This is a genomic window from Cellulophaga omnivescoria (assembly GCF_001999725.1).
GTDB classification, from domain to species: Bacteria; Bacteroidota; Bacteroidia; order Flavobacteriales; family Flavobacteriaceae; genus Cellulophaga; species Cellulophaga omnivescoria.
Genome location: NZ_MDDP01000015.1, coordinates 1 through 57,671, shown reverse-complemented (window position 1 = coordinate 57,671; position 57,671 = coordinate 1). Strand labels below are relative to the sequence as shown.

The following is a 57,671-nucleotide window of genomic DNA, read 5'->3' as shown; positions in this document are numbered from 1 at the left end:
GGAGTTACTGTTACATTTACAGTGTTATTACTATGTTTTTTATTAATTACTTTGTTGGTTATAGATTTGTTATTTACTTGTACTTTTAATTTAGCTGTATTAGGTTGTATGGCAAGTGCATTAGGGTTAAAATAATTAAGTCCTATTACGCCACCAAAAAATAATAATCCTTTGTTGTCTTTATAGTAGGCTCCTTCAGAAAATTCTGGTGCTTGCCAACCTTCTTTAGGATTAAACGGAGTTACTTGGTATGTGTTTTTATCTATAACAGCTATTCCTTTAGTTGTACTTACCCATATTTGATTTTGATTATCTAGAATACCGTACACCATATGGCTTGGTAAACCATTGGCATCTGTAATATTTTTTACAACTCCTTTTTGCTTATTATACACACTTACACCTCCTAGTGATGCTATCCAATAATTTGATGTGGTATGGTCTATAAAAAGGGAATAAACGCTATTACCTAAAATACCACTCTTTTTTGTAAGTTGTTTATGTTTACCCGTGGTAAGATCTAAAATAAAAACGCCATCTTGTTCGGTAGCAATTACTAAATTATTACCATCTTTTTTTATGTTTCTTATATTGTAGTCTTCAAAATTTTTTTGTCCCTTAAATGTTTCAAATTTTTGAGATTTTATATTGTATTTGGCTATACCTCCCCAACAGGAAATCCATAATACATTGGCATCATCTTCATAAAAAGAATAACTTCTGTTGTTGGGCAACTCTGGTATATTAGCAGCTTCAAAAGTGGTATAACTATTATTTTTAATACGCAAAATACCTGCATATGTACCTACCCAAATACTACCATCTTTAGCGGTATAAAGACTTCTTATACGCTCCCACTCATCATTATATGTAGACTCTTTTACAGCAAATTTTAAATAACATTTTGTTTTTTGGCTATAATGGTATAATCCGCTATTGTAATACCCTATCCAAATATTACCATCTACATCTTTGGTTATGGCTCTTGTGGTTTCTACAGGTAAGTGAGGAAATCTATTAGGATGTGGTATAACAGACGAAATTTCTTGTGAGCCTGCATATGCCATAGCTAAACCACCATCTTTTTGACCTAACCAAACATTACCATAAACATCTTGGTTTAATGATGTAATTTCATTACTAAAAAAAGTATATGGCGTATAAGCATCGTAAGTATAATTATGTATTAAGCTTGTAGTTAAATTGTTTACATGATTAGGTATAATGTAAATACCATTTTTAAAGGTAGCAAACCATAAATTACCATCTTTATCCTTTAGAACATCATTTATAACTACGTTAGGATATTTAGCTAAAAGTATTTTTTCTAATTCGTTTTTTTCCTTGTTTTTAGATGCACCATCTGCGCCCTCTACAAAACTACCATTGCTATATTTATAAATTTTATTACCAACCCAAACGTTAATAACACCACTTGTAGATGCGTACATTGCTCTAGGTCTTTGGCTAAATTTGTAGTGTTTAAACTCATTATTACCTATGTATTTACTAATTAAGCCCTCATTACTAAAGGTCCATATAAAACCGTTTTTATCTTTTTCTATATTAGTTAAGTAATTACTTTGTAAAGATTTTGGATCGTTAATATTGTGTTTAAATGTTGTAAAGGTGTAACCGTCAAAATAATTAAGTCCATCCCAAGTAGCCATCCATAATCCGCCATCATTATCATTTACAATATCTAGAACAGAATTGTTAGACAATCCTTGGTCTGTAGTATAATTTATAAACTTTAATTGTTGAGAGTAGCCATACAAAGAAGCTAATAACAGGAGGTATACTATATAAAATTTCGTTTTCATCGCCATTTTTACAAACAGCTAAAATACCTTACCAAGGTCAAGTTAATATTAGGTTTAGATTAACAAAACCTTTATTTAATATTAGTATACGACGACCCAAAACAATGTTTATAGATTACTAATTAGATGTAAAGTAAAAAAGATAAAAGCGAAAACGCCAGTAACAATTAAAGTTACCAGCGTTTTCTAGAAATAAAAACTAAATTAAGTTCTTGTTAAGTAGCTACAAACTAAACCATTTGCAAACTTCTTGTTTAATTTCTTGATCTCCTCTTTGTAGACAATCCCACTCATTGGTATTAGAATTGTATTGATAATCACATTTCCACAGTGCAATTTTCTTTTGTATCTCTTTTAAGGCATCACTAATAAAAATTATATCTTCATTAGTCATTAATGGGTGCAAAGACAAACGTACCCAACCAGGTTTGTTGGTGAGGTCTTTTTGTATAATGTTACGTGTTATTTTTTTAGATTCTTTTTTATCTATATCAAATAAATAATGACCATAAGTACTAGCGCATGACCAACCTCCTCTAACTTGTATACCAAATCTATCATTTAATAAGCGTACTATAAGATTGTAGTGAATATTTTTTATAGTAAAAGAAATACAACCAATTCTTGGTACATCTGTACTTCCCAAAATTTCTAGTCCATTTATTTCACTTAATTTCTGGTAGCTTAATTGTAATAATTCTTCTTCTCTTTTATGAATTTTTGTTACTTCCATTTGATCCTTTAGCCTAATTGCTAAAGCAGCCCTTATTGTTTGTAAAAAACCAGGTGTACCTCCATCTTCTTTAACCTCAATATCATCAAAATAACTATAACTACCCCAAGGATTTGTCCATTTTACGTTTCCTCCTCCTGGAGTATCTGGACACTTAGCATTATATAACTTTTTATTAAAAACCAATACGCCGCAACTACCAGGGCCACCTAAAAATTTATGCGGAGAAAATGCAATAGCATCTAAATAAGCTTCTGGATCTGCTGGGTGCATATCCATTTTTACATAGGGTGCAGAAGCTGCAAAGTCTACCACACAATATCCGTTATGTTTGTGCATTATTTTAGCCAACTCTTGGTAAGGTGTTATAATACCGGTAACATTAGAACAAGCTGTAAAAGCACCAATTTTTATAGGTCTATCTGCATATTCTAATAATTTTTGTTCTAGGCTGTTTACATCTACAAGTTTATTTTCATCACAGTCTAAAATAACTACATCTGCTAGGGTTTCCATCCAAGAAACGTGGTTTGAATGATGCTCCATATGCGTTATAAAAACCACAGGCCTGTCTTGCTTATTAGGTTTATGTTTAAAGCTTTTACGCAGACCAATTATGCGTTGTAATTTTACAATTGCACCAGTCATACCAGTGCCAGTAGTTACTAAAATATCATCTTCATTTGCGTTTACGTGTTCTTTAATTATTTTACGAGCTAATTTATATGCGTAGGTAGATGCTTTACCGGTTTCGCTAGAGAAAGAATGTGTATTTGCCACCATAGGACCAATATTATATTGCATTTTTTCTTCAATAGGAGCATATAATCTTCCACTCGCAATCCAATCTGCATATACTAATTTTTGTTGGCCGTATAGGGTTTTAAAGTAATGTTTGTTACCTACTACTCCTTTAGAAAACTGTTGAAAATAATTTTCTAAACTTTTATCTACTAAAACTTGTTCTTTAACACTCACAACATTTATTTTTTAATCGTTATTTAGTACGATTTATTTTTTATTTATTAAAAAAGGGCTACCCACTAAAAATAGCCCTTTAAACAACATTCTTTCATTTTTTTATTGATTGACTAATTCAAAAATTTTCACACTTAAAAACAAAGTATAAAGAAAGGTTATGTTGTATATGTAATACTGATACTATTTTATAAGCAGTACAGAATTGATATTTTTTAAAGGTTTGTTATTTTCTACTAAGACGTATAAAAACTAATTAACCCTTACTCTTGTAATGTTAATTTTAATTAATTGTTAATTAAAATTTTTAAACCAAAAATTAAATGAGTTGCAGTAAGCAGCTTTTTTAAGCTGTTCTTTTTTTTGAAAACATACCTCTCAAATTTGTAAACATTTTTTATTTGGTCTTAAAAACTACCGTTAAAACATATATTACTTAAATATTTAAAATTAAAAACGCTAAACGGCTAAACACCCAATAAACATCAGCGGTTAACCACAAATAAAACAACTGTTCATATTGTTTATAGAAAACTACATAAACTCTAGCCCTTAAACGTATTACAATTAGGCCTACGCATACAAAAGCCTAGTATTCACAACATTAATACACTGTTCGGTATTTTTCAGTATAAATTAGCTTTTAAATTGAATAACTTTTTTTAAAAAAATCAACCATTAGATTATTCATAAAAAACTTTTTATGATAAAATTGAATACAAAATTCTTTCATATAAACAGTGTAAAATTAATTACTCTTTTAGCTTTTATATTTTTTAGTCAACTATTTTTTGCTCAAACCTCTGGTGTATGGTCAGAAGCTAGTGTGGGAAAATGGACATCTATAAGTTCTGACGGTTTAGTACGTATAGAAGTTACAGTTACTGGTTATGTAGATATTCTTGGCGGTGATACTATGCTTTGTTCTCCTGATGCTTTTAGTGACCCAACTATTACAGGAACGCCGTCTTTAGAAGTAGCAATTACTGGTGATGAAGATTCTGGCTTAATCACTTTTCAGTTTTATGATACCAGAACAAATGCCTTAGTAGATATCCAAAATCCTATTTTACACGTGGATAAAGTTGGTGAGACAAATCCCGGATTATTAGGTCCAAACTCTAAAGGTAATTTTGATCTAGCAGGAGGTTACCAATGGAATAAACTAAGCTCCAATGATAATTTTGAAGATTCGAACACGCATTTTTCAGGGAGCACTAGCCCTACTTTAATAACTTTATTTGATGTTGAGGAATGTGATAACAAGGCTGGAGGTAGTTTACAATTTAATGCCTTGATTAATGCTTTCAGTTTAGAAACAAAGTTGCAACGATTTTCTTTTTTTCCTCTTAATAACGCTCCAAATCAAGATAAAGTAGAATTTGCTTTTTCTAACCTAGTAATAAACCCTTGTACCTCTGGAGCTATTGTTGGTACTCCTACAGATAACGACACAGATGGTGACGGTATAAATAATAGTTGCGATTTAGATGATGATAATGATGGTATTTTAGATACCGATGAAGGTAGTTGTACTCCTGTACAATCTGGTGCTTGGACTATTGCTGGCAAAACTGCTTCTTTTAATTATGGTAACGGAGTTATTGCAAACATAACCACAACAAACTCTACCGATTTTGTAAGTGGTAATTTTACAAATCCTGGTGTAGATTTTTGGAGTGAGGATTTACAAGGAGATATTTCTCTTGCTGCTACTTATGATAGCGGAGTAACAGTTACTGTTGAGTTTGTAGATGCCGCTAACAACCCCGTTTTTGTAGATAAACCTATGCTTCATCTGGATAGAATTGGTGGTAATGATATTAGTGATAATCAAACCTCGGCAGAAATAAGCCTATTAAACGGTTTAACGTGGTCAGAACTCGCAGGTACATTCGACTTTGTTTCTGATGCAACCACTGTAAAAGATGGTGGTACTGGATTACCATCAGATGGTTATGACCCCGAAAGCTCATTAAAAGATAGCAATGGTTCTGCTGCTGGAACATTACAAATTAACCAAAGAGTATCTACTTTTACATTACAATTAACACAAACAACTCCTTCTGGTACAGAAGATGAAATAGAACTTATACTATTTGCTTGTAATGACAGAGATTCGGATAACGACGGTGTTCCAGATTTATTGGATTTAGATTCTGATAACGATGGTATTTTTGATGTTATTGAAGCCGGACATAACCAACCTCATACCAATGGTATTTTAGGTACTGCTGTTAGTGAAGATGGTATTTTTGATGCCTTACAAACCAGTAGTGGTGTTAATAATGGCACTGTTGATTATACTTTAGCAGATTCTGAGGCAACACCAAACGGAACACCAGATTATTTAGAGCTAGATGCAGATGGCGATGGTTGTAATGATGTTTTAGAAGCAGGATTTACAGATCAAAATTACGATGGGATACTTGGTAATTTACCAACAGTTGTTACAACAAATGGTACTGTTATTAGTAGTATGGTAATAGATGGTTATACCACACCTAACAATGCAGATAGCAGCACAGGAAATACAGTGTTAGATTTTCAGCAAGTAGGACAAGCGCCAACTATAACAAACACAGCAAACCAGCCACAAGATATTTTAACCAATGGCACAAACCCAGAAACTTTTGTGGTTACTGCAACTGGACAAGCGTTAACATATCAATGGCAAGTAGACCGTTTAGATGGTAATGGTTTTGTAGATATAAATGATGCCAACACAGTAGATATTTATACTGGCAGCAAAACTAACACACTTACATTAACAGGGATTACAGCTAGTTATGATGGGTTTTTATATCAAGTTATTATTAATGATGAAACCTTTTCTTGTGCCAATCTTACTTCTAGTAGTGCTACAATTATTTTTGATGATACACCACCAGATGCTCCAATTGTTGTTATTACTGAAGACACAAATAATGATGGTTTTTTAAATACAAGCGAATCTGTTGGAGATGTTGATGTTACTATTACATTACCTGCCAATGCTGCCGAAAATGATATTTTAACCATAAATGGTAACAACCAAACTTTAACTGCAACCGATATTACAAACGGAGAAATACTTGTAAGTTTTACTCCTCCAGCAGAAGATGGTTCTTTAACAGTTACCGCAACAATTACAGATCCTGTAGGTAATACTAGTAACCCTGGTTCTGATAGTATTTCTGTAAATACTGCTCCAACTTCTGCTCCTGTAGTTGTAATTACTGAAGATGCCAATAACGACGCTATTATAAACAGTACAGAATTGGTTGGTGATATTGATGTTACCATTACATTACCTTCCGAAGCTATTGCTGGGGATATTTTAACCATAAACGGTACTAATCAGACTTTAACTGCGGCAGATATTACGGCTACAGAAGTAACAACAACTTTTCCAAGTCCGGGAGAAGGCAACACATTAACGGTAACGGCTTCTATTACTGACACTGCAGGAAATACTAGTACTAATGGAAGCGATTCTGCTAGGATAGATACTATATTGCCAATACCTACACTAACAATAAATGACGTTACTGCAGATAATACCGTAAACTCGGCAGAGACTGCCGGTAGCATAACTATTACAGGTTCTGTTGGTGGTGATTTTAATATAGGTGATACCGTTACTCTGGTAATTAATGGTTTTACAAGCACAGGAACTGTAGATGCCTCCGGTAATTTTAGTATTTCTGTTAACGGTAGTGATCTTGCTGCAGATACAGATACAACCATAAATGGTAGTGTTAGTACAACAGATACTGTAGGTAATATAGGAACAGCTACAGCAATTAAAACTTATAATGTAGATATTACTGCGCCTACGCCTATGCTAACAATTAATGATGTTACCGCAGATAATACAGTAAACTCAGCAGAGGCTGCTGGTAGCATAACTATTACAGGTACCGTTACAGGAGAATTTAATACTGGAGACAGTGTAACTCTTCTTATTAATGGTGTTTCTAGTACAGGAAACGTAGATGCATCTGGTAACTTTAGTATACCTGTTAGTGGTAGCAATTTAGCAAATGATGCAGATACAACAATAGATGCATCAATTACAACAACAGACAATTCTGGTAATACAAATACAATAAATACAACTAAAACATATAATGTAGATGTTACTGCTCCTACACCTACTCTAACAGTAAATGATGTTACTGCAGATAATATTATAAACACAGCAGAATCAACATCAACCATAACTATTACTGGTACTGTTACAGGAGAATTTAACGTGGGAGATACGGTTACACTTATCATAAATGGTGTTTCTAGTACAGGAAACGTAGATGCATCTGGTAACTTTAGTATTCCTGTTAGTGGCAGCAATTTAGCAGATGATGCAGATACAACAATAGATGCATCAATTACAACTACAGACAATTCTGGAAACACAAACACAGTAAATACAACTAAAACATATAATGTAGATGTTACTGCTCCTACGCCTACACTAACAATAAATGACGTTACTGCAGACAATTTAGTTAATACCACTGAGGCGGCATCAACCGTAACCATTACAGGTTCTGTTGGTGGTGATTTTAATACTGGTGATACCGTTACTATGGTAATTAATGGTGTTACAAGCACAGGAACTACAGATGCCGCTGGTAATTTTAGTATTTCTGCTAACGGTAGTGATCTTGCTGCAGATACAGATACAACTATAAATGGTAGTGTTAGTACAACAGATACTGTAGGTAATATAGGAACAGCTACAGCAATTAAAACTTATAATGTAGATATTACTGCGCCTACGCCTACGCTAACAATTAATGATGTTACCGCAGATAATACAGTAAACTCAACAGAGGCTGCTGGTAGCATATCTATTACAGGTACCGTTACAGGAGAATTTAATACTGGAGACAGTGTAAATCTTCTTATCAATGGTGTTTCTAGTACAGGAAACGTAGATGCATCTGGTAACTTTAGTATTCCTGTTAGTGGTAGCAATTTAGCAAATGATGCAGATACAACAATAGATGCATCAATTACAACAACAGACAATTCTGGTAATACAAATACAATAAATACAACTAAAACTTATAATATAGATGTTACTGCTCCTACACCTACTCTAACAGTAAATGACGTTACTGCAGATAATATTATAAATGCCACAGAAGCAGCATCAACCGTAACTATTACTGGTACTGTTACAGGAGAATTTAACGTGGGAGATACGGTTACTCTAATCATAAATGGTGTTTCTAGCACAGGAAACGTAGATGCCTCTGGTGTTTTTAGTATTACCGTTAGTGGTGCAGATCTTCTTGCTGATTCAGATACAACTATAAATGCTTCAATTACAACTACAGATAGCTCTGGTAATACAAATACCATAAATACTACTAAAATATATAATGTAGATGTTACAGCTCCTACGCCTACACTAACAATAAATGATGTTACTGCAGATAATACTATAAATGCCACAGAAGCAGCAGCAAACATAACCATTACAGGTACTGTGAGTGGCGAATTTAACACAGGTGAAACCGTTACTCTTGTTAGTAATGGTGTTACAAATACTGGAACTGTAGATGCCGCTGGTAATTTTAGTATTTCTGTTAACGGTAGTGATCTTACTGCAGATACAGACACAACAATAGATGCATCAATTACAACTACAGATAGCTCTGGAAATGGTAATACCGTAAATGCAACTAAAACATATAATGTAGACGTTACAGCTCCTACACCTACACTAACAATAAATGATGTTACTGCAGACAATGTAGTAAATGCCAATGAGGCAGCATCAACCGTAACAATCACAGGTACTGTTGGTGGCGATTTTAATACTGGAGACCTTGTGACAGTTCTAATTAACGGAAACTCATTTTTTAACGGTGTAAATGCATCTGGTAATTTTAGCATTCCTGTACCAGGTTCAGACTTAGCTTTAGATACAGACACAACCATTAATGGCTCTATTAATACATTAGATGTAGCTGGTAATATAGGTACGGCTAACAATACAAAACTTTACAATGTAGATACCAATTTACCTAGTCCGGTAATTACCATAAATAATATTACGGCGGACAATACTATTAATACTACGGAGGCTTCTACTACTATTACTGTAATTGGCAACGTTACTGGAGATTTTTCAGCAGGTGATATTGTTACTTTAACTGTAAACGGATCTTCTTATACCAGTTCTTTAGATGCTTTAGGTAATTTTAGTGTCCTTATAGCTGGTAGTGAACTTATTTTAGATACGGACTTAACTGTTAATGGCAGTGTTAGTAACACAGATGCTTCTGGTAATATAGGCACAGGAACAACCAACAAGGTTTATAATGTAGATACAACACCTCCCACTCCAACACTAATTATTGATGATGTTACCGCAGATAACGTTATAAATATGGCAGAATCAACATCAAACATAACTATTACAGGTACTGCTACAGGAGAATTTAATAACGGAGATACAGTTACACTATTAATAAACGGTGTCTCTACAACAGGTACTGTTAATGCTTCTGGTATTTTTAGCATTACCGTTAGTGGTGGAGATCTTCTTGCAGATGCAGATGTAACAATAAACGCTAGCTTGGTTACCACAGATAGTGTTGGTAATAGTAATACAATTAATGCAACAAAAATATATGCTTTAGATATTACAGCTCCTACACCAACACTAATTATTGATGATGTAACTGCTGATAATACCATTAATGCTATTGAAGCTTCTCAAAATATAACAATTACAGGTTCTGCTACAGGAGAATTTAATACCGGAGATACGGTTACATTATTAATAAACGGTGTTTCTACAACAGGTACTGTTAGTAATACCGGAACGTTTAGTATAATAGTGTCTGGAAATAATTTAGCTTTAGATGCAGATACTACTATAGATGCAAGCTTAACAACTACAGACGTGGCTGGCAACACTAATAGTATATCTACAACTAAAATTTACAATGTACAAACCGCAACTATTGCAACGCCAGTTATTACAGCTATCAGTATAGATAGTAATATTCCTAACGACGGAATTACTAACGATAATACCATATTAATTTTTGGAACTTCTGAACCTAACAGGACTATAACAATATATATTGATGCTGTACAAATAGGAACAGCAACATCGGACACTACAGGAAATTGGATATTAGACTATACCGCAACTGTTTTACCAGATAGAAACTATAATATTACTGCGGTAGCTAATGATACTTTTGGCAATATTAGTTTTTCTTCATCAACGTATCCAATTGTTATAGATACAGAAGCTCCTATTGCAAATGACCAAACTACAGATAACCTTACGCCTATTATTACTGGTACTGGTAGTGCAAATGAAACTTTAACTATTGCTATTGATGTTGATGCTGACGGTACACCAGAAGTTACTTATACAGTTACAACAGATGCTGCAGGTAACTTTAGTTTAGATACAAACACGGCTACTCCAATTAGTGGTACTTTACCTAGTTTAGGTTTTCCTAGTACATTAGATATTACTGTTTCTGATGCAGCAGGTAATACAAATACAGCTATTATTTTTATTACAGATGATTTTGATAATGATGGGTTAACTAATGAAGATGAAGCTGCACTTGGTACAGACCCTAATGACGCAGATACAGATGATGATGGTGTTACAGACGGACAAGAGGTTGCAGATAACACCAATCCTTTGGATGACTGTGATTCTCTTAACGGAACACCTTTAGGTACGTCTGACTGTGATGCTGACGGCTTAACTAATGCAGAAGAAAATGCAATTGGCACAGATCCTGAAGATCCTGATACAGATAAAGACGGAATTTTAGATGGACAAGAAGTTACAGATAATACAGATCCTTTAGATGCTTGTGACTCGGTTGGTGGTACACCTCCTTTAGGTGTTGCTTGTGATATTAAAATACAGAATGAAAACATTACACCTGGTACTACAGACGGCACGTTTGTTATAGTAAACATAGAAGCTTTTCCTGATAATACTGTAGAAATTTTTAACCGATGGGGTGTAAAAGTTTACAGTGCTAAATCTTATGATAATACATCTAGAGCATTTACAGGAGTTTCTAATGGTAGAGCCGTTGTTAAGTCTAGCAGCACATTACCAGCTGGTGTGTATTACTACATAATTAACTATGTAAAAAAGGGAGAACCAAAAACTAAAAACGGCTACTTATACCTTAATTAATTGTATAAAATGATATCAATATATAAACATAAAAAACACGTATTTAGCCTTATTGGGCTGCTGTTATTTGCTCTTGGAGTAAACGCTCAGCAAGATGCGCAGTATACGCAATATATGTACAATACAATTTCTATTAATCCGGCTTATGCTGGCTCTAGAGGAGCATTAAGTATAGCAGCTTTACACCGTTCACAATGGGTTGGTTTAGATGGTGCTCCTGTTACACAAACATTTAATATTCACGCTCCAGTTTCTGCAAAATCAGGCTTAGGCTTGTCTGTTATTAATGATGAAATTGGTAATGGTACTAACCAAGATACCTATATAGATGCCTTATATTCCTATACCATTAAAGCATCAGAAAAAGGAAAAATTTCATTTGGATTAAAAGCTGGTGGTCATTTTTTAAATATAAATCACAATAAATTAAGAGCCAATAACCCTACAGTTGCCACACCAGATAATGGTGTAGACAAACAATTTTCTCCAAATTTTGGCGCTGGTATTTATTACCACGAAGATAAATTTTATGCGGGTTTATCTATTCCTAATTTTTTAGAGACTAAACATTTTGATGAGTCTTCTACAAGCACATCATACATTGCAGAAGAACAAGTGAACTGGTATTTAATTACAGGTTATGTTTTTAATTTAAATAGCGATTTAAAAATGAAACCCGCTACCCTATTAAAAACAACTTATGGCGCTCCGCTACAAGTAGATGTTTCTACTACGTTTTTATACAAAGACAAATTTTCTATGGGTGTTGCTTACAGATGGGATGCTGCTTTAAGTGCCCTAATTGGCATACAAGCCACACAACGTTTAATGATAGGATTGGCGTATGATAAAGAAACCTCTGCTTTAGGTGGCACTACTTTTAACGATGGCTCTTTTGAGGTTTTTCTTAGATACGATTTTAAATCTAAATTTAGAAATGCACTAACACCAAGATTCTTTTAATATGAAAATACATAAAATTATAATTGGTAGTTTTTTATTTGTAACAGCTCAGTTTACAGCAATTGCACAAACAAAACAGTTAGCAGAGGCAGATAAACTTTTTAATACCAGAGCTTATGCCCTAGCCATTAAAGAATACAATAAACTAATTAGTAAAGGTGAAACCTCTATAGATATTTATAAAAAATTAGGTGATGCGTATTACTTAAATGCAAACTATAAAGAAGCTGCTAATTGCTATTCAAAATTAATAATGCCAGATCTAAAAAATTCTGATTCTGAATATTTGTTTAAATACGCACAAACATTAAGGTCTAACGGAAAATATGATGAAGCAGAAAAAATAATGCTTCAGTTTAATAAAATTAAGCAGCAAGACTTAAGAGCGTCAAAATTTATAGAAAAAGTAAATTATTTAGAAAACTTAAAAAACATCAAACAAAAATACATCTTAACCAACTTAAAATCTAACTCTGTAGAGTCAGACTTTGCGCCATCTTTCTATAAAGATACCTTAGTTTTTTCTAGCGCTAGAGATACTGGTTTTTTGGTAAACAATGTACACGAGTGGAACAATAGACCTTTTTTAAATTTACATTCTGCAAAAAAAGACAGCACCGACTTTATACACTTAGGTAGCTTTGCAAAAGAGTTAAACACCAAAACTCACGAGTCTTCTACAGCTTTTACTAAAGATGGTAAAACGGTATATTTTACAAGAAATAACTCGGAAAACGGTAAATTTTCTCCAGATAAAAACGGATTAAGCAGACTAAAAATTTATAAAGCTACATTAGAAAATGGTAAATGGACAAATGTAACTGAATTGCCTTTTAATAATGATGACTATTCCGTTGCTAACCCAACACTAAACTACGCAGAAGATAAATTGTACTTTGCTTCAGATATGCCTGGTACGCTTGGCGCTTCAGATATTTTTGTTGTAGCTATTAATAGTGATGGAAGCTTTGGAATTCCGCAAAATTTAGGAGCTAAAATTAATACCGAAGGTAGAGAAACGTTTCCTTACATATCTGAATCTGAAACCTTGTATTTTGCTTCAGACGGACATCCTGGTTTGGGCGGCTTAGATATTTTTTATATCAACCTACAACAACAAAATGCTGAGGTTAGTAATATGGGAAAGGGTGTTAATAGTAAACAAGACGATTTTTCTTTAATTATAAACGAATCTAAAAACGAAGGCTATTTTTCTTCTAACAGACCTAAAGGGAAAGGAAGTGATGATATATATAGATTTACAACAGAGTCTATTTCTACTAATGTAAATGGTAAAGTAATTGATAAAGAAACTAAAAAAACTGTAGCTAATGCTACTGTTACTATTTATGATTATGAAAACAATAATTTAATAGAAACTATTAGTGATGAAAATGGTTTTTTTACAACAGAAATAAATTTACCAGAAAAAAAGTACCGTTTTATAGCCAAGAGCAATGGTTACACAGATGCTGTAAAGTATATATATTCTCCTAAAAATAGTACAAAAAATAAAGAGGTTATTTTAGAATTACAAAATTCTGAAGAAGCAACAGCGGTAGGCTCCGACTTAACAAACTATTTAAAATTAAAATCTATTTATTTTGATACTAACAGTTCTTACCTAAGGGTAGAATCATATCCAGATTTAGATAAAGTTGCAAACTATATGCTAGAGAATCCTACGGTTGTAATAGAAGTTGGCTCACATACAGATAGTACAGAGAGTGATACCTACAACCTGTGGCTATCTAAAAGAAGAGCAAAATCTACTGTAAAATATCTTGTATCTAAAGGTGTAGAGCAAAGCAGAATTTCGGGTATTGGTTTTGGAGAATCTCAACTGCTTAATAAGTGTAAAAACGGTGTAAAATGTTCTAATGAAGAACACGCTGTTAATAGAAGATCAGAATTTATAATTATAAATAAGTAAGTAAGTAAGTAAGTATAAAAAAAGGCCAGAAATACTACTATTTCTGGCCAAACAAAACTTACTAACACACTTGGTTTAATTAACTTTAAACTCAAATATTTGTGAATTGGAACTGTTATTCTCTTGGTCTGTTGTTACAACTTGCCAATAGTAAACTGTTCCTGGACTTACAGTGTGCTCTAAAAAAGCATCTGTAGTTGTACCTATACTTGTAGCCGGTGGTGATGTTGTTGCTACAAAAACTTCATAGTCTTTAATATCATTATCTACATCTGTACCACGCCAACTTAAAGTTACTTTATTATTAGATGCAGAAACCGTTTCTCCTATCTCTGGTGATAGCGCTTCTGCCATAAAAGGTGCATAATTTACAATTCCGTCTCCTGCCAAATAAAATTTCCAAACATCACTTTTTGCCGTTTCTGTGGTGGTATTAGATGTAGAAACAACGTACCATGAATATGGTTCTCCTTTGGTTAAAGTAACATCTAATGTTTCTGATGTAGTTGTAAATGTATTTTCTTGTTCTGTACTTAAGTTTTTAATTACTACATTATAACTGTTAACATTAGTTGCTCCTTGCCATGTAAATGTAACTGTAGCCTGCGTACCATTTATAGATGAGCCAGTTAAACATACCTCATCATTTGCAGGTAAGCTTAAGGTAGAAGCTGTTGGAGGAAAAACTTCTGGTTCAGACGGACTATCATCTCCGCCGCCACCGCAACTAGATAAAATTACTGCAGCTATAAATCCGTATATTTTTAAATACTTTGTATACATTACTTAATAATTTTAAATGTTTTGTTTATTGTTTTCCCTTTTACAGTTACCACATATTTCCCCTTTTTTAAGGCTGAAGTAGCAATTGAAATTTCCCTATTAACATCAACCTCTTTTGTGTCAGAAATCAATTGTCTACCTGTAAAATCATACAAAGTATAGGTAACTTTTAAATCTTTACCTGCGCAGTATACTTTTAATTCTGTTTCTACTGGATTAGGAAAAAACCGAACCTCCTCAGACACAAAAACTTCTTCTGTATATTTTCCTTGGCAATCTATACCAGTTTCTGCAGAAATTCTGTTCATACCGGGTTGTAATTTAAGTAGTATTTGGTCTTCTGTAGTCTCATAAGTAATACCATTTACCGTAACAAAATAAACCTTAGCTCCTTTTAAACTTAAACTTGCACTTTTATTAGAGGTATCTATTTTAGAAGAAACAGATAAATCTTGAGGTTCTGTAATAACAAGTGTAAAACACTGCTCATAATCTGTTTCACCATCTATAGTAAAACAAACAGTATATGTACCAGCATTTAAATTGTCTAAAACTAATTCTGTTGTAAAGTTTTCTTGTACAGAAAAATTATTAGGTCCAGATACTGTTGCTGTATAATTTAAACTTTCTGCAGTTGTAACCGTAATTTTACCATTGTTGGCATCCTTACAAGTTTCACTAACTGTTTCTATTTGGTAGTTGGTAACTGCCAATGTAAATAAACTACATCCAGTAACATCTACGGTAGTACCTACTGGAGTATTTGGGCAGGCGTCATCTGCATTTGCAACACCATCACTATCCAAATCATTAGGGTCTACAAAAGGTTTATCTGCATAAATTATAAACTCACCTGCTTCTAAATTTATGCCTGTAGCGGTTGTTGTTACTTCTAGCGGTGTGTTTTTACTTAAAAGATTATACCACGTACCAGTTTCCTGAAAATCTGCAGTTATATTCTGTGCAGACATTCCAAAATTTCCTAAAACAACTACGTATTTTATTTGGTCTGATGTAGCACTCTCTAGCGTTAAATGTATTTTTTTTAAACCGTTTGCATTAGAAGCATCAACAGTAAAATTAGCAGTAGTAAATACTTCTGCATTTTTCTTAAGATTGATAATCTTGCTCCAGCTATTGTAAACTGCTTTTCTATTAGGGTCATTTGCATACTCCCACAATATTGGTTTATTACCTACACGGCCGTTTTCATCAATAGAGATATCATACCCAAGTTCTCCAAATTGCCATATCATTTTTGGTCCCGGAACTGTAAAGAAGAATGCTCCTGCCGTCTGCAAACGCTCTAAAGATGTATTTAGGTCTTTAGTAGAGTAATTGCCTTCTTCATTACCAAAATTTAAACTTTTGTAAAGCAATCGTTCCTCATCATGGCTTTCCATATAAGATATTGCAGACGCTTGCTTAAATCCTTTTTGCTTGTAAGAAACACCAGAAAAATTAGATTTACCAGCTGTATTATATCCCATTAAAGCCTCATTGTAAGCTTCTGTTTGTTTATTCCAAAGTAAAATTCCTTTACCCTCTGCAACTCTATAATCTGCCCATTGCTCTTCTTCTGTAATACCTCCTAAATGTTCAAAAATAATATAGAAATCATTATTTACTGCCCACTGGTCATCTGCATATTGTTTTAAAACATCTACTCTGTCTTGTTGGTAAGCATTAGTACAGCTATCATCATTTGCGGTACAATTTTGAGTAAAGCCTTTGGTTAAATCCCATCTAAAACCATCTAAATTAAATTCCTCTATCCAATATTGAGCAGTACGTTTAACATACTCTTGTGTAGCTACAGATTGATGGTTATAATCGTTAAAAACACTATAAGAATGCTTTGCATCAATATTAAAAAATGGGTTATCTGCAGTAACCCTACCGCCTAAACCACCATTGCTATCATTCCATAATCTAAAATATGGGTTTTGACCACTGGCGTGATTATAAACCACATCTAAAATTACAGCTATACCTCTGCTATGACATTCGTCTACCAAACTTTTGAAAGCATCTTTAGTGCCATAATATTTATCTAATGCCATATGAAAAGATGGATTGTATCCCCAACTTTCATTCCCATCAAACTCACTCACAGGCATAAGTTCTATAGCGTTTATACCAAGTTCCTGAATATAGTCTAACCTGTTTTCTAGTGCTTTAAATGAGTGCAGCGCATCAAAATCTCTAAGTAATACCTCATAAATTACTAAATCTGTTTTATCTGGAGCAACAAAATTTGTTGTTTGCCAATTATAATCTGTATCACCAGTACGTAAAATAGTAACAGCTTCTGTAGTTAAATTTGTTGGGTAAGCAGGTAAATTAGGATATGTAACCTCATCTATATATTGATCTGAGTATGGATCTAAAACTAAAGTAGAATAAGGATCTGCAACATTAATTTCAAAATTCACCAAATATTGATACATATGATTGGTTTGCGGTGTTAGACCTGTTAGCTCTATCCAAAATCTATCTGATGCACTATCTTTTTTCATTAGATAGTTATTGTCTATTTGCCAGTTATTAAAATCGCCAATAACGTGCACAAAATCTTTTAAAGGAGCATATAAAACCAGTGTTGCTTTTGTAGCATCTACTGGGTCTAAATTAATACCGTCTAGCATACCAGCAGGTACCGGAGCTTCCTCTACTGTTGGAGAAACTACGGCATTAAATGATGCAGATTTAGTTTCTGCTTCATTTGTAACCTCTAAACTAAAGTTGGTGTTTTGTGTTATGTTAAAATTATAGCTGTAATCTGTAATTGCCGTTTGGGTATTTACAACTACATTATTTGCCTTTAAAACAAAAGTTGCGCTGATTGAAGAAGTAGCTGTAATTGCTAAATTATCTCCAGAGTCTAATACAGTTGTTGTTTGCGTTGGTGAGTTAAGGTTAAATTGGAACGTACCAACATTAAAGATATAGTCTTGTGATTTTTTATCGCCGTCTCCGTTTTTTGCTTTTATTAGCAACCCTATTTGCCCTATATTAGTTCTATTAAAAAAACTAGAGGGAGTTAAAGTAAAGCTATAAGTACCATCTGTATTAGCTGTAAGTTTTTGATCTTCATTAGAGTTTGTCCAGCTACCATTTGTAGGTGAGTCTTGAGAATTTTCACCATCTGCATCTAAGGACCAAGCCCAAAGGTAAACATCAGTAACACCCCAAATAGATGTATCTAAATTAGATACGGTAATGGTAATTTCTTCGTTCTCTCCAAAAGCTTCTGGAGAAATTGAGTAAGTTACGTTTTGCTGTTGTGCAATAGCAATTGATGTTAAAAATAGTAAAAGTAGTAGTACAGTTTTTTTCATAGTCAGTTATTAAAAAAAAAGGGTTACACTATGTGCAACCCTTTTAAGTTTATTTACTTTATTCTATTACAATTGTAGGAGAAGCTTCATCAGAAAAGTCTATTGTAATTTTGTATGTACCAGCAACAACACTAATATTATTGTCATTTTCTGTGTCCAATACTCCGTCTGGTTCTACATCACCATAACTTACATCCCAAGCATCATTAGCTCTAACCTTTATTTCTCCGTCTACTAAGTCTATACTATCTATAGTCCAAACGCCAGGATTAGCAAAATCCGGAGTGAATTTAGTATCTGGACCATCCCATCCGTTAGGAGTAGCAGAACCAACTAAGCCCCATATTGTAGTTTCTTCTAATGTATACTCTAAGGTATTAAAGTTAACCGTTAATAAGTAATATCCAGCAGTAACAGCAATATTATTGTCTGCGTCTGTATCTAATACGCCATCTAAGTTTCCGTCACCATAGCTAGTATCCCACTTATCATTCATTCTAACTTTTATTTCGCCATCTATTAATTGTACAACAGCCTTAAAAGTATCTGTGGTATAGTCATACGCTAATTTTACATTAGGGCCATCCCATCCGTTAGGAGCTGCACTACCAACAATACCCCAAAAGAATTCCTCAATTGTATAAGAGTTATCGCTTAAGTTAATTGTAACTTTATAGGTTCCAGCTTCTGCAATAGCAATATTGTTATCTGGATCTGCATCTAAAATACCATCTAAAGTGGCATCACCTAAATCTCCGCCCCAGGTATTGTTTTCTCTAAATTTAATTTCACCTGCAATAAGGTTTGCATAAGCAACAATAACATCTGGTGTTTCTGTTGTATAAAAAGGAATATCTGGTGTTGCCCCCCAATCATTAGCTGCAGAACCAACAATACCCCAAGTTGACATTTCTATTCCACTACCAGCACCTGTATCTTCTGGTAAAACAACATTTAGCGCTGTAACATCAGAATAGCTTTCTGGAGCATTTTCGGCACCATCACCAACATAAGCTCTAACCCTAAAATACAATACTCCTGTATTTGGCATATCTGCTGTACTTGGGTCATTATCTAAGCCTGCAATTGTTGCCAATTCTAACATTTTTTCTACAGTAACTCCTAAGTTATTATCTGGAGTAGAGCCTAATTCTAATACTTCAGCAAAATCTTCGGTAGCAGAGCCTTGCAAGTCATAAGCATTAGGAGTAGCTATACCAAAATTTGGTGAGTTCCAAACAAAACGCTCTGCTATATTATCTTTAGTAGCTTGCGTTAAAACGTATTCATTTAAAAATGTACTAGTAAAAGCTACATTTTCTGATGGTGTTTGTGCGGTATATATTAAATTATCATCGTCTTCACAAGAAGATAAGCCTGCAACAGCTAGGATAAATAATCCTATAATTCTTAATTTTTTCATAGTTATGGTTTTTAGTTATTTAGTATCCGTTGTTTTGTTTTAGGTTAGGATTTGCTTCTAATGCCTGTAAAGGAATAGGAAACAATTTGTATGTATCTGGAATTCCTGTGCCATCTACTACACCACCTTTCCAAGGCCATAGGTATGAGCTACCTGTAAATTTGCCAAAACGGATTAAGTCTGTTCTTCTGTGTCCTTCTAAGTTTAGCTCTCTACCACGTTCATCCAAAATAAAATCTAGTGTTAAGTCTCCTGCGCTGATTGGCTCTGCATTTGCTCTTTCTCTAATTTGGTTTACGTATCCTAATGCTTCGCCTAAATTTTGATTGGTTCTAACAGCACATTCTGCAAACATTAAGTAAGCATCTGCTAGCCTAAACAAAGGAAAATCTGTACTAGAAAAAGGAGTTGGTGCAGTTGAAGCCGTTAAAGCATTAGTATTTCTAAACTTTATAGGTGGGTAACCATCTGTCCAGGTTTTATAATCATTCATTTCATATGAATGCCCTTCTGTAAAAAACAAACTAGCTCTTTCATCTGTAGAAGTTTCTAAATCTCCGTACAAACCGTACCAACCTCTAGAAGCTCTATGTCCTCCCCAACCATCTGTTAATCCGTAGTCTGCTAAAGTCATAGTTTCTGAACTACTAGAACCATTAACAATATAGGTAGTATTACCGTAACTTTGACTAGTTACTGCGTCTGCAATTAAAGGAAATATTATTTCTGGTGATGTATTATTATCTCCAGAAAATATACTTACATAGCTATCTGCTAAAGTATAACCACCACTAGTAATTACTTTATTTATTGTGGTTAATGCTTCTGCAAACTTATCTGTGCCTGTATATACTTCTGCATTTATGTACAACTTTGCTAATAGCATATTACCAACCGCCTTATTAGCTCTACCGTAGTCATTAGAATCTGGTAAAGTTTCTACAACGTCTAATAATTCTGACTCTACATAAGCAAATAGTTCTGCTCTTGTAGCTTCTGGTAGTGGTGCAGAAGATCCAAAGTTTTCTTCTGTTGCTAAAACTCCTTTTCCAAAAGTGTCAATTAAGTAGTAGTATGCTAAAGACCTTAAAAAACGCACCTCTGCAATTACTTCTTCTTTACCTTCTGTATCTACGTTATCTAATACAGATAATAAGTTGTTACATTGTGGAATTGTGTAGTAAATTCTGTTATACAGGTATCTAAAAAACTTGTTATTTTCATCCCAGTTAGATGTAGTTGTAAGTTGATCCAAACCATCATCTCCCCATCTATTTTTCATTCCATCCGCAGTAAAATCCTGAAGATTTATAATTCCTCTTAAAAAAGGAGATTCACCTGCATTATCACTAATATCAGAACTACCAGGGCCATCTGGGCCAGATAGCGCAAAAGAACCGTAAAGTCTAGAAACTATACCTTGTACAGCGTTAGGGTCTCTATTAATTAATTCTTCTAACGTTAATTCTACTAGTGGATCTGTATCTAAATCTTTTGTACAACTTATGTTAACCAACATAGTTATACCTAGAAAAGCTATTATAATTTTTTTCATAATCCTAAAAGTCTAAATTTAATCCCAAGGTAAATACTCTAGGTCTTGGGTAGAAATTATTATCTATTGAGTTAAAATTCTCAGGGTCTTGTCCGCTATAATCACTTATAACAAAAAGGTTATTTGCAGCTCCATAAATTCTTAAAGAAGTATCTTTTAAGAAATTAGGTACTCTAAAACCAATTACAATATTTTCCATTCTTAAAAAAGATGCATCTTCTAAGAAATAATCTGAGAAAGGAATATTACCTTGTACGTTAGCAAAAGAAGTAGTGGCCGCATCAGAATTAAAATCTAACACATTACTTAAACTATTGCTATTGTTTGGTATAGCTCTATCAATCCAACCAGAAGTTAATCTTCTTGCGTTGTATACTTGCCCCCCTAATTGTCCTCTAAAGCTAGAACTTAAGTCCCAGTTTTTGTAGTTAAAATTAAGTCCAAAGCCAAAAGTCCAATTTGGTCTTAATGTTTCATAATATCTATCATCATTATCTATAACATTATCTCCATTAATATCTACAAATGCATTAGAGATTGGATCTCCATTTGTATCATATACCTGCTTAAATACCCAAGCAGAATATGGTTGATAACCTACAGCGTGGTACGCTAAACTTACTCCTGTACCTGTTGGTAAACCGGACTCTGCTGCAGTAATTCTAGTTACGTCTTTTAAACTAGTAACCTCAGATCTGTTGTACCCAACATTTGAATTAAATTCTAATGTAAAATCTTCTGTGCTAACAGGTCTTAGGTTTAAATTAACTTCAAAACCTTTACTCTCTGTTTCACCTACATTTTGTACAAATGCATCTGATAATGCTTGCCCAGGAGGTACAGCTGTTCTTGCTAATAAATCTTTTGTTTGCTTTTGATAGAAATCTACCGAACCAGAAACAATTCCGTTTGCAAATAGGTCAAAATCTAAACCAACATTATATGTTGTTGTTTTTTCCCAAGTTAAGTCTGGATTAAATGCTTTAGCAGAGTATAAGTTTACTCCACTTAAGTACTGACTAGTAGTAGAACCAATAGTAAATAATGGTGAAGATGGATAATAACCAACAGCACCAGTAATATCTTGTTGCCCTGTTTTACCTGCTCCTAACCTAAGTTTTAGGTCATTAATAACATTAGAATTTTCTACAAAACCAGCATTACCAATTTTCCAAGCAACCGCTGCCGCAGGAAAATATCCCCATCTATTTTCCTCTGTAAACAATGAAGAACCATCTGCTCTAAAAGATAATGTTACTAAAAACTGTTCTGCTAAATCTATATTTGCTCTTCCAAAATAAGACTGTAAGTTTAGTACATTATAATACCTATTATTTAAATTGTTTGGATTTATTAACTCTTCTCTTAAACCTGACTCATCATTATATCTGTATTGAACAGATGTGCCATCATTTTTAAAATTTTGATAAGAGTAACCACCTTGTACTTCAAATCTTTTTACAAATCCTTTAAACTCTTTAGTATAAACTAAATAAGCATCTAATGTTGTATTTGTAATGTCTTGATTTTCTGTGTAATTAACACCAGGATTAAACAAATAATTAGTATTAATATCTGTATCTGCGTTATTAAACCTGTAGGTAGCAATAGAATTATCTAAAAACCTTTCTTCAATGTTTGCCTTAGATGCTTCTAAACCTAAATTTAAAACTGCTCTTAATTCTGGCAAAGCGTGTAATTTGTAATCTAGTTCTATATTTCCTAAAAAACGTTTTACTTCTTCTGGTCTTTCTCTTTGTTTTAATAATGCTAACGGATTACTTTGCCCGTCTAATAATAATCTATTACCATCTACAATTGTATTTTGGTAAAATCCTCCAAAACGGTTGTTTGGGTTTACATCAAAAACAGGTTTTGTAGGATCCATATTTACAGCACCTCCTAAAGCTCCACCTTCATCAATAGCATTTTTTTCTGAATATAATCCTTTAGCGTTTAAACTAACTTTTAAGTGATCATCAAAAAAAGTAGGTGTTAATTTAGCAGATAAGCTAACTCTTTCATAATCGTTAGTTTTTACAACACCACCAGTATTTGTATAACCTATAGAACCTCTAAATGGTATTTTACCACCTAAGTTAGCTCTAGCACTAAAGTTAGTGTTTGTAGAAATTGCTGTTCTATAAATTTCATCTTGCCAATTTGTATCTGCAATTATTCTTCCTTCTATACCAGGTGTAGTAAGGTTATCTGTAGCATCTGTACTAGGATCATCAATACCTAATAAATTTGTGTATGTTGGATGATACTGCTGAATAAAACTTACGTATTGCTGACTATTCATTAAATCTATATCATTAGCTACATTGCTAACAGAAACATCTGATGAAAAATTAAATTTTACCTCGCCAGAAGTCCCTTTTTTAGTAGAAATAATTATTACACCGTTAGAAGCCCTAGAACCATATATAGCCGTTGCAGAAGCATCTTTTAAAACACTAAAGCTTTCTATATCATTAGGGTTAATAAGCGATAAAGGGTTACCAACACCAGCAGGGTTTGTATTATCTACAGGTATACCGTCTATAACAATTAACGGGCTATTATTAGCAGATAAAGAAGAACCACCTCTAATTCTAATATTTGGTGCTGCATCTGGCTGCCCACCATTAGATGTAATACGTACACCTGCCATTTTACCTGTTAATAATTGATCTGCAGAAACTACAGAACCTTGATTAAAGTCTTTAGATGACAATACATCTACAGAACCAGTTAAATCTTCTTTTTTGGCACTACCGTAACCAATTAATACAACCTCTTCTAATAATTCTGTAGATTCTGCCATTTCTACATTTAAAGTACTAGAAGTAACTTTCACTTCTTTAGGATTATAACCTATAGATGTAAATACAAGTATATCACCCATATTTACATTTCTAATTTCATACAATCCATCAAAATCTGAAATAGATCCGTTTGTTGTTCCTTTTACAACAACGTTAACTCCTAGTAATGGAGTTTTTGTTACATTGTCTGTAATTTTTCCTGACACTGTTTGTTGTGCAAAAAATAGTAGTGGAAAAAGTAGAAACGCACCTAAAAAGATGTTTTTTAGTTTATTCATAAAGTTAGTTTGAGTTAATAATTTGATTAAAACTTAACACATTTTTATATTTCGCACAGTGAAAGTATATGGTTAACTTTAAATTAACAAATCTACAAGGTTACGCAACGCGTTGCATGTTAACAACTTTATCAAAAAGTGTGTTTTTATCATAAAAAATGACTGCAATTTTAATAGATTGTTATTTATTTGCTATTAAAAATTAAGTATTGTCAATTTAGCGTTAATACTTAATTGATGTTTACAAACGTTGTATCTTTATATTATGAAAGCCAAAATTACCATAAAAGACATAGCAAAAGAGTTAGGTGTGTCTTCTTCTACAGTATCTAGAGCATTAAAAAACAGCCCTGAAATAAGTGAAGAAACACGTAAAAAAGTTAAGGCCTTTGCAGACTTATATCATTACAAACCAAATATGCTTGCGCAAAAATTACGCAATAATAAAACAATGGTAATTGGTGTAATTATTCCAGAAATAGTACATCATTTTTTTTCTAGAGTTATTAGTGGTGTAGAAAAAATAGCAAACGGTAGAGATTACAATGTTATGATATGTTTATCTAACGAATCTTACGAAAAAGAAAAATTAAACATACAAATGATGGCTAACGGAAGCGTAGATGGCTTGCTTGTTTCAATAGCTAAAGAAACCCTAGAAAAAGGAGATTTTGAACATTTTAACGAATTAAAAGATTACAATATTCCTTTGGTTTTATTTGATAGAATTTCTGATAAAATTGATTGTGATAAAGTTATTGTAGATGATATTGGTGGTGGTTACAAAGCTACCAAACACTTATTAGATGTAGGGTGTAAAAAAATAGCCATATTATCTACACCAGACCACGTAAATGTTGGCGCATTACGCACAATTGGCTACAAAAGAGCTTTAGAAGAGAAAGGAATTGCAATAGACGAAAATCTTATTTTTAAAGTAAACGACAACTCTAGCATTACCAAACAAATTAGCACATTTATGCACAACTCTAATTTAAGTTATGATGGAATAGTAGCTGTTAATGAAATTTATGCTGCTAATGTTATAAAAATAGCTAAAGAAAAAGATTTACAAATTCCTAATGAGCTTTGTGTTGTTGGCTTTACAGATGGATTAATATCTTCATTTTCAACACCTTCATTATCTACCATAGACCAACACGGCATTACAATTGGCGAGCACGCTGCAGAATTATTGTTAGACCGCATACAAAATAAAACTGCTAATAAAGAATACCAACGTAAAGTTATTTCTACCGATTTAATTATTAGAAAATCATCAGAAAAAAATACAGTTTTGTAATCTGTATCAAAAATTTTATATCTTTACCCCCATAAAATATTAAACTTAACACTTAATATTTTTGTACTTCGCACCCTATACACGCCAAACAGACACAAAATCTGGCGCTGTATTTTTATACTAAATATTTACATTATGGAAAAACAGAAACTTGGTTTCTGGCAGATCTGGAACATGAGTTTCGGGTTTCTGGGAATTCAATTTGGATTTGCCCTACAAGGCGGTTTTATGTCCAGAATTTTTCAGACGCTAGGTGCAGAAAAAGACGCTATACCACTTTTATGGATTGCAGCCCCTTTAACCGGATTGGTTGTACAACCAATTATTGGTTATTTAAGTGATAGAACTTGGAGCGAACGTTGGGGAAGAAGAAAACCTTATTTTTTAATTGGTGCTATTTTAAGCTCCCTAGCTTTATTTTTGGTGCCTCACTCACCTGTTTTATGGATTGCAGCTGGTTTTTTATGGATTTTAGACGCATCAATTAATGTATCTATGGAGCCGTTTAGAGCTTTGGTTGCAGATAAATTACCAGACTCACAACGCTCTTACGGTTTTGTTATACAAACTTTAATTATTGGTATTGGTACTTGGGTTGCTAGTAATTTACCTTGGATGGTATCTAAACTTGGAGTAAGTGATGCTGCTCCTTCTGGAGTGGTACCAATGTCTGTAAAAGTAGCATTTGCAATAGGAGCGGTTGTATTTTTAATTAGCATACTGTACACCATATTTACTACATCGGAGTATCCGCCAGAAGATATGGAAGAATTTAAAAGAGAAAAGGCTAAAAAAAATCAGTTTATTTCAGATATCATAAACAATATTGGCAATATGCCTTCTACTATGAAAAAGTTAGGTGTAATTCAGTTTTTTAGCTGGTTTGCCTTTTTTACAATGTGGAGTATGGCTAACCCAGCACTAACAGAACACGTTTTTAATACACCTGCTCCAGTAGAGGCTAATTATAATATGGAAATAGCTGCAGATTTACTTGCTTTTAACACAACTAATGAAGCGTTTCAAAAATCATCAAACTTAGTAGGTTCTTATATGGGAACTTATGGCTTATCATCTATGGCGTTTGCTTTAATTCTAGTCTTATATACATCAAGAAAAAGAATTAATAGAAAACTAGTACATATGTTTTCTTTAATTATTGGTGGTGTTGGCTTTTTGTTAATGTACTTTATTCCTTCTCCAGAATATTTAACCTTATGTTTTATACTAATTGGCTTTGCTTGGGGTAGTATTTTATCTATGCCATATGCTATGCTTTCTAGTGCTGTAGACCCTAAAAGAATGGGGGTTTTTATGGGCATTTTTAATATGTTTATAGTTATACCTCAAATTATTGCTGCTATAGGTGGCATAAATATTATCTCTAATTTATTAGGAGAAGGCGCTATAAATGCAATGATTATTGCTGGTACAAGCTTAATTATTGCTGGTTTATGCAACTTCTTAATTACCGAAAAAAGTGCAATTTCTTATCAAACAATAGAAGAATAAAATGAAAAGAAAAGGATTCATATTTGACCTAGATGGCGTTATTGTAGATACAGCCAAATACCATTTTTTAGCTTGGCAAAAACTAGCTAATTCTATTGGTGTTGAATTTACTAATGAACAAAATGAGCAACTAAAAGGTGTTAGCAGAGTAAAATCTTTAGAAAAAATACTTAACTGGGGTAATATTACTCTAGAAAACGAAGAGTTTATTGGCTTAATGGCTAAAAAAAATGAAGATTATTTACTGCATATAGAAAAAATGGACGCTTCTGAAATTTTACCAGATGTACCTAGAATTTTAGAGCTTTTAGAAAAAGAAAAACAAGGTATTGCTTTAGGTTCGGCAAGTAAAAATGCAGAGGTTATATTACAAAAAGTGAATTTAATACAAAAGTTTAGTGCTATTATAGATGGTAATGGGGTTACTAAAGGTAAACCAGATCCTGAAGTGTTTTTAAATGCTGCTAACGCACTTTCTATAGCTCCAGAAAATTGTATTGTTTTTGAAGATGCCACTGCTGGTATTAAAGCCGCCAATGCTGCAAATATGATTAGCATTGGTATTGGAGATGCTACCGTTTTACATGAAGCAGATTACGTTTTTAAAGATTTTACAGAAATCTCATCAGACTTTATACAAGAATTAATAAAAAAATAAGGTAGATACTAACTTACTAAAAGTACTATTTACAAGAATCAATAGCATAAGAAATTATGAATCAAGATTATATTAAACCAAACAACTGGTCTATAATAGAAGAAGGTTTTAACACAGACAGAGTTAAATCTTCAGAAAGCTTGTTTAGCATTGGAAACGGTGCAATGGGGCAAAGAGCTAATTTTGAAGAGCACTACTCTGGACCTACGTTTCAAGGTAGCTACATTGCAGGTGTTTATTACCCAGATAAAACTAAAGTTGGATGGTGGAAAAAAGGCTACCCAGAGTATTTTGCAAAAGTTTTAAATGCTCCAAATTGGATTGGTATTAATGTACAAGTTAACGGAGAAAATTTAGACTTATTTACCTGTAAAGTAGATAATTTTAAGAGAGAGTTAAATATGCAAGAAGGTTGGCTTTCTAGATCTTTTACTGCTACCTTAAAAAATAATGTAATTGTTTCTGTAAAAACAAAGCGCTTTTTAAGTTTAACTTTAGATGAAGTTGGTGCTATTAATTACACAATTACTCCTGTAAACGTAGACGCTACAATAACATTTAGTCCTTATTTAGATGCAGGTATTACAAATGAAGATACCAATTGGGATGATAAGTTCTGGCAAATAACTAACATAAATAATACAGGTAGTAAGGCATTTATAGAAGCACATACTTTAAAAACAGAATTTCATACTTGCACGTTTATGGAGTCTAAGTGTTTTTTAAATGATAAAAAAACAGATATTACTCCTAAAATAGAAAAGCTAGAAAATAAAATCACCTATAACTATACGGCAGATATAGAAGCAAATTCTTCGTTTACCATACATAAATTTGCTGGGTATACTGTAGACAGAAACCACCCTAAAGAAAAGCTTATTACTGCTGCTACTATTGCTTTAGAGAAAGCTACATCTACTGGATTTTTTGCATTGTTAGAAGCTCAAAAAAATGCTTGGGCTACAATTTGGGAAACATCAGATATCACGATAAACGGAGACGTAAAAGCACAACAAGGTATACGCTTTAATATTTTTCAATTAAACCAAACATATTTAGGGACAGATGCACAACTAAACATTGGACCAAAAGGTTTTACTGGCGAAAAATATGGTGGTAGTACGTACTGGGACACAGAGGCTTATTGTTTGCCTTTTTATATGGCTACAAAAGACCAAAATGTTGGTCGTAATTTATTAGCCTACAGGTATAATCACCTAGAAAAGGCTATTGAAAATGGAGAAAAATTAGACTTTACTAACGGAGCTGCCTTATACCCAATGGTAACTATGAATGGCGAAGAATGCCATAACGAATGGGAAATAACTTTTGAGGAAATACACAGAAACGGTGCCATTGCTTTTGCCATTTACAATTATTACAGATATACTGGTGATTACAGTTACATTCCAGAAAAAGGATTAGAGGTTCTTATTGGTATTGCCCGCTTTTGGCACCAAAGAGCTACATTCTCTACCAATAAAAACAAATATGTAATTTTAGGAGTAACTGGACCTAATGAATATGAAAACAACATAAATAATAACTGGTATACCAATTATATAGCTCAATGGTGTATAAACTATACAGCAGAAACAATAGCTAATGTAAAAGAAAATTACATAGAAGACTATAACAGAGTTATATCTAAAGTAAACTTAACTCATAACGAAATTGATAGTTGGAAAGAAGTTGCGGATAATATGTATTTTCCGTTTTCTGAGGAGCATAATGTTTTTTTACAACAAGACGGTTTTTTAGATAAAGAATTAACTCCGGTGTCTAGTTTAGATAATTCTCAACGTCCTATAAACCAAAAATGGTCTTGGGACAGAATTTTACGTTCGCCTTATATTAAACAAGCAGATACGTTACAAGGTTTTTATTTATTTGAAGATAATTTTACTATTGAAGAAATAGAACGACATTTTGATTTTTACGAGCCCTTTACAGTTCATGAAAGTTCTTTATCTCCTTGTGTACATAGTATTTTAGCCGCAAAGTTAAACCGTATGGACCAAGCATATAGTTTTTACTTAAGAACATCCAGACTAGATTTAGATGATTATAATAAAGAGGTAGAAGAAGGTTTACACATTACATCTATGGCAGGTACTTGGATGAGTATTATAGAAGGCTTTGGTGGTATGCGTGTTCGCGAAAATACGTTGTCTTTCAGTCCTAAAATACCAAAAGAATGGGATGGCTATTCTTTTAAAGTTAATTTTAGAAACCATACTATTAAAGTAAGTGTTACACAAACTAAAAATACTTTTGAACTTTTAAAAGGAGAAGAACTTACGTTATTGGTTAACGGTAAATCTATAACCATAAATCAAAATAACTTAATTACAGTATAAAAACTATTTAAGCTATGAAAAAAGGATTTGTAAGTGTTTTTGTATTAGTTTTTGCTCTTTTTGTTTCTTGTTCTCCTAAAAAAGAACAGAAACAAGAAGAAGCTCCTGTTACAATTTCTAATGATATAGAGCGTGTAGAGCCTCCTCATTGGTGGGTAGGTTTTAAAAACAACAAACTGCAATTATTGGTTAAAAGTCCTAATATAGCCAATAGTACTCCAAAGATTTCTAAAACAGGTATTTCTATAAAAAAAGTAACTAAAGCAGATAGTCCTAATTATTTGTTTATTGATGTAGAGATTAGTAAAACAGCAAAAGCTGGTTTATTTAATATTGATTTTACATCTGAAGATGGCACTACAAAAACGCAAACTTATGAGCTTAAAAACAGAGTTAAAAAAGCTGAAGATTATATAGGTTTTTCTAGTGCAGATGCAGTTTATTTAATTACTCCAGATAGGTTTGCTAACGCAGATACTTCTAACGACACAAATAGTTCTTTGCTTGAGAAAAATATAGATCGTACAGATGATTATGCCAGACACGGTGGAGACATTAAGGGGATTACAGCACACTTAGATTATATAAACTCCTTAGGTTTTACGGCAATTTGGCCTAGTCCCTTGTTAACTAATAATATGCCTAAGCAGTCGTACCACGGATATGCAATTACAGATTTTTATGGTGTAGATCCTAGGTTTGGCACCTTAGATGAGTACAAGCAATTAGCTATAAAATCTAAAGAAAAAGGAATTAAGCTAATAATGGATCAAGTTGCTAACCATTGTGGTTTAGAACATTGGTGGATGAAAGATTTACCCTTTAAAGATTGGGTAAATTACCAAGAAGAATTTACCAATAACAAACCAGTAGAAATCTCTAACCACAAGAGAACCAGCAACCAAGATATTTACGCATCTAAAGCAGATAATAAAATAATGACCCACGGTTGGTTTGGTAACCATATGCCAGATCTTAACCAACGCAACCCTTTTTTAGCAACTTATATTATTCAAAATAGTATTTGGTGGATAGAAACTTTAGAACTTGGAGGCATACGCCAAGATACTTACCCTTATCCAGATAAAGATTTTATGGCTAATTGGGCAGGAACTATTATGGAAGAATATCCAAATTTCTCAATTGTTGGAGAAGAATGGAGTTATAACCCTCTATTAATTGCATACTGGCAAAAAAACAACCCAAATAAAGACGGTTATGAGTCTAACTTAACCTCTACAATGGATTTTGCCATGCAAAAAAATATAGTAGATGCTTTAAACCAAGAAGAAACTTGGGGGACTGGATTTGTAAAGGCTTATGAAGGTTTAGCTAATGATTTTGCGTACAAATCTCCTAAAGATATTATGGTATTTTTAGACAATCATGATATGGACCGAGTGTTTACTCAACTTAATGAAAATGTAGAAAACACAAAAATGGCAATAGCATACTCAGCTTTGCTACCACGTATTCCTCAATTTTATTATGGTACAGAAATACTAATGCAAAACACAGCAAAACCAGGTGATCACGGACTAATACGTACAGATTTCCCTGGAGGATGGGCATCTGACTCTACCAACGCATTTACAGGAGAAGGCCTTAACTCTAATCAAAAAGAAATGCAACTATTTATGAGTACACTATTAAATTTCAGAAAAAATAGTGAGACTATTCATAAAGGAAAAACCATACATTTTGCTCCTGAAAATGGGGTTTATATATTATTTAGAATTTTAAATGATAATGTTGTTACCATCATTTTAAATAAAAATGAAGAACCGTACCAATTAAATCTTTCTAGATTTAATGAGATTGGTTTAGACGGTAAAAAGCTTACCAATATTTTTACTGGTGAAGCTGTTGTTTGGGACAATAATTTAACGCTTCCCAAAAAAGGAAGTTACATTTTAACAACTAAAAACGTAAACAAGCCTAACTAATGAAATCATTATTATATTTTTTAATACTGAGCTGTTTATTTTCATGTACTAATAAAACAAACGCAGTAAAAACCAAATTACTGTTTAAAGAAGTAAACCAAATAAATTTGGCTCGCGGAACATTATTTAGAGCAGACAGTATTTCATCTAAATACATTACAACTAGACCTGTAGATGTGTGGTTACCTAGTAATTATACAACAGAAAAAGAATATGCTGTTGTTTATATGCATGATGGCCAAATGCTTTTTGACAGCACAACAACTTGGAACAAACAAGAGTGGAAAGTTGACGAAGTAGCAGGTAAATTAAATAATGATAAAAACATTAAAAATTTTATAGTTGTTGCTGTGCACAACATAGCAGAATTAAGGTGGCAAGATCTTTTTCCTACAAAAGCTATAACAAATAATATAAGTGCTATAGACACTTCTTTAGCTAAAGATTTTAAAAAAGATAATTTTGATATAAACAAGCTTACTGGAGACCAGTATTTAAAATTTTTAGTAACCGAACTAAAACCAATAATAGATACATCATTCTCTGTAAAAAAAGATGCCAAAAATACATTTGTTATGGGATCTAGTATGGGAGGTTTAATGTCTATGTATGCCATATCAGAATATCCAAACGTTTTTGGCGGAGCTGTGTGTTTATCTACTCACTGGGTAGGCTTTAAACCTATGGAAAATAATGTACTACCTAGTTTAATTTTTAAGTATGCTGCATCTAATATACCAGACTCTAAAACACATAAATTGTATTTTGATTATGGCACTGAAACTTTAGATGCTTATTATTTAAAGCATGTAACTACTGTAGATAGCATTTACTTAAACAAAGGTTATACATCTAAAAATTACAGAAACTTAAAATTTAAAGGCGAAAACCACAGTGAAAACTCTTGGCAAAAACGCATAAGCATACCACTAACTTTTTTACTTAAAAACAATTAAAAATGAAAAAAATAATTACAATTTTATCCTTATTTGCAGTAGTACTATCCTGCAAGGAAAAAGTTAAAAAAGAAGAAAACAATGTAATTGTAGATAAAGAACCAATTGCTGTAACAGAAGTTATGGAAGATGGAGTAATTTACGAAGCCAACATTCGCCAATACTCACCAGAAGGTACGTTTAATGCTTTTACAAAAGATATTCCTGTACTTAAAAAACTTGGAGTTAAAGTTATTTGGGTAATGCCAATTAATCCTATATCTAAAGTTAAACGTAAAGCTACAGACGGACAGTTTACTAGCGATATTAAAGATGAAGAAGAGCGTAAAAAATACTTAGGTAGCTATTACTCAGTATCTGATTACAAAGCCATTAACCCTGAGTTTGGAACGCTTGATGACTTTAAAAATATGGTAACCACTGCTCATGACAATGGTATTTTAGTTATTGTAGATTGGGTACCAAACCATACAGGTTGGGATCATCCTTGGATTGCAGAACATCCAGAATACTACACTCAAAATGAACAAGGAGAAATTATAGATCCTATAAACCCAGAAACAGGAGAATCATGGGGGTGGACAGACGTAGCTGATTTAAATTACGACAATGATGAAATGCGTAAGGAAATGATTAGTGATATGAAATTTTGGGTAGAAAAAGCAGATATAGACGGCTTTAGAATGGATGTTGCACACAAAGTACCTGTAGACTTTTTTAATACCGCTATAAAAGAAATGAAAACTGTAAAACCTGTTTTTATGCTGGCGGAAGCAGAACAACCAGATTTGCTACAAAATGGTTTTGATATGCAATACGGCTGGGAGGTTCACCATATTTTTAATGAAATAGCGAAAGGTGAAGCCAACGTTACTAAGTTTGATGAATATATGGTAAAACTAGATACTATTTTAGAAGCAGATGACATTAATATGAACTTTGTTACAAACCATGATGAAAACTCATGGAATGGTACTTTATTAGAAAGAATGCCAAATAACAAAGAAGTATTTACAGCTTTAACTTATGTTATGCCAGGTATGCCACTAATATATTCTGGACAGGAATATGATATGGAACACAGATTACGCTTTTTTGAAAAAGACACAATTCCTAAAACTAAAGGAAAATATTTTACTTTATTAGAAAAACTAGGCGAATTAAAAAATACAAATACGGCTTTAAACGGTGGTAAAAAAGCAGCAAATTACACAAGAGTTAACACATCTAATAACGAAGCTATACTAGCATTTAAAAGAGATAAAGATGGTGAAACTGTTTATTTTATTGCTAATTTAAGTAATACCATAAAAGAAGCAACTATTAGTTTAAATGGTGAATTTACAGACTACATCTCTAACAACACTTTTACTATTGAAGAAAACACAGCTTTAAAATTGGCTCCTTGGGAATACCATATTTTAATTACTAAAAAATAGAAAAACACACTTCTAAAAAAAGCGCCAATTTTATATTAAAATTAGCGCTTTTATTTTTTAACATTATATACTATAACGGAATGTTCCCGTGTTTACGTTTAGGTACGTTTACTACTTTATCTTCTAACATAGCCATTGCTTTTATTAGTTTTTTACGCGTATTCTTAGGCAAAATAACCTCGTCTATAAAACCTCTTTGCGCTGCACTGTAAGGATTTGCAAATGTATCTGCATACTCTTTTTCTTTTTCTGCTAGTTTAGCTGCTGGGTCTTCTGCTGTTTGTATTTCTTTTCTAAAAATAATTTCACTAGCACCCTTAGCTCCCATTACTGCAATTTCTGCTCCAGGCCAAGCATAGTTCATATCTGCACCAATGTGTTTAGAGTTCATAACATCATAAGCACCACCATAAGCTTTACGTGTAATAACAGTAACTTTTGGCACTGTAGCTTCACTTAATGCATATAATAATTTAGCACCGTTTGTAATAATACCATTCCACTCTTGGTCTGTACCTGGTAAAAAGCCTGGAACGTCTACAAGAACTAGTAACGGAATATTAAAACAATCACAAAAACGAGTAAAGCGTGCTCCTTTTTTAGAACTTTCTACATCCAAGACACCTGCCAAACTCATTGGTTGGTTAGCTACAATACCTATACTCCTACCCGCTAAACGTGCAAAACCAACAACTAAATTATCTGCGTAATCTTTATGAATTTCAAAAAAAGATTCTTTATCTATAATTCCGTTTATAACAGTACGCATATCATAAGGCTGATTTGCGTTTGCCGGAACCATAGTTTCTAATTCTTCTCTAATTTCATCCCCCAACGTAAACGGCAATTTAGCTGGTTTATCCTCACAGTTTTGAGGCATATAGCTAATCATTTGTTTAATTTGGTTTATACATTCAATATCATTGGCAGCAGTAACGTGTGTTACACCAGATTTTGTAGCGTGTGTTTTTGCACCTCCTAATTCCTCTGAGGTTACTTCCTCATTTGTTACTGTTTTTACAACATTTGGTCCAGTTACAAACATATAGCTAGAGTTTTCTACCATAAGTGTAAAATCTGTCATAGCTGGCGAGTAAACAGCACCACCAGCACAAGGTCCCATAATTGCAGAAATTTGAGGTATAACACCTGAAGACATCACGTTTCTATGAAAAATATCTGCATAACCACCTAAAGAGCGTACACCTTCTTGTATTCTTGCTCCTCCACTATCATTTAATCCAATTACAGGTACACCTATCTTCATAGCCATATCCATAATTTTACAAATTTTTTCTGCGTGAGTTTCAGACAAAGCACCACCAAAAACAGTAAAATCTTGTGCAAAAACACAAACTTGTCTTCCGTTAATGGTACCGTAACCGGTTACGACTCCATCACCATAAAATTGTTGTTTATCCATTCCAAAGTCAGACGTTCTGTGGGTTACTAAAATTCCCATTTCTTCAAAAGATCCTTCGTCTAACAAAAAATGAATACGCTCACGGGCAGTTAACTTTCCCTTAGCGTGTTGTTTTTCTATACGTTCTTTACCGCCTCCTAATTTGGCTAATTCTATTTTTGACTGTAATATATTTTCTTTGCTTTGTTCTCCCATGTTACTTAGTGTTTCTGTTAGTTCTCCAATTGGAAGTTTCTTGTACTGGCGTTTTTACTATTTTATTATTTTGGTTAAACAAGTGCATACTAAAAAGAGCTGCAACTTTGTGCTCTGGTAAACGTGCTGCTATTAACTTATCTGCAGAATAATATTTTTTTACAAAATGTGTATCAAAATTACCAGATAAAAAAGCAGGATGTTCACACACAAACTTACCAAAAGACAAGGTTGTAGAAGCTCCTTCTATTTTATAATCTTTAATAGCAGATAACATTAGTTGTATAGCCTCTTCTCTTGTATCACCGTAGGTTATTAATTTAGATAACATAGGATCATAATAAATAGGTATTTCCATACCTTCTTCAAACCCATCATCTAAGCGTATGCCTTTACCTTTTGGTCTTTTATAAGTAGATAGTGTACCTATACTTGGCATAAAATTATCTAACGGATCCTCTGCATATACTCTTATTTCCACAGCGTGACCTTTAATTTTTAAGTCGCTTTGTCTAATTTGAAGAGTTTCGTTTCTTGCAACTTTTATTTGTTGTTCTACCAAATCTACACCAGTTATAAGTTCTGTAACTGGATGCTCTACTTGTAAGCGTGTATTCATTTCCAGAAAATAAAAATTTTTATCTGCATCTAATAAAAATTCTACTGTACCAACCCCTACATAGTCACAGGCTTTTGCCACTTTTATTGCAGCATCTCCCATTGCTTCTCTTATTTCTGCAGTTAGCACAACAGAAGGAGCTTCTTCTACCACTTTTTGGTGTCTACGTTGTATGCTACATTCACGCTCAAATAAGTGTACTACATTACCGTGGTTGTCTGCTAAAACTTGTATTTCTATATGCCTTGGTGATGCTACGTACTTTTCTATAAAAACAGAACCATCTCCAAACGCAGATTCTGCTTCACTAATAGCACGTTTCATTTGATCTGGTAGTTCTTCTATATTTTCTACAACACGCATTCCTTTTCCGCCACCACCAGCTGCTGCTTTTATTAAAATAGGGAAACCTATTTCTTTGGCTATTTTGGTTGCTAAGTCTACATCTGTAATAGCTTCTTCAATACCCGGAACCATAGGAATATTGTAATCTTTAACAGCTTCTTTTGCCGCTAATTTATTTCCCATAACCTCTATAGCGTGTGGTTTTGGTCCTATAAATGTGATACCAGCATTTGTTACTTTTTTTGCAAACTCAGCATTTTCACTTAAAAAACCATATCCAGGATGTATACCGTCTGCTCCAGTATCTTTTGCTGCTTTTATTACTTTGTCCATTACCAAGTATGACTCAGAAGATGGTGCTGCTCCCAAGCACACCGCTTCATCTGCAAACTTTACGTGTGGCGCCTCCCTATCTACATCAGAAAAAACAGCAACAGTTTTAATTCCCATTTTTTTAGCAGAACGCATTACTCTTAATGCTATTTCACCTCTGTTAGCAACTAATATTTTTTTCATAGTTATGCTATTTCTATTAATAATTGTCCTTTTTCTACAGCATCGTCTTTAGCAACGTTCACAATACTAACTACACCATCACTAGGTGCTGTAATAATGTTTTCCATTTTCATAGCAGATAAAACCAAAACTTGCTCTCCTTCTTTAACTTCTTGGCCTTCTGTTACCAAAATATCTAAAATAAGCCCTGGCATAGGAGCATTTATATTTTTCTCTTTTTTTGTATTTACAGCAAGTAAGCCCATTTTTTTAACCATCTGGTCGTACTCATCTGCAATGGCAATTGTATAACTATTACCATTAACCTCAACTTTTAAGGTTTTTTCTAAAAAATTTGCGCTAATTAATTTAGCATTGTACTTTTTATTGTCTTCTAAAATATGGTATTCTTTATCTGAATTTTTAACAATATTTAGCTCAGAAACCTCATCGCTATTTATTGCTAACTCTTCATCATTTACTGAAACAACATATGTTTTCATACTAAAATGGTTTATAAATATTTGTGTTTAGTTAGATTTTTTTTATTCTGGATATTCAATTCTAAGATGGTAAATATTAGTAAGTTTTAATTTTAGCACCTTTTTTATTTCTATAATTTCTTTAAATGTAATATTGGCATTAGAAAATTGATTAGCTCTCATTTGCCCATCAATAATTTTATCTACAAATTCATCTATCATTAAAAAAGTAGGGTTTTTTAAACTTTTTGAAGCTGCCTCTACCGCATCTGCCATCATTAAAATTGCAGTTTCTTTAGAAAAAGGTAATGGACCAGGATATTTAAAATCGTCTTCGTTCACCTCTTCATCAATCTCTGACTGTTTTTTAAAAAAGTAATACACTTTAGAGGTTCCGTGATGTACCCTTATAAAATCTATAACCCTGTCTGGTAAATTATTTTTACGTGCTATTTCTATACCATCCAATACATGGTTTATAATAATTTTTGCACTTTCTAAGGGTGTATGCTCATTATGCGGATTTACATTGGTTACTTGGTTTTCTGTAAAATAAGTAGGGTTATTCATTTTACCAATATCATGATATAAAGCTCCTACCCTAACCAACATTGCATTTGCTCCTATTTCTTGTGCTGCTGCTTCTGCCAAATTTGCTACTTGTAAAGAATGATGAAATGTACCTGGCGCCTTGTTAGAAAGCTCTTTAAGTAATTTGGAGTTGGTATCTGATAATTCTAACAATGATACGTCTGACACTAATCCAAAAATCTTTTCGTAAATATAAATAAGCGGTTGTACAAAAAGAGTAATCATTCCGTTTAACAAAAACACACCAAATGTAACCGCATACATATTATTTAAATTACCCTCGTGTATAATATGAAAAGCAAAATATCCTATTATATATATTAAAGTAATTTGCCCTACAGAAATAAATAAATTAGCTCTTTTATACAATTGAGAAACCGTTAATATGGTTACAATACCAGCCATTATCTGAAGAAAAATATACTCAAAACTATTTGGCACAACAAAACCCAAAATTAATAATGTAAGCACATGTACAAAAAGACCTAAACGGGCATCAAAAAACGTCTTTAGTATTAACGGTAATATACATAACGGTACTACGTATACATAGGCTTCATTATACTTAATTACCATTGTGGTTATAAAAACCATTAGTAAAATATTAAAGAATATAAAAGTTACTTTAGTGTTATTTTTAAATACCGAAGCCCTATATTTTTTTAAAAATAAAAGCAACATTAGCAATACAAGAGCTACCAAAATTGTGTAACCAGATACAATTATGTAATAATTATTATCCGTCCAAAGCTCAGACTCATATTCTTGTTTTAAAGAGTTTAATATTTTATAATTATCTGCTTCTACTACTTCTCCTTTAACTATAATTAGTTTGCCTTCATCAATAGTACCACGAGTAACAGAGATTTTGGCTAATTCCTCATCTAAAGTTTTTTTAGAAATATTATCGTTATAAAAAACATTAGGTTTTACTATGTTAAAAAATAGCTTTTTAAATTGTGTGTTATATGTTGTTAGTTGCTTTTTTCGTAATACAGAAGTTATAATTTTGTCTATACTTTGTATGCTTGTAACATCATTGTAACTTAATTCTTTAGCTTCATTATTACGTAATAAAAAAAACTTTTGAGTTTTTGATGCAACTTTATTTTTTTTAATTATTCCGTTTAAATAAAGCGTATTTAATATTTCTTGACCTACAGATTTTAAATATCTTTTTTCTTCAGAGTTTAACCCTAAGTCATTAAATGCATTATTAAAATTAGTATTGTATTTTTTTGTGACCGATGTAACAATGTCCTGGTTATAGGTATAATAATCTAAATGAGAATTTTTTACTATTTGCTTTTCTTTTTCAATTTCTGATACATCTTTTTTTATGGAAAAATCAAAAGGTGCATATAAATTTTCATACTGCCACGGTTTTCCTTTTTGAAACTCGTACTTAAACTTACCTCCTTTAGGAAAGAAAAATACAATTAAGAAAATGGTACCCACATATAGAAAGCACTTGTATAGTAACGATTGATTTTTATAAATTTTCTCCAAGATAGATTTTGTAGTTAAAGGGAACTTTTTCCAAAAATAGAAAATTATGCGCTTAAAAAATGGTTTTGACAAAAGAACCCTACTCTATGTGCATTAATTTATTAATTTTGCAACACTAAAATTTAGAATTTATGAAAGATGTTGTTATAGTTTCTATGGCAAGAACTCCAATTGGGAGTTTTTTAGGATCATTATCTAGTGTTGCAGCTCCAAAATTAGGTGCAATTGCTATAAAAGGCGCGTTAGATAAAATTAAACTAGAGCCATCTCAGGTTCAAGAAGTTTTAATGGGTAATGTAGTACAAGCTGGTGTTGGACAAGCTCCTGCAAGGCAAGCGGCTATATACGCTGGTATTCCAAATACTGTTCCTTGCACAACAGTAAACAAAGTATGTGCTTCTGGAATGAAAACTATAATGCAAGCTGCACAGTCTATTGCTTTAGGTGATAATGATATTGTTGTTGCTGGTGGTATGGAAAATATGAGTATGGTACCACACTACGTACATTTAAGAAACGGACAAAAATTTGGACCAACATCATTAGTAGATGGGTTACAAAAAGATGGTTTAGTAGATGCTTACGACCAAAATGCAATGGGCGTTTGCGCAGATGCATGTGCTACAGAATATAAATTTAGTAGAGAAGACCAAGATAATTTTGCTATACAGTCTTACAAAAGATCTGCTGCTGCTTGGGAACAAGGTAAGTTTGCCAATGAAGTTGTACCAGTAGAAGTACCACAAAGAAGAGGCGAGCCAGTTCTAGTTTCTGAAGACGAAGAATTTAAAAATGTGAAACTAGAAAAAATACCTGCATTAAGACCTGCTTTTACAAAAGAGGGAACTGTAACTGCTGCAAATGCATCTACTATTAATGATGGTGCTGCTGCTCTAGTACTTATGAGTGCAGATAAAGCAAAAGAGTTAAACTTAACTCCTTTAGCCAAAATTAAAAGCTATGCAGATGCGGCACATGAACCAGAATGGTTTACAACTGCACCAGCAAAAGCTTTACCAAAAGCATTAGATAAAGCAGGTATAGCAATAGATGACGTAGATTATTTTGAATTTAACGAAGCATTTTCTGTTGTTGGTCTAGCCAACATGAAAATATTAGGTTTAAATGACTCCAACGTAAATGTTAATGGTGGTGCTGTGTCTTTAGGACATCCACTAGGCTGCTCTGGAGCAAGAATTGTTATTACTTTACTAAGTGTATTAGAACAAAATAACGGAAAAATTGGAGCTGCTGCTATTTGTAATGGTGGTGGTGGTGCCTCTGCAATTGTTTTAGAAAAAGCGTAATATAGCGGAATAGAACAATTTGTATGCAATACGGTATTTGTAATCTTAGTATAGTTCCAGTACGATTTACACCTGAAGAAAACTCAGAAATGGTTGCTCAACTTTTGTATGGCGACCATTTTAAGGTTCTTGAACACCGTAAATTTTGGAGCAGAATAAGAATTGCTTTTGACGGTGTAGAGGCCTGGGTAAGTAATAATCAGTTCTATTTTATTGATGAAGATGATTATGATGCCTTAGATGCTACCACAGACATAGCATTAAGCTCGGATTTGGTAGCATTTATTTCTGCCTCAGAAAACGATTTAATGCCTGTTATTGTAGGTTCTGTTTTAAATGGTATACCTATATTAAACCATTCTTTTGAAGGTAATTATATACAAGGCATACAAAGTAAAAGTAAACTTGTAAATACCGCATTATTGTATTTAAATAGTCCTTATTTATCTGGAGGAAAAACGCCTTTTGGTACAGACAGCGCTGGTTTAACACAAATGGTTTATAAGATAAATGGCTATAAATTGCTACGTACAGCGCAAGAACAGTCTACACAAGGAGAACCACTTAGTTTTATTGAAGAAAGTGAACCTGGAGATTTAGCCTTTTTTGACAATAAAGAAGGTGTAATAGACCACGTAGGTATTATTATGCAAGACAACTACATTATTCATTGTCACGGCAAAGTACGTATAGACCGCATAGACCACACAGGAATTTTTAATGCCGAACTAAAAAAATATACGCATCAATTACGTGTTATAAAAAAGATAATTTAAACTAAAGTTAGTTTACTTTAATGCATAAAAAAGCCTTCATTTCTGAAGGCTTTTTACTTTGTTTAAGTTTACTAGAAAATTACTCTCCTAATAATTTTTTAAGACGCATAAAGTTTTCTGTATCACCTAATGCACCGTAAATGTTTTTTAACTGTGATAACAAGGCTTGGTTACCTGGAGTTTGTTTTAAAGCATCTTCTAAAATTTGTGCTCCTTCTCTAAACAAACCGTCTTTTTTAGCTTTTAACTCATCATACTTAGCAATATCTGCTCTAGAGCTACCTAATGCATTCATAGCATCAATTAAACCGTTACCTTCATTTACATATGTTGTAGATAAGTTTAATTGTGCGTTAACATATCCAGGATTAAGCTCTATTGCTTTTTCATAAGCAGATCTTGCCTCTGCAATGTTTTCTTGCTCCATATTAATTACGCCAATATTGTAAAATAAATCAGGGTTATTTGGGTCTACTCTTGTAGCTTCTGCCATTAACTCTTTAAACTTATCTTTATTACCTAATTTATATTGTAGGTTTGCTTCGTTTAAAATTAAGTTTACATCACCAGGATTGTTAGCTCTTGCATCTTTGTAAGCCTCTAATGCTTTTTCATCTTCACCTAATTGAGTATAAATTAACGCAATGTTTTTAACAATCTCAGCTTTTCTTGATGGAGACTTTTCCTCTTTTGGATCTTTGTATTGTTTAGACTTAACCATTAAATCTCTTTGAGCTTTAGCCATTTCCTCTCTCTCTCCTGTTGCAATATTTACTGCAGAGTACTTAACTTCACTACCGTCATAATTTATGTCTTTAAGCTCATTATAATATTTAAGAGCTTTTTCCATATTTTGCGCATTTACAGCACTGTTTGCTGCATAAAATAAGTAAACAGTATCTTTTTTGCTCAAGTTATAAGCTAGGTATAATTTGTCTGCACCAGCTTCAAACTTTTTTTCATTATTATCTTTAATTGCTGCGTTAACAATATCACCAGTCATACCAGTCATAGCTTGCTTTGCTTCTACTGTATATTTCTTTTTACCTACTTCTTCTTCGTAAGCAATTAAATCGTTAAAAGCAGCTATAGATTTTTTAAAAGCTCCCTCTTCACCTGCTTTAGCAAGTTTAGAATATGTTTTTCCTTTTACTAAATAGTAAAGTGCCTTTGTTTTTGGGTCTGCAGATCCTAATAACGGTTCTGCCTTATCTAAAGCAGCTTTAGCCTCTGCAGCATTATCAGATTTTAATGCTTTATCAGCAGCTTTAACTTCATTCTTTTGTGCAAAAGACATTGCAGAAAAAGACATTGCTGCTGTTAATATTAAAAATTTAGTTTTCATTTCAATTTCTATTAAATAATTAGTGTAAAAAATTTATTCTTCAGTTGATTCCGTTGTATCATTATCAAGAGCCGTGCCATTATCAGTATCACTATCTGTATTTTGTGGTCCTTCTGGATTAGCGCCTTCTAGATTTTCTTCATCTACAGCATCTTCGTCTTTCATAACTTTTGCAACTGCTGCAATAGAATCTTTTCCTTTTATATTTATTAATCTAACACCCTGTGTTGCTCTACCCATAACACGTAAATCTTCTACGCCCATACGAATTGCAATACCAGATTTGTTAATAATCATTAAATCATCAGAATCTGTAACATTTTTAATAGCTACTAAACCACCAGTTTTATCAGTAACACTAATGGTTTTTACACCTTTACCGCCTCTGTTGGTAATTCTGTAATCTTCTAAGCTAGAACGTTTACCGTATCCTTTTTCAGAAACTACTAAAATATCATCATCAAAGTTGTGTACAGATACCATACCTACAACTTCATCATTATCATCTGCTAATGTAATACCTCTAACACCAGAAGCATTTCTACCCATTGGTCTTGTTTTACTTTCTTCAAACCTAATGGCTTTACCAGATTTTAATCCTAAAAATATTTGACTAGTACCTGTTGTTAATTTAGCTTCTAACAACTCATCTCCTTCTTTTATACCTATGGCATTAATACCGTTTAAACGAGGTCTTGAGTATTGCTCTAAAGATGTCTTTTTAACAGTACCTTTTTTGGTAGCCATAATAACGTAGTGACTATTTACGTACTCTTCATCTTTAAGATCTTGAGTACATATAAATGCCATTACTTTATCATCTTGCTCTATATTAATTAGATTTTGTATTGCTCTACCTTTAGATGTTTTACTACCTTCTGGTATTTCGTAAACACGCATCCAAAAACATTTCCCTTTTTGTGTAAAGAACAACATATATTGGTGATTTGTACCAACAAATAAATGCTCTAAAAAGTCTTCGTTTCTTGTTGATGATGCTTTTTGCCCTACACCACCTCTATTTTGTGTTTTGTATTCTGATAATGGCGTTCGTTTAATATAACCTGCATGAGATATGGTAATAACCACTTGCTCATCTGGTATCATATCCTCAATACTTAAATCACCCCCTGCAAAATTAATTTCAGATCTTCTTTCGTCTCCGTATTTCTCTTTAACTTCTAAAAGCTCATCCTTAATTATTTGCATTCTTCTATCTTCATTAGCAAGAATATCTTTTAAGTCTGCAATGGTTTTTATAATCTCATCATACTCTGCTCTTAACTTGTCTTGTTCCAGACCTGTTAATTGGCGCAAACGCATTTCTACAATTGCTTTAGCTTGTATTTCAGACAGCTCAAACCTTTTAATTAAGTTCTCTCTTGCTTCATCTGCGTTAGAAGAACCTCTTATTATAGCAATTACTTCATCTATATTATCAGATGCAATAATTAAACCTTCTAAAATATGAGCTCTGTCCTCAGCCTTTTTAAGTTCAAACTTTGTTCTACGTACAACTACTTCATGTCTATGCTCCACAAAATAGTGAATCATTTCTTTAACATTAAGTAATTGTGGTCTTCCGTTAACTAGAGCAATATTGTTTACACTAAAAGATGTTTGTAATGCTGTATACTTAAATAATGTATTTAATACAATATTTGGTATAGCATCTCTCTTTAAAATGTATACAATACGCATACCGTTTCTATCAGATTCATCTCTAATAGTAGATATACCTTCAATTTTTTTATCGTTAATAAGGTCGGCTGTTTTCTTTATCATATCAGCCTTGTTAACTTGGTATGGTATTTCTGTAACCACAATACACTCTCTACCCTGAACTTCTTCAAAAGTAGCTTTTGCACGCATTACAACTCTACCTCTACCGGTTTTAAAAGCTTCTCTAACACCGTCATAACCATATATAATACCTCCTGTTGGAAAATCTGGAGCTTTTATATGAGATATTAATTCGTCTATCTCTATGTCCTTATTATCTATATAGGCAACAGTACCATCTACAACTTCAGATAAGTTGTGTGGAGGCATATTGGTTGCCATACCTACTGCAATACCAGAAGCTCCATTTACTAATAAGTTTGGTATTCTTGCAGGTAAAACTGTTGGTTCTTTTAAAGAATCGTCAAAATTTAATTGATGATCTACAGTGTCTTTTTCTATATCTGCCAACATGTCATCGGCAATTTTACGCATACGTGCTTCTGTATAACGCATTGCTGCAGGGCTATCACCATCTATAGAACCAAAGTTACCTTGGCCATCTACAAGCATATAACGCAAACTCCATTCTTGAGCCATACGTACCATAGAATCATAAACAGAAGTATCTCCATGAGGGTGATACTTACCTAAAACCTCACCCACAATACGGGCAGATTTCTTATGTGCGCTATTGGAACGAACACCCAACTCATGCATACCATACAAAACCCTCCTATGTACTGGCTTTAAACCATCTCTTACATCTGGCAAGGCACGTGATACTATAACCGACATTGAATAATCAATGTAGGCAGATTTCATTTCGTCTTCTATGTTTATTGGAATAATTTTTTCCCCTTCTGCCATATTAAAATCTTATATACTAATTTGATTAAAAATTGATGCCAATATACATAAAATCATCACGAGAAAAGCAATATTAAGTTACTTTAATACAATATTTATTAACACTTTTTAATAGGCAAATAGTTAATAATTATTTAAATTATGATAGTCAAAGCTGTTTTTTTCGACAAATATTCAAACTTTAACGAATATAGGAACAGTATTTGCCTTATATAAAAATAGATTTATTACTTTTATAATTGATTAAGGATTAATTTATGGATGACAATTTTTCACCTAGAGTAAAAGATGTAATTGCGTATAGCAAGGAGGAGGCATTAAGACTTGGACACGATTTTATTGGTACCGAGCACTTAATGCTTGGCTTATTGCGTGACGGAAACGGAAAAGCAATTAATATATTAGATGCATTAGAGGTAGATTTAGATCATTTGCGACGCAAGGTGGAAATACTTAGCCCAGCAAATCCTAGTTCTGACAATTTGCAAAAAGATAAAAAAAACTTGCACTTAACAAGGCAAGCAGAACGCGCACTAAAAACAACTTTTTTAGAAGCTAAGCTTTTCCAAAGCTCTTCTATTAATACGGCGCATTTATTACTATGTATTTTGAGAAACGAAAATGACCCTACTACAAAGCTTTTACATAAACTAAAAGTAGATTACGATAATGTAAAAAGTGAGTTTAAAACAATTATTACCAAAGATGAAGACTACATAGACACACCAAGAGCTGAGTCTTTCCCTGGCGACACCGATGGTGATAATGATGAAAAAGAAAACTTTGGAGGTGGCGCTACTGCTGGACCAAAATCTAACAAAAAATCTAAAACACCTGTATTAGATAATTTTGGTAGAGATTTAACCAAAATGGCAGAGGAAAATAAATTAGATCCTGTTGTTGGTAGAGAAAAGGAAATAGAGCGTGTATCTCAAATATTATCTCGTCGTAAAAAAAATAACCCACTTTTAATTGGTGAACCAGGTGTTGGTAAAAGTGCCATTGCTGAAGGTTTGGCATTACGTATTATCAATAAAAAGGTTTCTAGAATTTTATACAACAAACGAGTTGTTACTTTAGATTTAGCTTCTTTAGTTGCTGGCACCAAATACCGTGGCCAGTTTGAAGAGCGTATGAAGGCCGTAATGAACGAGCTTGAAAAGAATGATGATATTATTCTTTTTATTGATGAAATACATACTATTGTTGGTGCTGGTGGTGCTACAGGAAGCTTAGACGCTTCTAATATGTTTAAACCTGCATTGGCTCGTGGAGAAATTCAATGTATTGGCGCTACTACTTTAGATGAGTACAGACAATACATAGAAAAAGATGGTGCTTTAGAACGTCGTTTTCAAAAAGTAATAGTAGAGCCTACTTCTGTAGACGAAACAATAGAAATTTTGCAAAACATTAAAGGCAAGTATGAAGAGCACCATAATGTTAATTATACAGATGAAGCTTTAGTAGCTTGTGTAAAATTAACGAACCGTTATATGACAGACCGTTTTTTACCAGACAAAGCTATTGATGCATTAGATGAAGCTGGATCTAGAGTACACATAGTTAATATGGATGTACCAAAACAAATTCTTGAGTTAGAAAAACAACTAGAAGATGTTAGAGAACTTAAAAATACGGTTGTTAAAAAGCAACGTTATGAAGAGGCTGCAAAACTAAGAGATGATGAAAAAAGAATTGAAAAAGACTTAGCTCTTGCTCAAGAAAAATGGGAAGAAGAAAGTAAATTACACAGAGAAACAGTTACAGAAGAAAATGTAGCCGATGTTGTGTCCATGATGAGCGGTATTCCTGTAAACAGAATTGCACAAACTGAGATTAACAAATTAGCAGAATTACCAAGTTTAATTAAAGGTAACGTAATTGGACAAGATGATGCTGTAGCAAAAGTATCTAAAGCTATACAGCGCAATAGAGCTGGACTTAAAGATCCTAATAAACCAATTGGTTCGTTTATATTTTTAGGTCAAACCGGTGTTGGTAAAACCCAGTTAGCTAAAGTACTAGCAAAAGAGTTATTTGATTCTGAGGACGCACTTATACGAATTGATATGAGTGAGTATATGGAGAAATTTGCCATTTCTAGATTAGTTGGTGCTCCTCCAGGATATGTTGGTTATGAAGAAGGCGGACAATTAACTGAAAAAGTACGTAGAAAACCTTATTCTGTAGTTTTACTAGACGAGGTAGAAAAGGCACACCCAGATGTATTTAATATGATGCTTCAAGTACTAGATGACGGCTTTTTAACTGATAGTTTAGGTCGTAAAATAGACTTTAGAAATACTATTATAATAATGACATCTAACATTGGAGCACGCCAGCTAAAAGACTTTGGCCAAGGTGTTGGTTTTGGTACATCTGCCAAAAAAGCACAAGCAGATGAACACCAAAAAAGTGTTATAGAAAATGCCCTTAAAAAAGCATTTGCTCCTGAATTTTTAAATAGAATTGATGACGTAATAGTATTTAACCCATTAGAAAGAACAGATATCCATAAAATTATTGACATTGAGTTAAGCAAACTTTATGCAAGAATTAAGGATATAGGGTATAACTTAACATTATCAGAAAAAGCAAAAGACTATATTGCAGACAAAGGATTTGACAAACAATATGGTGCAAGACCTTTAAAAAGAGCAATTCAAAAGTATATTGAAGATGCTTTAGCTGAAGAAATAGTGAACTCTAAGCTAGAGGAAGGAGATAGTATTTTTATGGACTTAAACGATGAAAAAAACGAACTTACCATAAAAATTAAGAAAGAAGGAAAAGCATCTGAAGCTTAAAAAAAAACGTAAGTTAATAAGTACAAAGGAGTCAATTTTTATTGACTCCTTTTTTTATTTAGTTTATAATTAACGTAAGAAAATCAAAGCTAGAAAAGCATATTAGCAACTGTTAAAGGATATATTAACCTTTTATCTAGTTTTTTTCTAATTATCTTAACATAAAATTAATTTAGCTTCTGAACACTATTTTACTACATACAGAATATGAAGATGGGGCAAACCAAAAAGGCTGTAATTGTTAAAGAATACCAATTAGAGTCTGGCAAAATATACATATATGACAACTATATGGTAGCTTCTTTTGATGAAGGAACTACTATTACATTAGAAAAAGCTTTTCAAATTATAGGAATATCCGAAATACACTTTAGAGATAAAGATTTTGGGTACATTAGTTTGCGTAAAAATTCATATGCAATAGACCCCACTGTTTATAATTTTGTTAGAGGCTTAGAAAACCTTAAAGCATTTGCTATTGTTTCTGTAAAAGAAATAGATATGCACAATTTCAAAATTGAAAAAATGTTCTATAAAAAGCCTATGAAATTTTTTATTGAATATACAAATGCTCTTAGCTGGGTAAAAAGAAGGCTAGCTACCGCAGCGGCAACAAAAACTAAAGAATAGTTTAAGTGCCACTTTAGTAACTTATAAATTATGCTTTTTGTTGCTCTTGTTGCTGAGGAGCTTCTGGTCTTTTAAACAATTCTATAAAAGCCCCACCAATAGTGTTTACTATAGATGAAGCAGTTAAAGATTGATATCCTAAACCTTCCACAGCAAGGTCACCTGCACTCCCGTGCAAATACACTCCAAAAATTGCAGCCACTACTTTTGGATATCCTTGCGCAATTAAACCGGTAATTACACCAGTAAGTACATCTCCACTACCCGCTGTTGCCATACCAGGATTACCTGACGTATTTATAAAACCTTTTCCTTGATATAAAACTATGGTATGAGCGCCTTTTATCACTAAAATACATTTTAGTTCTATTGAAAATAGCTTAGCTTTCTCTAATTTATCAAAATCGTTTTCCCATTTACCTATTAAACGTTCTAATTCCTTAGGATGAGGAGTTAGCACACTATCTTCCGGAATCAACTTTAATAAATCTCTATTTTCAGATATAATGTTTAATGCATCTGCATCTATTACCAATGGTATTTTATTTTGCCTTAAAAATTTACCAAAAGCTTCTACCGTTTGTGGTGCTTTTCCTAAACCTGGACCAACACCTATAACAGTTGGCTCTAAGTCAAAATCAAAATTAGCTAAAAGATCATCATTGGCTCCAGTTTGCACCATAATTTCTGGCATAGAACTTTGCATTGGTACATACCCGCATTTAGGCAATAAAGCAGACACCAATCCGCTACCAGAGTTTAATGCTCCTTTAGCCGCTAAAATAGCCGCCCCAACTTTACCATAGCTTCCACCTATAATTAAGGAATGTCCATAAGTTCCTTTATGAGCAAACTTTTCTCTAGGTATGTAACTTTGTAAAACCTCGTTTTTACTTATTAAAGTATAAATTGTTTCTGTAACCGTTAAGTACTCTGGATCTATACCTATGTCAATAATTTCCCATTGGTTACAGTAGATACCAGTTTGTGGTAAAAAGAAAGCTAATTTAGGTGACTGAAAAGTAAGTACATGATTGGCGTGTATTATTGCTTTAGGATTTTCTACAATCTTATCTAAGAATAAACCAGAAGGTACATCTACAGCTAAAATAAAAGCTTCAGAATTATTAATATGCGTCATCAAACTAGCTACCCAATTATCTGGTGTCCTGTTTAACCCAATTCCAAAAATAGCATCTACTATAATATCCTCTCTGCCAATAGCAGGCAGTTCAGTTTCTGTAGATAAAAAATTAGGCCAAACATTTCTATCCTTTAAGCGCTTTAAGTTTATTAAAAACTCTTCTGTTCTTTTTTCGTTATAGTTTACAATGTAAACTTCAATATTGTAACCATGTTCTTTTAAGTGTCTGGCAACAGCTAACCCATCACCTCCATTATTTCCAATTCCACAAAACAAATGTATTTTTGGTTGTGCACCTTGTAGGCGTAAGTGTAACCAGTTAAATATTTGTACAGCAACGCGCTCCATAAGCTCATCACTCGTAATTTGTTGTTTTTCAATTGTAAATTTATCAGCTTGGTATATCTGTTCTCCTGTAAAAATCTTCATTCTATAAAAATATTAAGCTTTTACTATTAAATTGGTAAAAGTTTTAGAAATCATTTGTTTAAAAACACAAAAGTACTACATTTGACTTGTTAATAAGCAAAGCTTAAACAAACATTTTGGACAACGTAACTACATTTTTTACTACAATTTTTACTTGTGTTATAACAAACACAACAATTACCCCTTTGGGGTAATCTGCTATATAATACACGTCCGTTTACGTATTGTTTAAACAATACAACATATAAAAATCTATAATTATTTTACAATGAAAGTATTAAAGTTCGGCGGAACTTCGGTTGCCAATGCCAAGAACATAGGGTTAGTTAAAAATATAGTTAAAAACAATAAAAATAAAACAGCAGTTGTTGTTTCAGCTTTTGGAGGAGTAACAGACTTGCTATTAAATGCCGCTAAACAAGCGTCTTTACACAAAAAAGAATACAAAAAAACTTTTTTGGAGATTGAAGAAAGACACATATCTACAATTAAAGAATTAATACCTGTTGCTAACCAAAGTAAAGTGCTAAGCAAGGTTAAAAGCGAATTAAATATTTTAGAAACACTATTAGAAGGTGCTTTCTTTATTGGAGAAATAACTCCTAAATTATCTGATAAGATTGTGAGTTATGGTGAGCTATTATCATCATATATAATTAGTGAATATTTTATAGCCGAGGGTTTAAATGCAAACTACAAAGATAGCAGAGATTTACTTAAAACAAATACCAATTATGGTAAGGCTGCAATTTATAGTTTTAATGAAACCAATATGTTAATTAAAGACTTTTTCTCTAAAAACAAGAGTAAAATTACAGTTCTTGGTGGCTTTATTGCTTCATCTATAAAAGGAGACTCTACAACTCTTGGTCGAGGCGGATCTGACTATACTGCGGCTATTATAGCTGCTGCTATAGATGCAGAAAATTTAGAAATTTGGACAGATGTTAGTGGAATGTTCACAGCAAATCCCAAATTAGTAAAACAAGCTAAGGCTATAGAATACATATCTTACCAAGAGGCTATGGAATTATCTCATTTTGGAGCAAAAGTTTTATACCCTCCTACAATACAACCTGTCTTAAGCAAAGGAATTACTATTACGATAAAAAATACTTTTGATCCAGACTCTAAAGGCACAACAATTACCAAAAACTTAAATAAAAACGGGAAAACTGTACGCGGAATAAGCCATATAGACAACATAAGTCTTATATCATTAGAAGGTTCTGGTATGGTAGGTATTCCAGGTATATCTAAACGTTTTTTTGAGGTATTATCAATAGCGCAAATTAGCATAGTACTAATTACGCAAGCGTCATCAGAACATTCTATTTGTGTCGCAATTAATGCTGATGATGTTTTGGTTGCCGAAGAAGCAATTAATAATGAATTTGAATATGAAATTTCATTAAAAAAAATAAAGCCTGTTTTAGTAGAAAGTAACCTTGCAATTATTGCCTTAGTTGGTGATCATATGAAAAACCATCAAGGTTTAAGTGGCAAAATGTTTAGTACACTCGGAAAAAACAATGTAAACATTAGAGTTATAGCGCAAGGTTCATCAGAGCGTAATATATCTGCTGTTATAGATAAAACAGATGTTAAAAAAGCACTAAACTCCCTCCATGAAAAATTCTTTGAAGAGAACACTAAACAACTTAACCTATTTATAATGGGTGTAGGTAATGTGGGATCCAAACTATTACATCAAATTAAACAACAAAAAAAATACTTAAAAGAAAACCTAAAACTTAATGTTAGAGTAATTGGCATATCTAATTCTAGAACTATGTTTTTTGATGAAGATGGCATTTCTCTTAAAAATTGGGAAACTTTACTTTCTAGTGGAGAAAAAGCAAATAAAGAAGCCTTTTTTGATAAAGTAAACAGTCTAAATTATAGAAATAGCATATTTGTAGATAACACTGCTAGTGATGTAGTTTCTAACACGTATGCAGACTATCTTAGCAATAGTATTTCTGTGGTAACATGTAATAAAATTGCTTGCTCATCTCAATACACAAATTATAGCAAACTAAAGTACTTAGCACAAAAATATAATGCTCCGTTTTTATTTGAAACCAATGTTGGTGCTGGTTTACCAATAATAGATACCTTAAAACATTTAATAGCATCCGGAGATAAAATTTTAAAAATACAAGCTGTATTGTCTGGTAGTTTAAACTTTGTTTTTAATAATTTTAACAACCAAACAACATTTCATGATGTTGTTAAACAAGCACAAGAAGAAGGCTATACAGAGCCAGATCCAAAGATTGACTTGAGTGGGATTGATGTTGCTCGTAAAATTTTAATTTTAGCTAGAGAAAGTGGTTATAAATTAGATATTGATGAAATTAAAAACAAACCTTTTTTACCTCTAGAAAGTTTAAATACAACTAATAATGATGACTTTTTTGCGTCATTAATTAAACATGAAGCTTCTTTTCAAGATATGTACAAAGCTGCAGCAGAAAAAGATTCTAAATTAAAATATGTTGCACAATTTGAAGACGGTAAAGCTAGCGTTGGATTACAACATATTCCTAAAGGGCACGACTTTTATAATCTTGAAGGAAGTGATAATATCGTATTATTTTTTACTGAAAGATACCCAAACCAACCTATGATAATAAAAGGTGCTGGAGCTGGCGCAGACGTAACTGCCTCAGGTATTTTTGCAGATATAGTAAGAATAGGAAATTTTTAATTATGAAAAACGAAATTAGGGTATTTTGTCCGGCTACAATAGCTAATATTTCTTGTGGTTTTGATGTTTTAGGAGTTGCATTAGATAACGTTGGAGATGAAATGGTTGTTAAAAAAACAAGCAAAAAAGGAATAATTATCACAAAAATAGATGGTCAAGAATTACCGTTAGAAACTCATAAAAATGTAGCTGGTGTTGCTGGTTTAGCATTCTTGTCTGCATCCAACTATAACGGAGGTTTTGAAATTGAAATATATAAAAAAATTAAAGCTGGCAGCGGTATAGGAAGTAGTGCTGCAAGTTCTACTGGTGCTGTTACAGCAATGAACAAGTTATTAGACGAACCCTTTAGTAATTTAGAACTTGTACAGTTTGCAATGAAAGGGGAAGAACTTGCAAGCGGAGTACAACATGCAGATAACGTTGCACCGGCTATATTTGGTGGTTTTACTTTAGTACGTAGCTACAACCCTTTAGATGTAATAAAAATAAATACTCCAAAAGAATTATACGCTACAGTTATACATCCTCAAATAGAAATTAAGACATCTGACTCTAGAAAAGTTTTAAAAACAACCATATCCTTATCAGACGGAATAAAACAATGGGGTAATGTGGGCGGACTAATAGCAGGTCTTTACACTGAAGATTACAACTTAATAGGCAGATCTCTAGAAGACCACATAGTAGAACCCATACGTTCCATACTTATTCCTGCTTTTGATAATGTTAAATCTGCATCAATAAATTCTGGCGCTCTAGGTTGTGGTATTTCAGGTTCAGGACCTTCAATCTACGCCTTAAGCAAAGGACTTAGAACAGCAAAAAAAGTAGCAGAAGCTATGCAAAATGTATATAACAAAGTAGGTATACCCTATGATATTCACGTATCTAAAATAAATACAGAAGGAATAAAAATTATAGCATAAAACAACACTATTTGTAATACACAGTAAAAAATAATAGCTACTATTTGTAAAACTAGGTTTATATATTGATTTTGAGAGTACTAAAAAAACATATTAAGTTTTGCCGTTTGTTTGGTTGTTAGTATATTACCGTTATAAAGAAATCCAAATACACACATTATGTTGGAAGACAACAAAGAAGAACTACAAAACAATGTAGGGGGTGATAAAAATTCAGAAACTACTGATCCTAAAACTGTTTCAGAGAAAACTACTGAAATAGAAAGTGATAAGATAGAAAAAATATCAACTGATATTTCTGATGATAAAGAAATTTTAAATGAGATTGAAGAAACCAATGCAGAAGATGCAGAGGATAATGACAATCTTCAAAGACATGATATTCCCTTACTTGATTACCATGCTATGAGTATGGAAAATTTAGTTGGAGAATTACAGCGTCTAGTAAAAAACGAAAAAGTACAAGCCATAAAAAAACATGTAGATGGCATTAAGTATGAATTTGATTTAAAATTTCAAGAGTTTCTAGAACATAAAAAAGAAGAATTTATTAGTAATGGAGGTAATGAAATTGATTTTAGATACAACTCGGTAACTAAAAGACAATTTAATGAGGTGTATTCAGATTACAGAGAAAAAAGAGATGCATACTATAAAAGCTTAGAGCAGAACTTACAAAGTAATTTAGACAAACGCTTACAAATAATTGAAGAATTAAAGGGCTTGGTTAATGTAGAAGAAGATATAAATACTACCTATAAAAACTTTAAAGATTTACAAGAAAACTGGCGTAATGCCGGCCCAATTCCTAGAACGGAATATAACAATGTATGGAGAACTTATCACCATCATATAGAAATTTTTTATGATTTTTTACACCTAAATAGAGAACTTAGAGATTTAGACTTTAAACACAATTTAGAAGAAAAACTTAAATTAATAGTTCGCGCCAATGCATTGGCTCATGAACCAGATTTAAACAAGGCTTTTAGAGAATTACAAACTTTGCATAAAATCTGGAAAGAAGACATAGGTCCTGTAGGCAAAGAACATAGAGAACAAATTTGGGAAGAATTTAGCAACGCTACTAAAGTCTTACACCAGAGAAGACAAGATTATTACAAAGAATTAGATAAGGTTTACGAAGTTAATCTAGATAAGAAAAATGAAATAATTTCTAAAATAACAGAAATTGCAAAAAATACATCTAGCAATCATAAAGAACTTCAAAAACAAATAAAAGAAATAGAAGCATTAAGAGAAGAATTCTTTAAGGCTGGAAAAGTACCTCAAAAATTTAACGAGCAAACTTGGGCAACTTTTAAAGATGCTGTAAAATCTTTCAACAAATCTAAAAATGCATTTTACAAAAACTTAAAAAAGGAGCAACAAGACAATCTAGACAAAAAAAGAGCATTATTAGATATTGCACTTAAAACAAAAGATAGTGAAGATTGGGATGCTGCAACAAAAGAAATGAAGCGCATACAAGGTGAATGGAAAACTATTGGCCATGTTCCTAGAAAGTATTCAGATAAAATATGGAATGAGTTTAAAGGAGCATGTAACCATTATTTTGATAGATTACACGCTTTAAAAAATCAATCAAGCAAAGAAGAACTTGAGAATTTAGAATACAAAACTGCATGTCTAGATAAACTTAAAGAATTTCAGTTATCTGGGGATAGATCTAAAGACTTAGCTACAATTAAAGAATTTATTAACGAATGGAAAAAGTACGGGCACGTACCATTTAAAAAGAAGAACATCAATAATAAGTTTAATACAATTTTAGATGCAATCTTTAGAAAATTAGATATTAGCAAACAAGAATCTGAATTACTAAAGTATGGTGATAAAATACAAAAACTATCTAGTAGTGATAATGAAAATGCTATTTACAAAGAAAGACTATTCATTAAAAGAAAAATTGATGAAAGTAAAAATGAAATTCGTCAATTAGAAAACAACTTACAATTTTTCTCTAATGCATCTGAAGATAATCCTTTAGTTAAAAATGTACTAAAAAACATAAATAATCAAAAGGAATCCTTAAATACATGGAAAGCAAAATTAAAAAAGCTAAATATACTAGAAAACAGCATTAATAAAGAGGAAGAAGATACTGCTGGAGAGGAAGAATAACAATTTAGATAAAATGTATTAAAGAGAGCAAAATATAATTGCTCTCTTTTTTTGTTCAATAGTTACATTATCATTTTTACAAATCCTTGAATTCATCTATAACACCAAAAGCCCTAGAATATAATTTCTAGGGCTTTTTTGTATCTTATAGTCATTAGCTTTTAAATAGTTTTAAATAGCTTAATTTTAAGCTAAAAGCAAGTATCCATATTAACC

Annotated in this window: 31 protein-coding genes (1 of these 31 running past the window's edge); 17 read left to right on the top strand and 14 right to left on the bottom strand. The window is 32.6% G+C overall.

Going from position 1 to position 57,671, the window contains the following annotated elements; genetic code table 11:
- Together BFJ87_RS08895 and BFJ87_RS08890 are read right to left on the bottom strand one after the other, a co-directional pair.
- Positions 1-1,829 carry the start of a two-component regulator propeller domain-containing protein gene (locus BFJ87_RS08895; protein WP_245799614.1) on the bottom strand. It extends 1,891 nt beyond the left edge of the window, so the window shows 1,829 of its 3,720 coding nt (coding positions 1-1,829); it begins with the start codon at positions 1,827-1,829; its stop codon lies off the left edge, out of view.
- Positions 1,830-2,046: 217 nt separating this feature from the next.
- Positions 2,047-3,534, bottom strand: a complete 1,488-nt coding sequence (locus BFJ87_RS08890) for an aminotransferase class V-fold PLP-dependent enzyme (protein ID WP_077403018.1) — start codon at positions 3,532-3,534, stop codon at positions 2,047-2,049.
- Between the two features lie 703 nt (positions 3,535-4,237).
- On the opposite strand from BFJ87_RS08890, the gene BFJ87_RS08885 reads away from it, so the two are divergent.
- From BFJ87_RS08885 to BFJ87_RS08875, 3 genes are read left to right on the top strand one after another with little or no spacing between them, the layout of a single operon-like run.
- Complete coding sequence (locus BFJ87_RS08885; RefSeq protein ID WP_077403016.1) at positions 4,238-11,716, top strand: Ig-like domain-containing protein; 7,479 nt, start codon at positions 4,238-4,240, stop codon at positions 11,714-11,716.
- Positions 11,717-11,725: 9 nt separating this feature from the next.
- Positions 11,726-12,679: a PorP/SprF family type IX secretion system membrane protein gene (locus tag BFJ87_RS08880; protein ID WP_077403013.1), complete on the top strand. Its 954-nt coding sequence runs from the start codon at positions 11,726-11,728 to the stop codon at positions 12,677-12,679.
- Position 12,680: 1 nt separating this feature from the next.
- A complete protein-coding gene (locus BFJ87_RS08875) occupies positions 12,681-14,612 on the top strand; it encodes an OmpA family protein (RefSeq protein WP_077403010.1) in 1,932 nt (643 codons plus the stop codon).
- A 75-nt stretch (positions 14,613-14,687) separates the two neighbouring features.
- On the opposite strand, the gene BFJ87_RS08870 is transcribed toward BFJ87_RS08875, so the two are convergent.
- From BFJ87_RS08870 to BFJ87_RS08850, 5 genes are read right to left on the bottom strand one after another with little or no spacing between them, the layout of a single operon-like run.
- The gene (locus tag BFJ87_RS08870) at positions 14,688-15,395 is read right to left on the bottom strand and encodes a hypothetical protein (RefSeq protein WP_077403007.1); all 708 of its coding nucleotides are present in this window, start codon (positions 15,393-15,395) and stop codon (positions 14,688-14,690) included.
- On the bottom strand, positions 15,395-18,736 hold the full coding sequence (locus BFJ87_RS08865) for an alpha-amylase family glycosyl hydrolase (protein ID WP_077403004.1): 3,342 nt from the start codon (positions 18,734-18,736) through the stop codon (positions 15,395-15,397). The genes BFJ87_RS08870 and BFJ87_RS08865 overlap by 1 nt, the downstream gene beginning before the upstream one ends.
- A 58-nt stretch (positions 18,737-18,794) precedes the next feature.
- On the bottom strand, positions 18,795-20,159 hold the full coding sequence (locus BFJ87_RS08860; RefSeq protein ID WP_077403001.1) for a SusE domain-containing protein: 1,365 nt from the start codon (positions 20,157-20,159) through the stop codon (positions 18,795-18,797).
- 19 nt (positions 20,160-20,178) lie between these two features.
- Complete coding sequence (locus tag BFJ87_RS08855; protein ID WP_077402998.1) at positions 20,179-21,714, bottom strand: RagB/SusD family nutrient uptake outer membrane protein; 1,536 nt, start codon at positions 21,712-21,714, stop codon at positions 20,179-20,181.
- Positions 21,715-21,718: 4 nt separating this feature from the next.
- Entirely contained in the window at positions 21,719-24,802 is a 3,084-nt protein-coding gene (locus BFJ87_RS08850; protein WP_077402995.1) for a SusC/RagA family TonB-linked outer membrane protein, read from the bottom strand.
- A 265-nt stretch (positions 24,803-25,067) separates the two neighbouring features.
- Here BFJ87_RS08850 and BFJ87_RS08845 point away from each other — a divergent pair, with 265 nt between their 5' ends.
- The 7 genes from BFJ87_RS08845 (at position 25,068) to BFJ87_RS08815 (ending at position 34,976) form a co-directional block, all read left to right on the top strand.
- Complete coding sequence (locus tag BFJ87_RS08845; protein WP_077402992.1) at positions 25,068-26,105, top strand: LacI family DNA-binding transcriptional regulator; 1,038 nt, start codon at positions 25,068-25,070, stop codon at positions 26,103-26,105.
- A gap of 135 nt (positions 26,106-26,240) precedes the next feature.
- Positions 26,241-27,617 (top strand): MFS transporter, encoded by a 1,377-nt coding sequence (locus BFJ87_RS08840; RefSeq protein WP_077402989.1) that lies wholly within the window; start codon positions 26,241-26,243, stop codon positions 27,615-27,617.
- Position 27,618: 1 nt separating this feature from the next.
- Entirely contained in the window at positions 27,619-28,275 is a 657-nt protein-coding gene (pgmB, locus tag BFJ87_RS08835) for a beta-phosphoglucomutase (protein WP_077402986.1), read from the top strand.
- Positions 28,276-28,331: 56 nt separating this feature from the next.
- On the top strand, positions 28,332-30,635 hold the full coding sequence (locus BFJ87_RS08830; protein ID WP_077402983.1) for a glycoside hydrolase family 65 protein: 2,304 nt from the start codon (positions 28,332-28,334) through the stop codon (positions 30,633-30,635).
- Positions 30,636-30,649: 14 nt separating this feature from the next.
- Entirely contained in the window at positions 30,650-32,581 is a 1,932-nt protein-coding gene (locus tag BFJ87_RS08825) for a glycoside hydrolase family 13 protein (RefSeq protein WP_077402980.1), read from the top strand.
- Positions 32,581-33,537 carry an alpha/beta hydrolase gene (locus BFJ87_RS08820; protein WP_077402977.1) on the top strand — a complete coding sequence of 319 codons (957 nt, stop codon included), beginning with the start codon at positions 32,581-32,583 and terminating at the stop codon, positions 33,535-33,537. The genes BFJ87_RS08825 and BFJ87_RS08820 overlap by 1 nt, the downstream gene beginning before the upstream one ends.
- 2 nt (positions 33,538-33,539) lie before the next feature.
- Entirely contained in the window at positions 33,540-34,976 is a 1,437-nt protein-coding gene (locus BFJ87_RS08815) for an alpha-amylase family glycosyl hydrolase (protein ID WP_077402974.1), read from the top strand.
- Positions 34,977-35,046: 70 nt separating this feature from the next.
- Here the strand turns inward: BFJ87_RS08815 and BFJ87_RS08810 are convergent, their stop codons facing one another.
- The 4 genes from BFJ87_RS08810 to BFJ87_RS08795 are packed head-to-tail and all read right to left on the bottom strand — an operon-like array spanning position 35,047 to position 40,635.
- Entirely contained in the window at positions 35,047-36,594 is a 1,548-nt protein-coding gene (locus BFJ87_RS08810; protein WP_077402971.1) for an acyl-CoA carboxylase subunit beta, read from the bottom strand.
- Position 36,595: 1 nt separating this feature from the next.
- Positions 36,596-38,074: an acetyl-CoA carboxylase biotin carboxylase subunit gene (accC, locus tag BFJ87_RS08805; RefSeq protein WP_077402968.1), complete on the bottom strand. Its 1,479-nt coding sequence runs from the start codon at positions 38,072-38,074 to the stop codon at positions 36,596-36,598.
- A 2-nt stretch (positions 38,075-38,076) separates the two neighbouring features.
- The gene (locus BFJ87_RS08800; protein ID WP_077402965.1) at positions 38,077-38,556 is read right to left on the bottom strand and encodes a biotin/lipoyl-containing protein; all 480 of its coding nucleotides are present in this window, start codon (positions 38,554-38,556) and stop codon (positions 38,077-38,079) included.
- A gap of 42 nt (positions 38,557-38,598) precedes the next feature.
- Positions 38,599-40,635: an HD family phosphohydrolase gene (locus BFJ87_RS08795; protein WP_077402962.1), complete on the bottom strand. Its 2,037-nt coding sequence runs from the start codon at positions 40,633-40,635 to the stop codon at positions 38,599-38,601.
- 131 nt (positions 40,636-40,766) lie between these two features.
- Between BFJ87_RS08795 and BFJ87_RS08790 the strand changes: the two genes are divergently transcribed.
- Entirely contained in the window at positions 40,767-41,942 is a 1,176-nt protein-coding gene (locus tag BFJ87_RS08790) for an acetyl-CoA C-acyltransferase (RefSeq protein WP_077402959.1), read from the top strand.
- A gap of 23 nt (positions 41,943-41,965) precedes the next feature.
- Complete coding sequence (locus BFJ87_RS08785) at positions 41,966-42,718, top strand: C40 family peptidase (RefSeq protein WP_077402956.1); 753 nt, start codon at positions 41,966-41,968, stop codon at positions 42,716-42,718.
- A 79-nt stretch (positions 42,719-42,797) separates the two neighbouring features.
- Here BFJ87_RS08785 and BFJ87_RS08780 read toward each other — a convergent pair whose 3' ends face one another.
- Together BFJ87_RS08780 and gyrA are read right to left on the bottom strand one after the other, a co-directional pair.
- Positions 42,798-44,063 carry a tetratricopeptide repeat protein gene (locus BFJ87_RS08780; protein ID WP_077402953.1) on the bottom strand — a complete coding sequence of 422 codons (1,266 nt, stop codon included), beginning with the start codon at positions 44,061-44,063 and terminating at the stop codon, positions 42,798-42,800.
- Positions 44,064-44,096: 33 nt separating this feature from the next.
- The gene (gene gyrA, locus BFJ87_RS08775; RefSeq protein ID WP_077402950.1) at positions 44,097-46,655 is read right to left on the bottom strand and encodes a DNA gyrase subunit A; all 2,559 of its coding nucleotides are present in this window, start codon (positions 46,653-46,655) and stop codon (positions 44,097-44,099) included.
- 257 nt (positions 46,656-46,912) lie between these two features.
- On the opposite strand from gyrA, the gene BFJ87_RS08770 reads away from it, so the two are divergent.
- Positions 46,913-49,465, top strand: a complete 2,553-nt coding sequence (locus BFJ87_RS08770; RefSeq protein WP_077402947.1) for an ATP-dependent Clp protease ATP-binding subunit — start codon at positions 46,913-46,915, stop codon at positions 49,463-49,465.
- A gap of 207 nt (positions 49,466-49,672) precedes the next feature.
- Entirely contained in the window at positions 49,673-50,095 is a 423-nt protein-coding gene (locus BFJ87_RS08765; protein ID WP_077402944.1) for an STAS/SEC14 domain-containing protein, read from the top strand.
- A 28-nt stretch (positions 50,096-50,123) separates the two neighbouring features.
- On the opposite strand, the gene BFJ87_RS08760 is transcribed toward BFJ87_RS08765, so the two are convergent.
- Entirely contained in the window at positions 50,124-51,668 is a 1,545-nt protein-coding gene (locus BFJ87_RS08760) for a bifunctional ADP-dependent NAD(P)H-hydrate dehydratase/NAD(P)H-hydrate epimerase (RefSeq protein ID WP_077402941.1), read from the bottom strand.
- 268 nt (positions 51,669-51,936) lie between these two features.
- Here BFJ87_RS08760 and thrA point away from each other — a divergent pair, with 268 nt between their 5' ends.
- The 3 genes from thrA (at position 51,937) to BFJ87_RS08745 (ending at position 57,455) form a co-directional block, all read left to right on the top strand.
- Positions 51,937-54,381, top strand: a complete 2,445-nt coding sequence (gene thrA, locus BFJ87_RS08755; protein WP_077402938.1) for a bifunctional aspartate kinase/homoserine dehydrogenase I — start codon at positions 51,937-51,939, stop codon at positions 54,379-54,381.
- Positions 54,382-54,383: 2 nt separating this feature from the next.
- A complete protein-coding gene (locus tag BFJ87_RS08750; RefSeq protein WP_077402935.1) occupies positions 54,384-55,310 on the top strand; it encodes a homoserine kinase in 927 nt (308 codons plus the stop codon).
- 159 nt (positions 55,311-55,469) lie between these two features.
- Positions 55,470-57,455, top strand: a complete 1,986-nt coding sequence (locus BFJ87_RS08745; RefSeq protein WP_077402932.1) for a DUF349 domain-containing protein — start codon at positions 55,470-55,472, stop codon at positions 57,453-57,455.
- Positions 57,456-57,671: the final 216 nt, after the last annotated feature.

Excerpts from the sequence above, each read along its gene's own strand:
- BFJ87_RS08885 (WP_077403016.1), top strand. The coding sequence starts at position 4,238 with ATGATAAAATTGAATACAAAATTCTTTCATATAAACAGTGTAAAATTA.
- BFJ87_RS08880 (WP_077403013.1), top strand. The coding sequence starts at position 11,726 with ATGATATCAATATATAAACATAAAAAACACGTATTTAGCCTTATTGGG.
- BFJ87_RS08875 (WP_077403010.1), top strand. The coding sequence starts at position 12,681 with ATGAAAATACATAAAATTATAATTGGTAGTTTTTTATTTGTAACAGCT.
- BFJ87_RS08870 (WP_077403007.1), bottom strand. The coding sequence starts at position 15,395 with ATGTATACAAAGTATTTAAAAATATACGGATTTATAGCTGCAGTAATT.
- BFJ87_RS08865 (WP_077403004.1), bottom strand. The coding sequence starts at position 18,736 with ATGAAAAAAACTGTACTACTACTTTTACTATTTTTAACATCAATTGCT.
- BFJ87_RS08860 (WP_077403001.1), bottom strand. The coding sequence starts at position 20,159 with ATGAAAAAATTAAGAATTATAGGATTATTTATCCTAGCTGTTGCAGGC.
- BFJ87_RS08855 (WP_077402998.1), bottom strand. The coding sequence starts at position 21,714 with ATGAAAAAAATTATAATAGCTTTTCTAGGTATAACTATGTTGGTTAAC.
- BFJ87_RS08850 (WP_077402995.1), bottom strand. The coding sequence starts at position 24,802 with ATGAATAAACTAAAAAACATCTTTTTAGGTGCGTTTCTACTTTTTCCA.
- BFJ87_RS08845 (WP_077402992.1), top strand. The coding sequence starts at position 25,068 with ATGAAAGCCAAAATTACCATAAAAGACATAGCAAAAGAGTTAGGTGTG.
- BFJ87_RS08840 (WP_077402989.1), top strand. The coding sequence starts at position 26,241 with ATGGAAAAACAGAAACTTGGTTTCTGGCAGATCTGGAACATGAGTTTC.
- pgmB (WP_077402986.1), top strand. The coding sequence starts at position 27,619 with ATGAAAAGAAAAGGATTCATATTTGACCTAGATGGCGTTATTGTAGAT.
- BFJ87_RS08830 (WP_077402983.1), top strand. The coding sequence starts at position 28,332 with ATGAATCAAGATTATATTAAACCAAACAACTGGTCTATAATAGAAGAA.
- BFJ87_RS08825 (WP_077402980.1), top strand. The coding sequence starts at position 30,650 with ATGAAAAAAGGATTTGTAAGTGTTTTTGTATTAGTTTTTGCTCTTTTT.
- BFJ87_RS08820 (WP_077402977.1), top strand. The coding sequence starts at position 32,581 with ATGAAATCATTATTATATTTTTTAATACTGAGCTGTTTATTTTCATGT.
- BFJ87_RS08815 (WP_077402974.1), top strand. The coding sequence starts at position 33,540 with ATGAAAAAAATAATTACAATTTTATCCTTATTTGCAGTAGTACTATCC.
- BFJ87_RS08810 (WP_077402971.1), bottom strand. The coding sequence starts at position 36,594 with ATGGGAGAACAAAGCAAAGAAAATATATTACAGTCAAAAATAGAATTA.
- accC (WP_077402968.1), bottom strand. The coding sequence starts at position 38,074 with ATGAAAAAAATATTAGTTGCTAACAGAGGTGAAATAGCATTAAGAGTA.
- BFJ87_RS08800 (WP_077402965.1), bottom strand. The coding sequence starts at position 38,556 with ATGAAAACATATGTTGTTTCAGTAAATGATGAAGAGTTAGCAATAAAT.
- BFJ87_RS08790 (WP_077402959.1), top strand. The coding sequence starts at position 40,767 with ATGAAAGATGTTGTTATAGTTTCTATGGCAAGAACTCCAATTGGGAGT.
- BFJ87_RS08785 (WP_077402956.1), top strand. The coding sequence starts at position 41,966 with ATGCAATACGGTATTTGTAATCTTAGTATAGTTCCAGTACGATTTACA.
- BFJ87_RS08780 (WP_077402953.1), bottom strand. The coding sequence starts at position 44,063 with ATGAAAACTAAATTTTTAATATTAACAGCAGCAATGTCTTTTTCTGCA.
- gyrA (WP_077402950.1), bottom strand. The coding sequence starts at position 46,655 with ATGGCAGAAGGGGAAAAAATTATTCCAATAAACATAGAAGACGAAATG.
- BFJ87_RS08770 (WP_077402947.1), top strand. The coding sequence starts at position 46,913 with ATGGATGACAATTTTTCACCTAGAGTAAAAGATGTAATTGCGTATAGC.
- BFJ87_RS08765 (WP_077402944.1), top strand. The coding sequence starts at position 49,673 with ATGAAGATGGGGCAAACCAAAAAGGCTGTAATTGTTAAAGAATACCAA.
- BFJ87_RS08760 (WP_077402941.1), bottom strand. The coding sequence starts at position 51,668 with ATGAAGATTTTTACAGGAGAACAGATATACCAAGCTGATAAATTTACA.
- thrA (WP_077402938.1), top strand. The coding sequence starts at position 51,937 with ATGAAAGTATTAAAGTTCGGCGGAACTTCGGTTGCCAATGCCAAGAAC.
- BFJ87_RS08750 (WP_077402935.1), top strand. The coding sequence starts at position 54,384 with ATGAAAAACGAAATTAGGGTATTTTGTCCGGCTACAATAGCTAATATT.
- BFJ87_RS08745 (WP_077402932.1), top strand. The coding sequence starts at position 55,470 with ATGTTGGAAGACAACAAAGAAGAACTACAAAACAATGTAGGGGGTGAT.